A 56,445-nucleotide genomic window follows, 5' to 3' on the forward strand; every position below is an offset into this window, starting at 1 on the left:
ATAAATTTTTCAAACGGGTGAAGGAAATCGAAGGCTACAGGCATCAGGATATGCCTGCTTTTACAATAGAAAATGCGGTTTGCGGTGATTAAAAAAAGCGATTGTTCATGGGAGGTTATATAGATGAATGCAGTATTGTTTGTAGGCCACGGCAGTAAGGATGCAGAGGGCAACGAGGAGGTCCGCGAGTTTGTCCGTACGATTGCGGCCGAGCTGGAGCAGCCGTTGGTGGAAACCTGTTTTCTCGAATTCGAATCGCCTACGATTGCGCAGGGCATCGAAAGCTGTGTGAGGAAGGGATCGACAGAGGTTGCTGTTGTTCCTATTACGTTATTTTCCGCAGGACACGCCAAAATTCATATTCCGGCCGCCATTGACGAGGCCAAGGAGAAATATCCTTCGGTTCGGTTCAAATACGGCAGACCGATCGGAGTTCACGAGCAGGTGCTGGATATTCTGGCATCAAGGCTGGAGACAGCCGGTACTGCCAACGGGTTGGAGCTGACGTCGAACATGGGAGCGGAGCCGGAGCTTGAGCATACCGCCATCCTTGTCGTCGGACGGGGCAGCAGCGATGCCGACGCGAACAGCGATTTGTTCAAGATTTCGCGTCTATTCTGGGAAAAGATGAAGGTGAAGTGGGTCGAAACGGCCTTTATCGGCGTTACCGCCCCGCTTGTGGATGAGGGAATCGAGCGGTGCTTGAAGCTGGGCGCGCGCAGAGTCGTAATATTGCCCTATTTCCTGTTTACGGGCGTACTGATCAAACGGATGGAGCAAATGCTCGAGCAATTCAAGGAAAAATATCCTGAGCAGCAATTTGTGCTAGCCGATTATTTCGGGTTTCATCCGAATTTGCGCCACATCCTGCGCGAACGAGCGCTGGAGGCCGTGCAGGGCGAAACGAAAATGAACTGCGACATGTGCCAATACCGGTTGGCTGCGATGGAGCATATCGACCATCACCACCACCATGACCACGACCACCATCATGGACATGATGATCACGACCATGACCACAATCACCATCATGATCATGATCACCACCACCATGACCATGATCATCATCACGGACATGATCATGACCACGGGCACCACGATCATGGCCATGACGATCATAAGCATGAGCGCGTGGCGGTGCCTACGGACGATAAAGCAGCGACGTCATCTTAATCGGGGGAGGAACGACTATGATTCTCGTAATGGCTGGAACGAGCGACGCGCGCGAGCTGGCGCTGCACATACGTCAGGCGGGGTATCCTCTCCTGACGACGGTAGTAACGGACAGCGCCGCCAAATCGATGGACGAGGCGGGGCTGCCCGTATTGACCGGGCGTCTGACCGCAGACGCGCTGGTTGAGTTGGTTCGCGAGCGAGGCATTCGAACGATTGTGGACGCCACGCATCCATTTGCGGAGGAAGCGTCTAAGAATGCGATTGCGGCCGCTCAGGAGGCGGAAGTGCCGTATATCCGCTTCGAGCGGGACCGGATCGCCATCGAGACGCATCCGCTCGTTACCTTCGCGGATGACTACGAGCAGGCGGCGGATATTGCCGCCGAGCGCAAAGGAGTGATCATGCTGACTACGGGCAGCAAGACGCTTCATATTTTTGCCCGCAAGCTGTTGGGGCTCACGGATACGACCTTGGTGGCGCGGATGCTGCCCCGCAAGGACAACATGGAGAAGTGCGAGGAGCTAGGTCTGGAGCAGAAGCATATCGTGGCGATGCAGGGGCCTTTTTCCAAAGAGCTGAACAAGGCTTTATATCAGCATTACCATGTCACGCTGATGATCACGAAGGAAAGCGGCAAGGTCGGAGCGGTAGACGAGAAGCTGGAGTCGGCGCTGGAGATGGGAATCGAGACGATAGTCATCGGCAGGCCGAGCATTGAATATGGAACGTATTTCGGTGATTTTGCAGGCGTAATCGGCAAATTAAACGAACTTTTGCAGGAGGCGTAAACGATGGATTTCAAAACGGATTTCAAACCGCTGACGGTTCAGCCGCAAGAGATTGAGGAACAAAGCTTTCGTATGATCACCGAGGAGCTAGGAGAGCATCCTTTTACCGACGAGCAGTATTCGGTCGTGCAGAGGGTTATTCACGCATCGGCGGATTTTGAATTAGGACGCAGCATGCTGTTCCATAAGGACGCGATCAGAGCGGGAATCGAAGCGATTCGCGCCGGCAAAACGATCGTAGCCGACGTGCAAATGGTGCAGGTCGGGATCAGCAAACCGCGGATCGCCAAGTTCGGCGGCGACGTGAGAGTGTACATCTCCGACCCTGACGTAATGGAAGAGGCGAAGCGCTTGAATACGACGCGCGCGATCATCTCGATCCGCAAGGCGATTCGCGAAGCGGACGGCGGTATTTTCGCGATCGGCAACGCACCGACGGCACTGTTGGAGCTGATCCGCCTTGTGAAGGAGGGCGAAGCGAAGCCGGGTCTGGTGATCGGTGTTCCGGTAGGCTTCGTGTCGGCGGCAGAGTCGAAGGAGGAGCTGGCGAAGCTTGATATCCCGTTCATTACGAACATCGGGCGCAAAGGCGGCAGTCCTGTGGCGGTAGCTTCGGTGAACGCGTTATCGCTTATGGCGGAGCGTCTCGGGTAAGGAGACCGGACCATGGCGATGGACAAGAGCAGCGGTAAGGAAGACAAGCCGCTAAGGCACGGTTACACGACGGGATCCTGTGCAACCGCAACGGCCAAGGCGGCGCTCACGGCGCTGATTATGCAGGAAGCGCAGATGGAGGCAACGATCAAGCTGCCGATCGGCGAAGTCGTCACGTTCGCGATCGTACGGTGTGATTTTACGGAGGAGCGGGCGGAGGCGGAGACGATCAAGGACGGAGGCGACGATCCGGACGCGACCCACGGGGCGAGAATTATCGCCGAGGTGTCGTGGCGGACGGAGCCCGGGATCGAGCTCGACGGCGGCGTCGGCGTCGGCAGGGTGACCAAGCCCGGCCTCCCGGTTCCGGTGGGCGAAGCGGCGATCAACCCCGTTCCGCGCAAAATGATCCGGGAAGCGGTAGCTTCCGTGTTGAATCAGTACGAGATTCAGCGCGGGGTCAAAGTCGTTATTTCCGTGCCGGACGGAGAGGGAATAGCGAAGAAGACGCTGAACGGACGCCTCGGCATTGTCGGCGGCATATCTATTTTGGGCACTAGGGGCACGGTGGTGCCCTTTTCCACTGCCGCCTATAAGGCGAGCGTCGCGCAAGCGATCCGGGTTGCCGTCCAATGCGGTTGCAAGCATATTGTGTTGTCGACCGGCGGCCGGACGGAGAAATACGGAATAGACATGTACCCGGAGCTGCCGGAGGAAGCTTTCGTTGAGATGGGAGATTTCATCGGCTTTGCATTGACGCAGTGCAAGAAGCAAGGGGTCACAAGAGTAACCTTAATAGGGATGATGGGAAAGTTTTCCAAAGTGGCTCAAGGCGTCATGATGGTGCATTCCAAAAGCGCTCCGGTGGATTTCGGCTTTCTGTCGCGAGTGGCGGAGGAGGCCGGTGCGACACAGGAGCAGGCTGCAGCCATACTGGATGCCAATACGGCGGCGCTAGTCGGCGATTGGATGGCGGAATGGGGCTACGGCGGATTTTTCGAGCGTCTGAGCGCCTACTGCTGCGATGCCGGATGGAAGGAAGTCCAGGGCGGCATGGATATCGAGACCGTCATCATTTCGATGAAGGGAAATTTGCTGGGCAGCGCGCGAATCGGTCGGGAGTAGGGCGAATTTAGTTCCGGTAGCAGCACAATTTGTATGCTGAACGGTAGCGGGGGGAGAACAAAGTGAATCAGCAGCTGACACAAACGCAAAGGCGGACGGACAGGCCGAAGGTCATAGGAATCGGCGATAACGGCCGGCAGAGCTTGCTTCCGCAATATGCGCAATGGATAACGGAGAGCGACGTGCTGGTCGGGGGTGAAAGACAGCTCCAATGGTTTCCGGATTACCCCGGAGAGACGATAGCGATCAAAGGCGGATTATCCGAGCTCGCGGCCCGGTTGCAGACGGTGGCGGAGCTGGGGCGCAAGGTCGTAGTTCTCGCTTCCGGGGATCCGCTGTTTTATGGGATCGGAGGCTATTTGTCCTCCAGGCTGGACGTAGAAATTTACCCGAATATGAGCTCGGTGCAGCTGGCTTTTGCCCGGATGGGCCAGAGCTGGCAGGACGCCTATATTACAAGCGTTCACGGGCGCAGCATGAAAGGATTGGCGCAGCGGATCGACGGGAAAGCGAAGGTGGCGCTGCTGACCGATGAGACGAATAGTCCGCGGGCGATTGCCGATTATTTGCTGTCGTTCGGCATGATCGAATACCGCGCCTTCGTTGCGGAGCATTTGGACGGGCCTCAGGAGCGATGCGGCTGGTACGAGCTGCAGGAGCTGGCCGCGAACGATTTTGCCCCATTAAACGTAGTTATTCTTACGGCGTCCAAGGAAGCGGTAAAGGAGAAGCAGCGGTCGCTCGGGATCGAGGACGACCAGTTCATCCAACGCAAGCCGGACAAAGGTCTGATTACGAAAAAAGAAATCCGCGTCCTAAGCCTGGCGCAGCTCGGCCTGCAGCAGGACAGCATCGTATGGGACATCGGCACGTGCACGGGGTCCGTCGCTATCGAAGCGGCGCGAATCGCGCGATATGGCGAAGTATACGCGATCGAGAAGAACGAGGCGGATTTGCAAAATTGCCTGGACAATATGCGCCGTTTCCGCACCGATCTGACGGCCGTTCAAGGACGCGCTCCGCAAGGGCTGGAGTCATTCCCGGACCCGGATGCCGTGTTCATCGGAGGAAGCGGCGGCGAGATGAGAGAGCTGCTGCACGTTTGCTGCACGAGACTTCGTCCGGGCGGACGCATCGTGCTGAACGCGGCGACGATCGAGAACTTGTACGAGGCTAACAAGGCTTTTGCCGATGAAGGCATGGCGACGAGCATTACGCTGGCGCAAATTGCGCGCAGCAAGCCGATTCTGGACTTAACGAGATTCGAGGGACTGAATCCGATTTATATCATTACGGCCAAGCATAAAGAGCCCGGCGGGGCGGAGGCGAAGGAGGCGAACGCGAATGAATAAGCTAGGTACCTTATATGGATTGGGAGTCGGTCCGGGAGACCCCGAGCTGATAACGGTCAAGGCGTTCCGGATTTTGAAGGAGTCGCCGGTCATAGCCTATCCGCGCAAGAAGATGGGCGCCAAAAGCTATGCCCTTACGATAACCGAGCTGTACGTGAATACGGAAGAAAAAACGATGATCGGCCTGACGTTCCCGATGACAAGAGACCGCGAAGCGCTGGAAATGCAGTGGAGCAAGACGGTAAGCACCGTATACGAGCATCTGGAGCAGGGGAAGGATGTCGCCTTCGTAACCGAAGGAGATCCGATGATCTATAGCACCTTCATTCACCTGATGAGGCTGATGATGGAGCGCCATCCGGAGGTGGAAATCCGCTCGATTCCGGGCATCTCCTCCATTAACGCATCGGCGTCCCGTCTTGGGATTCCGCTTGCGGACGGCGATGAGCAGATCGCCATCGTGCCGGCGACGGACGACTATGATACGATGCGCACGGCTATTGAAAATCATGACTGCATCGTATTTATCAAAGTTGCCAAGGTCATCGATCTGATGATTATGGTGCTGCGCGACCTGGGGCTTGTCGACAAAGCGGCTGTACTGACCAAAGTGACGTCCTCGGAGGAAATGATTTGGCGCGACATTACTGAGCTGCAAGGAAAAGGACTCGAATATTTAACGTTAATGGTGGTGAGAAAATAATGAAAATATATATTGTTGGCGCCGGTCCGGGCGATCCGGATTTGATCACGGTAAAAGGGCTCCGCATCCTTCAGGAGGCGGATGTCGTGCTGTATACCGACTCCTTGGTTAACGAGGAGCTGATTGCCAAGGCCAAACCGGATGCCGAAGTGCTGAAAAGCGCGGGCATGGACCTGGACGAAATGGTGGCCGTTATGGCGGACCGGGTGAAGCAGGGGAAAATGGTCGCGCGCGTCCATACGGGCGACCCTGCCGTATTTGGAGCCATTATGGAGCAAATAGCGCTGCTGAAAAAAGAAGGCATCGGCTACGAAATCATTCCCGGCGTGAGCTCGGTGTTTGCTTCGGCCGCGGCTCTTGGGGCGGAGCTGACCATTCCGGAGCTGACCCAGACGCTCATCCTGACCCGGGCGGAGGGCAGAACGCCGGTTCCTGAGCTGGAGAAGCTGAAGGATCTGGCGGCGCATCACTGCACCATTGCGCTCTTCTTAAGCGCGACGCTGACGAGGAAGGTCGTCGAGGAGCTGAGAAGCGCAGGCTGGAGCGAAGATACGCCGGTGGCGGTCGTACAGCGCGCGACGTGGCCGGATCAGCTTATTGTCCGCACTACGCTTGCGAACCTCGAGCAGGATATGCGCAGCAACGGCATCCGTTCCCATGCGATGATTTTGGCGGGCTGGGCGCTGGACCCGACGATTCACGACAAGGACGAGTACCGCTCGAAGCTGTACGATAAAGAATTCACCCACCGGTTCCGCAGAGGGGTGAAGCCATGATCACCTTGCGCGAGGGCGAAATTCCCGCCATTCGGCAGCACGGCGATTATGCAATTGTGGCCATTACGAAGCATGGCGTAGAGATGGCGCGCAAGCTGCACGGCTCGTTCAGCAATTCGGATCTGTACTATATGTCCAAATTCGAGCGCGGCGACGAGGAAGCCCGCGGCATCCAAATGTTCGAAGGCAGCGTCAGACTGCTATTTCCGGCTTTATTTCCCGCATATAAGGGACTTATCATCATTATTTCGCTGGGAGCGGTCATTCGGATGATCGCGCCGCTGCTGGAGGATAAAAAGAAAGACCCCGGCGTCGTCGTGATCGACGACCGCGGGGAGCATGTAATCAGCGTGCTGTCCGGCCATCTGGGCGGCGCGAACGAGCTGACGCGTGAAGTGGCCGCGGCAATGGGCGCGCGGCCCGTTATTACTACGGCGTCGGACGTGCAGGGCACGATCGCCGTCGATTTGTTCGGCCGCCGCTTCGGCTGGGAGTGGGAGTCCGACGAGCTGCTGACGCCTGTCAGCGCGTCCGTCGTGAACGAGGAGCAGGTGGCGGTCGTGCAGGAGTCCGGCGAGCCGGGCTGGTGGCTGTACGATACGCCGCTGCCGGCGAACATCCGTACTTACGGCTCGGTGGCCGATGCGCTGGCTGCGAAGCCGCAGGCGGCGCTTGTTGTTACACACCGCATCCTCCGTCCGGAGGAGGATGCGATTCTCGCCAACGGCGTGCTGTACCGCCCGAAGGCGATTGCCCTTGGGATCGGCTGCAACCGCGGCACGGCAGCCGAGGAGATCGAGGCGGTGATCGCGGAGACGCTCGCCGAGCTGCAATTCTCGGTGCGCAGCGTCAAGGCGGTGTGCACCATCGATTTGAAGAAGGACGAGGAGGGACTCCTCGCCGTCGTGCAGAAGCATGGCTGGGCGTTCGTCGCCTATACGCCCGCTGAGCTGAACACGGTGGCCATCGAGGACCCGTCGGACACCGTGTTCAAGTTCACCGGCGCTTACGGGGTCAGCGAGCCGGCGGCCAAGCTCTACTCCGGCGCGCAGCAGCTCGCGCTCGTGAAGAAAAAATCCGGGAACGTGACGATATCCGTAGCCGTCATCCCTTTCCCGCAGGAAGGAAGCGGTGCTGCCGATGCCGCACGCTGAGCGCAAAATCGTCATCGCCGGAACCGGCAGCGGCGTAGGCAAAACGACGATGACCATCGGGCTGATGGCCGCCCTGCAGCGGCTTGGCCGCACGGTGCAGGGGTTCAAGTGCGGCCCCGATTACATTGACCCCACGTACCATACGGCGGTTACGGGCCGTATATCCCGCAATCTCGACAGCTATATGCTGTCTCAAGATACGGTCAAAGACATTTACGCGCGTGCGACCCGCAGCGCGGATATAGCCGTTATCGAAGGCGTTATGGGCTTCTATGACGGCAAAAACCCGAAAACCAACGAAGGCAGCACAGCCGAAATCAGCATGCTGCTGGAGGCGCCTGTGCTTCTCGTGGTGAACTGCCAGAGCATGGCGCGCAGCGCCGCTGCGATCGTCAAGGGGTTCCAGCTGCTGGAGCCCCGAGTCAACATCGTAGGCGTCATCGCCAACAAGGTCGGCAGCGAGGGCCATTACAAGCTCGTCCGCGAGGCGATCGAGCAGGAATGCGCTATCCCCGTTGTCGGCTATATGAAACGGGAGGATCATATCGAGATGCCGGAGCGTCATCTCGGTCTTGTACCGTCCATCGAGCGGGGCGAGCTGCAGCCGTTCTTCGACAAGCTGGCCGAGCTGGTGGCGGCTACGGTCGATGTGGAGCGGATCTGGGAGCTGGCCCAGTCTCCGGCCGTGCCAGTCACGGAAGAGACTGCAGCGCGCTCGATCTTCCGCAAGCAGGCTCTGGAAGGCGACGCCTGCGTACGTATCGCCGTGGCGAAGGATGCGGCGTTCAACTTCTACTATCAGGAGAACTTCGAGCTGTTGGAGGCGTACGGAGCGGAATGTGTCTTCTTCTCGCCATTGGCCGGAGAGAAGCTGCCTGAGGGAGTGCACGGCCTTTATTTGGGCGGCGGCTTCCCTGAGGAGTTCGCCAAGCTTCTTGCGGCGGACGAAGCTGTGAAACAATCGATACGCCGCGCTGTAGAGCACGGCATGCCGACGCTGGCGGAATGCGGAGGCTTCATGTATTTGACCGAAGCGATCGAGGACACGGCCGGCGGCCGGTATCCGATGCTCGGCTTGATTCCGGGCGGCGTCAAAATGCAGAAAAAGCTGGCCGCCTTAGGTTATCGCGACATTACCGGCGCGGAAGGGAACTTCCTGCTCGGACCCGGCGACAAAGCCAAGGGGCACGAGTTTCATTATTCGACGTTCCAGCCTGCGGAGAACGCGCTTATTCGCAGCGCATACGAAACCAAAGGCATGCGGGGAATGAAACAGGAAGGTTACTTAAATGAAGATGGAACGCTTGTGGCTGGATATACCCATATTCATTTCGCCTCCGAGCCGGAGATCGCACAAAGATGGGTGGAGCTGTGCGTGGACTATAAACGGAGAGGAGACATGTGAGGATGTCTATCATCAAACTGTTGGAGCAGCGGAGAGCTGTACGCAATGTAAAGCCTGTAGAGGTCGAAGACGAAAAAATCCACGCCTTATTGTCGGCGGCTACTTTGGCGCCGAACGATAGGCTGCGTGAGCCATGGCAGTTTTATGTCATTCGAGGGGAAGCGAAGCAGCGCTACGAAGCGCTTGCTCTGGCTTACCTGGAGGAAAGGTTCCCGACCAAGCCGAATCTGGTTCAGGAATCACTGAAGGTGCTGACAGCGACGCCGCTCGTCATCGTCGTCACGGCGGATATCATACCGGGAGATGAAGCCTCATCCAAAGATAATGAGTACGCAGCAGCCTGCGCTATTCATTCGATGTGGCTGACCGCAGCCGAGCTTGGGCTTGGCCTGGTGTGGCGCACACGGGGGATCGGTCTCGTTCACGATGAGCGGATGCACCGATTCATCGGGGCGCCGGAGAACAAAAAAGTGATCGGAACGGTGTTCGTCGGCTATCCGGTTGACGAATCGGTACCGGCGACGGCAAGAACGCCGCATACCGACAAAACAACCTGGCTTTAAAAGCGGCATAGCCGTTTCGATAGAAGGGGTTACTCAATTACAGACGTTTCATCAGCGGCATCCGGCTGCTTGGTGGAACGTCTTTTTGCCTTTTATTACCCGATTTTTGGAATTGATATGGAACTGGAATAGGATTTCGCACCACGGAAACCAAATGCTGCTATTTATATCACATAATCATGTTATATATTTCGAAAAAGTGTGTTTGTTTGGTGAATTTTGCAGAGAGGCACAATGAATTTTTATCAAATAAGAGAATAAACATGCCGCCAAAACCCTGTATATAAGCCGAATATAGATAATCTAACATCGATGATATAAATACTAACTATTTTATGTTAGGTTTATTGACAAATGAGCGGGTTATCCATTAAAATACGTTCATAACCTAAAAACAGACAGAAAAGAAGGGAGGTCTTTTGATATGCGGCTGCTGCTTCTGAAGCATTTTGACTTTGATGATCCGTTTTGTATTGCTTCATGGGCGGCGGAGAAGGGATATGACATCACCGTGATGTCTCCTCCTGACGGGTTTCGGGCGCCTTCTCTTGATACCTTCGAGCTGCTCGTCATTTTGGGCGGACCGATGAGCGCTTATCACGATGCGGAGCACCCATGGCTGACGGAAGAGAAGTCCTTCATCCGGCAGGCCGTTGAGGAAGGGAAGAAGGTTCTCGGCATTTGTCTCGGAGCCCAGATGCTGTCGGAAGCATTGGGAGGAAGAGTGTACCGCAGCGAACATAAGGAAATCGGCTGGCATCCGGTGAAGCGGCTTAGAATCGAGCACCCTTTGTTCTCAGGGGTTCCGGAGCAATTTTACTCCTTTCACTGGCACGGCGATTGCTTCGATATACCGGAAGGTGCGGTATCCCTTGCTTACTCGGACGCATGTCGGGTCCAGGCATTTGCTTACGGGGAGCAGGTGCTGGGGCTGCAGTTCCATCTGGAGACGACCGCGTCGTGCATGACCACCATGTTAGATCGGTGGCACGATGAACTGGCGGATACTCCTTTTATCCAAAAGGCAGAGCAAATGGTAGGCCAAGCGTATCGAACAGAGCACTCATTCACGATCTTGAAGCAAATACTTAGCAACTATTAAATCCAAATAGACAAGCGGGGTTGGCGAAATGGAAATAGGCGTAAACGGAATATGGACAATGCTGGCGGCAATTTTGGTACTTTTCATGCAATGCGGATTTATTATGCTGGAGGCAGGTTCCACCCGGATGAAAAATGCCGGACACGTGGCCGGTAAAACGATTTTTACCGTAGGGATCGTTTCTCTTGTTTTTTGGGCGGTAGGATATGCGCTCATTTTCGGTTCTCAAGGCGGATCCCTGATAGGCTGGGGAGATTACTTCGGCTTCAATATGATGGAAGTTAAAGAAGGAAGCAGCGTGGCTCCGACAGTAATGTTTATTTTCCAGCTCTCTTTTGCAGCCATCTCGATGTCTGTAGCATGGGGCGGCTTTGCAGAAAGAGCCAAGCTGTCGGCGTACTTGATCTTCGCGGTATTTTTCTCCGCTATCGTGTATCCGGTTATCGCTCACTGGATTTGGGGCGGCGGCTGGCTGGCCGAGCACGGCAAGCAGGACTTTGCAGGCTCTACGGTCGTTCACCTTACAGGGGCAATGGCTGCTCTTGCAGCAACGCTGTTGTTGAAGCCGCGGATCGGCAAGTACAACAAGAACGGTACGCCTAACGATATTCCGGGTCATAACCAAGTGTTCACGACTTTGGGAGTTATGATTTTGTGGATCGGATGGTTCGGCTTCAATGCAGGCAGCACGATTACGGCAGGTGACGGAAGTTTCTTCGGCTTCATCGCAGTTAATACGCAATTGGGTGCTGCCGCTGCAGCGGTTGCCGCTCTGATCGTTTCCTGGATGGTTACAGGGAAAGGCGATGTAGTAACGATGCTGAACGGCGCATTGGCAGGCTTGGTTGCCATCACCGCATCGTGCGCATTCGTAGAGCCTTGGGCGGCTATTGTAATCGGTCTTGTTGCCGGAGTCATCGTATTCGCGAGCATGAGATTTTTCGAAAAGCTGCGCATCGACGATCCGATTTACGCTCTTTCCGCTCATGGTGTAGCGGGCGTATGGGGCACATTGTCCAACGGATTTTTCGCAACGCCGGAGCTGGTTGAAAAAGTAGGCGTAGGTAAGCCGGGCTTGCTGTACGGCGGCGGCTTCGAGCAATTGGGTGTGCAAGCGCTGGGGATCGTTGTTTGCGGAGCATTCGCCTTCATCGTTTCTTACATCATTCTCTATGTAATGAAAGCGACCATCGGTATTCGCGTAACGGAAGAAGAGGAAATGATCGGTTTGGACGTTAGCGAGCACGGTTCCTACGGGTATCCTGAGCAGCTGAAAAGTCCTGCCGCTCCTCAACCGGGCGTGCTGGTCAAAAATTAAATCGGGCAAAACGGCGGCTTCCTGTCGATAGACAGTGAAGCCGTCTTTTTTTGCTGTATTTATATAGTTGAAGCTTCCTGCAAAAGTATCTCTTCGACACTAAAGCTCCACTTTGTGGTGATTGTTTTTCACCTATATTAATCTTCTGCCGATGCACGTGAGGCTGTCTGCGATCATGTCCGCCTCGATGTATCGGGTACAATAAAAAGAGCCCTCGCTGCCGGATTGCCGGAGTCGGGGCTCTTAATGTTTGGATATGGCTTGAGATGCCTCTGCCTGATAAGGCGTTGCACCAGTTCACGGTCCTCCTTCTTATAGAAGCTGCGGACGCTCAAATGACCGTACCGGTAATGAACGGGGACATAGACATAATCCTCACCGATGAGACGGACAAATACATATTGGTGATGGCCGGACTTCATAAACCAGTGCGGTTTGGTCACAATACATTGAAGATGGCTACCGTATTTTGCAAAATCGCCCTCGTGTCCGGATTCTTTAATGTGCTTTTGCAGGTCATCCGCCTCGTAAATCTTTAATGAATTGGACGGAATGCGGAGTGTTCTTGCGATTCCCTTTTGAATAGTACCGACGAATTTACCTTTACCTGCTGTTCTCATTCTTTTCAGCCTCCCGATGATTGTTGTAAAGGTCAGTAGAAGCAGAAACGCCTGTTTTTTAACACAAACCGCGTAGAGCTTCCGCTGGAACCATTCCCTGTGATAAGGAACGCCGGTCCAGTCGCTTGTTATGGATTTGAAGCCGGTACATGGGCACAAAAAAAGCCGATGAACGCAAAGCGTTCGATCGGCTCAGACTGTTGATAAACCTGATTTTCCGGAAATTGCTATATTGGGGTAGGCGGGAAACTCTGGAAAAGCGTAAAGCGACGCCTCTGTATTGCAAAAACGCGATAGATTAAAGATTGTCTTAAAACGACAGCGGCTGGAGTGAGGTACCTCACCGCTATATCCAGGAGGAGCGATAATGTCCCTTTGTTTTTTGAAATCTACGCTGGAATGGAGGGGGACAGCTTCTGCAGATAGTTTTTTTGCCGGCAGTGCTCCCCAACGGACAAGTGAGTAAAGCAGCCGGCCCAATCACAATGTTCTGGAAAAAAGTCTATCGTCGGGATACCGCTGTACTTTAATGAACGAATCCAATTCGTTAGTATGACCGTCCGCTGGAAAGCGTTGCCCATGTTGGTACGGACCGTAGATCCGTTATTTGACCCAAAATGGCTCGTTTTGCATGGCGATCGGACTACAGATCCCTTATTTCACGAAAGTACTCCTTTTTTTCGGGAAAAATTAGCCAATAACGGACTCACGGTCCGATCGCTCTCCGAAATCAGCGTTATTTCAGGAAATAACGGATCTCCTGTCCGATCTTCGCAAGCCGGGACGGAAGGGTATACGCCACTGGGACTATACAATCAAAAGTCCATTTCCTTTGGTCCTCAACAAGCTCAGCAGACGAACGCAAGGCGTTCGAACGAGTATTCCAATTTCGCGGGCCGTGTAGTGTTGAGACACGAGCATTCAGCGCTAATCTGCCTTTCCCTTTTTTAAGTGTCTTGAGGGTTATGTCTTGCCTCTTTCCAGAACAGACCCTATATATATTCGTTCTTTAAAAATTGCCTGTAACTAATAAAAGCATGAGGGTCATTCCAATGACCTTCATTTTATATGGGGGGCTGAGAGGCAATGGGCAACCTTCCTACTGGAAAGTGAAAGGGCTGGGAAGGTTACCCTCTCGTTTCATGGAGTTTTATTAACTTGTGTGAACCGCTGTATGCGGGCCTCCGTATGTCGAATGCTCCGCAGGCAGGCGGCATTTCATCGGAAAATTGTATATTCAGGAATCATCTTGGGAGGCTTATTTTGTCTAGGAAACACGCGTATTGTAGTTTTTACTTATTTTTGTTTTCGTTTTTGTTTATTTTTGAATTTGTAGTATTCAAAGAAAAACAAATATGTTAAGATGAAAACAAAGCAAAATAAACATTTACCCCGGAGGTATTCTAACTATGGTACAAAGTTTGTGGGAAGCATCCAAGGCAGCAGAACAGACAACAGGTCTCGACCAACTGGTTTACCGCTCTAATCTTATCGGTACGGATCGCCGCGTATGTAACTACGGCGGAGGAAACACCTCCAGCAAAACCGTAGTCCAGGATTTCCGCGGACGCGACATCGAAGTAATGTTCGTAAAAGGCAGCGGTTCCGACTTGGCAACGATGAAGGCATCCAATTTTACCGGCTTGCGCATGGACGACATTCGTCCTTTGTACGAGAGAGACGATATGTCCGATGAAGACATGGTCGCTTACTTGGCGAACTGCATGATCGACGCCAAGCACCCTCGCGCTTCTATCGAAACGCTGCTTCACGCATTCCTTCCTTTCAAACATGTGGATCATACTCACCCGGATTCCATCATCAGCCTTTGCTGCGCGGATAACGGCAAAGAGATCGCTCGTGAAATTTTTGGCGACCGTTTCGTTTGGGTTCCTTATATCCGTCCAGGCTTCAAGCTGTCCAAGATGATCGCCGAAGGCGTAAGAAACAACCCTAACGCAGAGCTTGTCCTGATGGAAAAGCACGGTCTCGTAACTTGGGGAGAAACTTCCGAGGAGGCCTATGCTCAAACGATCAAAATCATTACCGAAGCGGAAAGCTTTATCGAATCCCGCGTTAACGAAAGTAAAGTATTCGGTGGTGTGAAGCACGGCGCATTGACTGCGGAAGAGCGCAGAAGCATCGCTGCGCAAGTTATGCCTGCGATCCGCGGAGCTGTCAGCGATTCGAAGAAAATGATTCTTTCTTTCGACGATGCTGAAGATGTGCTTCAATTCGTAGGGGGACAAGATTCCGCCAAGCTTTCGCAAGTCGGAGCGGCTTGCCCGGATCACCTGGTTCACACGAAGGTGGTTCCATTGTTCATTGACTGGACTCCGAACACCAATGATGTAGACGGACTGAAAGCGAAGCTTAAAGAAGGCATCGCTGCATATAAAGAAGAGTACAAGGCTTACTTCGAACGCAACAAAAATGAAGGAGACGTTATGTTCGAAGCGGCGCCGCGCGTTATTCTCATTCCAGGCGTAGGGATGATCAATACGGGCAAAAGCTGGTTCATGTCCCAAGTCAGCGGAGCACTGTACCACCGTGCGATTGCTGTTATGAGAGGCGCAACGGCTCTTGGACAATTCGTATCTCTTAGCGAAAACGAATCTTACAACGTTGAGTACTGGCCGCTTGAGCTTTACAAGCTGTCCCTGGCTCCGGCTGAAGCGGAATTCTCCCGCAAAATTGCTTTCATCACCGGCGGAGCGGGCGGTATCGGCAGCGAAACGGCACGTCGCCTGGTTTCCGAAGGCGCGCACGTCGTCCTGGCGGATCTTAACCTCGAAGGCGCTCAGAAGGTAGCCTCCGAAATCAATGAGAAATATGGCGATAACCGCGCTCTTGCAGTTAAGATGGACGTAACAAATGAAGAGATGATTAAAGCCGCTTATTTGGAAACGGCCCTTACTTACGGCGGCGTTGACATTATCGTCAACAACGCGGGTCTGGCTACTTCGAGCCCATTCGACCAAACGTCGTTGAAGGAATGGAACCTGAACATGAACGTGCTTGGAACAGGATATTTCCTGGTTGCCCGCGAAGCGTTCATTATCATGAAGGAACAGGCTATCGGCGGCAACATGGTATTCGTCGGTTCCAAGAACTCGGTTTATGCCGGTAAGAACGCTACGGCTTATAGCGCGGTAAAAGCTCTGGAAGCTCATCTTGCGCGTTGTATCGCTGCAGAAGGCGGAGAATTCGGTATCCGCGTCAACACGATCCTGCCTGATGCCATCCTGCAAGGCTCGGCGATCTGGAACGGCAGCTGGCGCAACGAGCGTGCCGCGGCATACGGTATCGAACCGGATCAGCTGGAAGAGTACTACCGCAAGCGTACTACCTTGCTTGTCAATATTTATCCGCGCGACATTGCGGAAGGCATCGCCTTCTTCGCATCTTCCAAATCGGATAAAACCACAGGCTGCATGCTGACCATTGACGGCGGCGTACCTGCTGCATTCACCCGCTAATCGGCTGACATCAACTGAATTCCAAAATCAGTGTTCTATAAAAGGAGGATTTATCTCATGCCAACGGCTACAGGGGAAAAGGTGTGGATTATTCCTGACGGTTATATTCCGGAGCTCAGCTCCGGAAATTTAACCAGCCATGAATCGATTTGCGTATTGAACACGGCATCGGAGGATGCCCATTTGAACATCACGATTTTCTTTGAAGACCGCGAACCGTTGGAAGATATTGCCGAGGTCGTTCAAGGACGCCGCACGAAGCATATCCGCACCAGCTCTTTGGCCAAAGACGGGAAGGCTATTCCTGTCGGTGTACCGTACGCTATCGAAGTTAGGAGCGATATCCCGATTATCGTGCAGTACAGCCGTTTGGACGCGACCCAGGCTGAGAATGCTCTTATGTCCGTCATCGCTTATCCTATCAAATAATAAAGGTTAAGGAGTTGTATCAATGGATAAAAACGTTCAAGCCAATTATGAATTGGCTAAAGAGCTGTATGCAGCCCATGGCATCGATGTAGATAAAGTGCTCGAGCAGCTGGAGCAAGTGAAAGTCTCCATGCATTGCTGGCAAGGCGACGACGTTAAAGGATTTTTGAACCGCGATCAGGACTTGACCGGCGGCATTTCCGTAACCGGGAATTATCCGGGTGCGGCACGCACACCTGACGAGCTTCGTGCGGATTTGGAGAAAGCGTTCTCGCTGATTCCAGGCAAGCACAAAGTGAATTTGCACGCCATCTATGCCGATACGGACGAGAGAGTGGAGTTGGACCAGCTGCAGCCGAAGCATTTTGAGAAATGGGTGAAATGGGCTCAAGAGCAAGGCTTGGGACTCGATTTCAATCCGACCTGCTTCTCCCATGAGAAGTCTAGCGACGGCTTCACACTCAGCCATGCGAACCCTGAAATCCGCCAATTTTGGATCGATCATTGCAAAGCCTCCAGAAAAATCGGCGCTTACTTCGGCGAGCAGCTCGGTCAAACGTGCGTGACGAACGTGTGGGTTCCAGACGGCTTCAAGGACGTTCCTGCCGATCGCATGGCCCCAAGACAGCGTTTGAAATCCGCATTGGACGAAGTGTTCGCGGAAGAGCTTAACCCGGCCCATAACCTGGATGCGGTGGAAAGCAAGCTGTTCGGACTCGGTTCCGAGGCTTATGTTGTCGGATCCCACGAGTTTTACATGGGCTACGGCATTCAAAACAACAAGCTGATCTGTCTGGATGCAGGGCATTTCCATCCGACAGAGGTGATTTCGAATAAATTGTCCTCCCTTGCCCTGTTCACGGATGGCATCCTGCTGCACGTCAGCCGTCCTATGAGATGGGACAGCGATCACGTCGTCACTTTGGATGACGAATTGATCGATATCGGCCGGGAATTGGTTCGCGGCGGATTGCTTGACAAAACACATATCGGGCTGGACTTCTTCGATGCCAGCATTAACCGGGTAGCCGCTTGGGTAATCGGTACCCGCAATACGATCAAAGCGCTGCTGCGCGCGATGCTTGATCCGGTGGAAGCCCTGCGTAAAGCCGAGCTTGCAGGGGATTACACTACGCGTCTCGCTTTGACGGAGGAGTTCAAATCGTATCCTTTCGGCGCAGTGTGGGACTACTACTGTGCGTCCAAAGGCGTTCCGGTTCGCGAAGAGTGGCTTGCCGAAGTGAAAGCTTATGAGCAGGAAGTACTGCTTAAGCGTGAAGGTTAATTAACGAAGTAAGGGTGATAACCTTGGGAAACATTATTGCTTTTGATCTCGGGGCGAGCAGCGGGAGAGCGATGCTGGGCCGCCTGGTAGACGGCAAGATCGAAATCACGGAGCTTCACCGGTTTTCCAATGATCCTGTGCAGGTGGGCAACCGCCTGCATTGGGATATTTTACGTCTGTATCATGAGATCAAGCAGGGGCTGCTCATCACCAAAAACAAGGGAATCGAAGTGGCCAGCATCGGGATCGATTCCTGGGCGGTTGATTTCGGCTTTATTGGACCGAATGGCGAGCTGATCGGCAATCCGTATCATTACCGGGACCGCCACACGGAAGATATGATGGAGAAGCTGTTCGCGGAGCTCCCTGCAGGGGAGATTTTCGCAAGAACAGGCATTCAGTTTCTTCAGTTCAATACGATTTTCCAGCTTTACGCGCTCAAACAGGCGAATTCGCCTTGGCTTCAGGAAGGGAACCGGCTGCTGATGATTCCCGATCTGCTGCGGTATTTCCTGACCGGGCAGATGCATAACGAGTTTTCCAATGCTACGACGACTCAGCTGTTCAACCCGGTCGAAGGAAATTGGGATCGTGAGCTGCTACATAAGCTTGGTTTCCCTGAATCTTGGTTTGGCGAGGTGCTGCAGCCGGGGAGTCCGGCAGGAGTGCTGCAAGAATCGGTATGCGAGGAGCTGGGAATCCCGTCGATTCCCGTCTATGCCGTTGCTGAGCACGATACAGGCTCGGCGGTAGCCGCGGTACCGGCCCTCGACCGCTCCTTCGCTTACTTAAGCTGCGGAACCTGGTCGCTGATGGGAACCGAGGTTCAGGAGCCGGTCATCAACGACATGGCCCAGAAGCTCAATTTCACCAATGAAGGCGGCGTCGAGGGGACGTATCGTCTGCTCAAAAACATTATGGGCTTGTGGATTCTGCAGGAGAGCCGCCGCGTGTGGGAGAAAGCCGGGAAATCGTACTCCTTCCCGGAATTGGTGAAGCTGGCTGAAGCGGCCAAGCCGTTCGGCGCATTCATCGATCCGGATCACCCTATGTTCCTGGCGCCGGGAGACATGCCTGCACGGATTGCTCAGTACTGCCAGGAAACAGGGCAGCAGGCGCCGGAGTCGGACGGGGAAATCGTCCGCTGCATTTTGGAGAGTCTGGCGTTGAAATACCGGTTTGTGCTGGAAATGACCGAGCGGTTATCGAATCAGCAATTTAACGGCCTGCATATGGTCGGCGGAGGCATTAACAACACGCTTCTGTGCCAATGGTCGGCTAATGCAATCGGTAAGCCTGTATGGGCCGGACCGTCGGAAGGCAGCGCGATCGGAAATATGGCCGTGCAGTGGATTGCCCAAGGGGTATTCAGCGATATTTGGGAAGCGCGGCGCGTTATCCGGGATTCCTTCCCTGTGATCGAATATAGGCCTGAGGCACAAGAGCAGTGGAGTCAGGCGTATGACCGTTTCGTGAAGCTGACGGGGATTTCAGAATAATACGGGCAGTAAAGAGAGGTTGTCTATGCTGGTTGCGGTGCGTTACGAGAAGATTGTAAGTTTGGTGAATCAAAGAGGTTCTGTACGGGTTTCCGAGCTTAGCGAGATTTTTCAGGTTACGGAGGAGACCATCCGCCGCGATCTGGATCGCTTGGAGCAAGCAGGCCGCTTGACCCGTTCGCATGGCGGAGCAGTAAGCATCAAGGACGAACAGCAGACGGAGACTCCCTATTCCGAACGGGAAATCGCCAACGCCGAGGAAAAGAAGAGAATAGCTCAGGCAGCGATCCAACGGATCAGCCCGAACGATCAAATTCTTCTTGACGCCAGCTCGACGGCTTGGTATATGGCTGCAGAAGTGCCCGATCTTCCTCTAACTGTTCTTACCAATTCGATCAAGGTCGCAACGGAACTCAGCAGCAAGGAGAGGATCGAGGTGATCTCGACGGGCGGCAGGCTGTCACAGCGTTCGTTGTCGTTTGTCGGGCCCTTGGCCGAGCGCTCCCTGGACACCTATCACGTGGATAAAGTGTTTCTGTCCTGCAAGGGCGTCCGACTGGACCGCGGCATCAGCGAATCGAACGAGCTGCAGGCGCGCATCAAAGAGCGGATGATCGGTATCGCCGATGAAGTGATTTTGCTGGTCGATTCCAGCAAATTCGGGGTCCAATCGTTCACGCATGTGGCAGGCTTGTCGGAAGTGGATACCATCATCACGGACCGCCGTATCGATAAGGGGACCGTGCAACAGCTTCAAGAGCGCGGCATTACCGTAATCGCGGTGTGACCCTGTTCCGGAATTAGCAGCCTTCGGCTGAAAATGACGGCTGACGCCGAGTCAGCTGTATTATAAGAAACGAGCCCAAGCGGCTGGTCAGAGATAATGTCCTGATCAGCCGTTTTTCTAATGCTTAAATCCATTCCAAGCACAGCTGGAAATTCTGTTACCTTTTTGAAATGGAGTGTACTATACTAGTCTATATAGCTTTAGTAGTTCAAAAGGAGGGCACCATGGAATGAGTCACGCATCGATAACTTCGGTAACTTTCGACGGGGTTCCGGCTATGGAATTGCGTGCGGGCGGGTACCGGGCCGTCATAGCGCACGGAGTCGGCAGCAATGTAGTGGAGCTGAGCCGGCCTGCGGAAGGGCTGAATTTCTTACGAACGCCTGAAAACGGGGAGATATTAAGGCAAAAAAGCCAACGGTACGGCATACCGCCGTTATTTCCGCCGAACCGGATCCTGGACGGAAAGTTTTCCACTCCGTACCGCCAGTACGATCTTCCGCTGAACAGCTCCGACGGGCTGCATTTCATGCATGGCATTTTGCACAAGCGTCCATGGAAGGTAAAATCCGAGAGAATCTTGGATAACGGGTCCGCCGAGCTGGTGCTGCTGATGGAAATGGGGCGGGAAGGCGAAATGTACCCGTACTTTCCGCATGAATTTACATACGAGCTGACCTATACCTTATCCGAGCGGGGGCTGGAGCAGCAGGTCCGGATTACGAACCTCAGCAGCGAGCCGATGCCTCTTGGCGTAGGGTTCCATACAGCCCTGCGCGTCCCGTTCGCCGACGGAGGCAGGGAAGAGGACTACCGTCTCGCCATATCCGTAGGCAAGGAGTGGGATTTGACGCTTCTGTTCGTCTCGACGGGCAAGCAGCTGCCGCTGGACGAAGCGGACAAGCCATTGCGCGGTGAAGGGATTGCTCCTACGGGAGCGCCGTATGCGAAGCATTTTACGAGCAGTCCGATGGAGCGCAGCGGGAAGCCGTTCTACGGTTCGGTGCTGACGGATACGAAACGGAACATCAGCCTCGTCTATGAGACGGATCCGAAATACGGGCATTGGACGGTATGGAACGATGACGGCAAGAGCGGGTTTATTTGTCCTGAGCCGCAGACATGGACGAACAATGCGCCGAATGTGCCTCTCCCGGATGAAATGACCGGGTTCCAGCTGCTGGAGCCGGGCCGCTCCTGGTCGGCATGGACTCGAATGTACGCCGAGATCGGTTAACTGGTTTTCAAGAAGCTTGAGCTTGGGGAAGCATTGCATTGGGAGCTTAGAAGAAACAGTTGTAGTTACTTCTATTATTTGGAGGGGATTAGGTTGTCACTGCAGATCGGATTCGTCGGTACCGGAGGATTTACCAAGTTTCACTGCAATTTGTTGGCCAAAATGGTAGGCGTGAAGGTCAAGGCTTTTTGCGGTACGAGTCTGGAAAAAGCGGAGAGCCTCGCAGCCGGCTGGGATGGCGCCAAAGGCTACGACAATATTCACCGCATGCTGGATGAGAACGCTCTGGATGCGGTCTACATTTGTGTCCCGCCAATGGCTCACGGGGAAGTGGAAAATGCGCTCATCGAACGCGGCATTCCGTTTTTCGTAGAAAAGCCGGTAGGACTCGATCTGGAGCAGCCTTCGTCCATTCTGGAGCGAATCCAGGCGAAGAAGCTTATTACGTCGGTCGGCTATCATTTCCGCTACATGGATTCGACGGAGCGGGCTCTTGCCGCTCTAAGCGACCGTACCATCGGCATGGGTCTCGGCTATTGGATGGGCGGCATGCCGCGCGTAGCCTGGTGGCGCAAGCAGGACGGCTCCGGAGGCCAATTCATCGAGCAGACGACGCATATCGTCGATCTGATGCGTTATTTGATGGGCGAGGCGGTCGAAGTCTACGCCGCTTACGGCAGCCGCGTCATGCACTTGGTGGAGGAAGGCGTAACGACGCCGGATGTAGGGACGGTCACGATCAAGCTGGCGAGCGGTGCGGTGGCTACCCTCTCGAACACCTGCATTTTGCCGGGCGGAGGAAAAATCGGACTGCATTTGTATACAGACAAAGGCATTATGGAACTGAATAACGAAGGATTGAAAGATTCCGGTAAAGGGACGGTTTTTGAATACAAAAACCAGAGCAATCCTTACGTTAAAGCACATGAAGCATTCCTGCATGCCGTAAGGTCGGGGGATACGTCGGGCATCCTGTCGTCGTACGAGGATGCGGTCAAGACGCAGGCGATTGCCGTTGCAGCGCTGCGTTCCGCTACGGACGGAGTGCCTGTCCGTCTGGTTTAATAGGAAGAAACGGAGTCTTCTCTGCTATATGGCAGGGAGGCTCCGTTTTTGTTTGTGCGACTGCTCTATTCATAAAACGCGGAAGCATACTGTACCACACCATGAATGCCTTTCAGACTGTTGTCTTCCAGCTCCAAGGCCATAAATAGTTCATCAGGTACTTCGAAAGGCGCTGTAATGCCCCATCGGGATGCAGGCTGAAAGCCGAATTTCGGATAATAGTGCTCATGCCCCATGACAATAACGGCCGGATAGCCTAAATTCTTCGCGCGCTGTAGAGACTCGCGGACGAGCTGTGCCCCTATTCCTTGCTTTTGGTAAGAGGGCAGTACGGACACGGGAGCGAGCGCAAGAGCCTCGAACGACTGCTGATCATTGACGATCATGATTTTGGATAGCAAAATATGTCCCGCGATGCGGCCATCCTCTTCGAAAACGAGCGAAAGCTCGGGAATAAATGCCTCCGAATGTCTCAATTTTCGAACAAGCTCATGCTCCTTCTGATCGCTGAACGCCAATCCGGCAAAGGCTTCCTGAATCACTTGCTCCGTGACGCGGTAATCATTCACTTCTTCCATGCGGATCGTCATGCTATTCCTCGCTTTTTTATGTACGTTTTGATACCAGAATAGCATACATAACGGTCGCCAAACCAATGGCGGATAGAAGTAAGCGCACTCATTTTGAAACTTTTGTAAACGTTGATTTTATGCGTGCAATGGGCGTGGAACTGTGCTACGATACTTGAGTTTACCTAGGATTTCAAGGCACGGTACTAGATGAAGAAGGTGACATCATGGCGGCAGTTCACACGACCGACGGACCGGTAGAACGGTCCAAACAGTTCAATTTATTTTTTCTGACATGGCCTATTTTTCTCGAAGTATTTCTCTTTATGCTGATGGGGATTGCGGATACGTTCATGCTGAGCGCCATATCCGATAATGCCGTATCCGGCGTGGGCGCGGCGAACCAATATCTGGTTATTGCGATTCTGATTCTCGAGGTTATCGGCAACGGGGCGTCTATCGTAGTCGCTCAGTATATCGGGTCGCGCAAATTAATAGAAGCGGCCAAAATTTCCGCCCATGCGGTCACGCTGAACCTGCTGGTCGGTTTGGTCATCAGCGTTACGTTTGTTTTCTTCGGCGATCGCATGCTGGAGCGGCTGAATCTGACCGGCGACATTCTCGTTTTTGCCCAAAGCTATTTAATGATCGTGGGCGGCGGTATTTTTCTGCAGGCGATCATCAATTCGCTCGCGGCCATCGTCCGCGTTCACGGCTTTACGAAAGCGGCGATGCTTGTATCGCTAGGCATGAACGTGATCCATATCGCGGGGAACTACGCTCTGATCTTCGGCCATTTCGGGCTGCCGGAGATGGGGGTGCAGGGGGCGGCCATCTCTTCCGTCGGAAGCCGGGCGATTGCGGTGCTTATCTTCTTATGGCTGCTGTACCGGGTGACGGAGGTTCGCATCGAGCTGAAATATTACCTTACGCTGTCGAAAGAGTATGTCGCCAAAATATTGAAGATCGGCATCCCTTCAGCGATGGAGCAGGTGATGTACCATACTTGCCAGACGATCTTTTTGTTTTATGCGACTTATCTCGGCGCGGAGGCGCTGGCGGCGAGACAGTATGCTGCGAACATTTCGATGTTCATATATTTGTTCGCCATTGCGATCGGGATGGGGACGTCCATTATTGTCGGCAGACTCGTCGGGGGCAACCGGCAGGACGAAGCGTACCAGCGCGTATGGAAAAGCTTGCGCTGGGCGATCGGAGCTACGCTCGTCATGGTTGCTGTCATCATCCTGCTGCGCAAGCAGCTGATGGGCCTGTTCACGGTGGACCCGGAAATTATCCGGCTCGGCGCCAACGTGCTGCTGCTAAGCATCGTATTGGAGACGGGAAGGACGTTCAACATCGTGCTGATCAACTCGCTGCGCGCGGCCGGCGATGCGAAGTATCCGCTCTGGATCGGCATGTTCTCGATGGTTGCAATGAGCCTGCCGCTGGGCTATTGGTTCGTATTCAAGCTCGATTTGGGCTTGGCGGGCATTTGGCTGGCCATCGCCGCGGATGAGTGGCTGCGGGCCGTCATTATGTATTTCCGCTGGAAGAGCCGAGCGTGGGAGAAGCACAGCCTGGTGAAGCAGGATTACAAGGAGCAGTCGATTGGCGCTTAAGGGCGACGTGACGGCGGCGGGCAGAAAATTGGGCTTGTAGCCGTGCCTATTAGGTGGAATTGAGCGGAAAAGGCTGGATGTACGATCCGTATGAGGAGCTCGTCCCGCACACCTCCGTTCCGGATGAGTGTGTTGGTAGTGCGAGGCGATAGGGCGAATACGACCCGATGCAAAAAAAAGGCTTCCCTTATTTATGGGAGCCTTTTTGCATGACGCCGCATAGCGGCGCCATCTAAAACTTTTTATGATTCGCCCTTTGCTGGGGCTTGCATGCTGGTCAGGCTGCTTGGCTCCGGTTTATCGGAACGGTACAGCAGCGAGCAGACGATGGCAATCGCAGCAACAACCGTCATTCCCCAGAAAATATGCGCGTACGCTTGGGAGAGCGGGATATTTTTTTGCATCACAAGCGAAGTGCCTGTAACGGCCACGCTAAATGCGCCGCTGAAAAACTGCATCAGCTGGAACAGCCCCATTCCGGCGCCGATCTGCTCTTTGGGCACGATCCGCGAGATTTCGTTCGAGACGCTTGTAGTCAGCGCCGAGAAGCTGACGCTAAGCAGCAGGTAGCTTGCCACAATCGCGTAGATCGAGTGCACGGCCAACAACGCGAACATCAGAGTAGCGCAAATGAGCAGCCACGGGGCGTAGCGAAACAGGATCCGGTTGCCGTGACGGTCGATGAACCGGCCGATCCGGTTGGCGGCGAGCATGGAGGCCACTGCTCCTGGAAAAAGCACGAGACCCGATTGGCCAGGCGATAGATCGAACAGGTGGACCAGCACCTGCGGAAGCAGGAACAGGGAGACGAAGCTGCTCATATAAGCCATAATGCCAAGAGCGTTCAAATTCATGTACTGCTTGTTGCGAAACAGCGCCGGCTGCACGAAAGGCTGATCGGCGCGATGGATGCGCAGCCAGAACAAGAGGAGTGCGGCAATCCCGGCGATCAGCATAATCCAGGAGCGGCTCGTCAAAAATAACAGCATTCCTGTCGTACCTATACCGATCATGACGGCGCCGAACAGGTCGAATGTACCTTTCCGCGCTTGCTCACTAGGCAGGTACCGATAAAATACAGGGACCAGAAGCAGTGTAATGCCCGTAACGAGGAACAGATCGTTCCAGCCGAGATATTGAGTAATCGTGCCTCCGATAACAGGACCGAGGCCAAGACCTAACGAGCTGGCGGACATGACGGTCGCCATCGCTTTTCCGCGTCTGGACAAAGGAACGTAGCGTGTCAGAAGCACAATCCCCAATGCCGGAACCGATGCGGCTCCGGAAGCTTGAATGAGCCGGGCGATCAAGAGCGGAACGAAATGATGACTGAAAAAACCGAGCAAGGAAGCCAGCCCAAGAGAAAGCAAGCCGATCGTAAACAGCTTGCGTATCGGCACAAAGTCCGATAACCTTGAATACGTAATGGATGAGATGGCAAATACGATGGAGTAGCCGGTGACGATCCAGGAAGAAGCTACCGCGGTCAAGCCGAAATCCAGTGTAATCTGGGGCAACGCCAAATTGAACATCATTGTGTTCATGACGACAAGGACGACCGTGAGGCTAAGCAGCGGAATGATCAGACGTTCTTTGAAGCTGCTGCCGGAAGAGGTATCCGCCGAGGCGGATCCGTCGGTGATTGTAGTTTCGTTATTCATATTCATAAGGCCTCCTATAATGGAAATGTCCGTATCTTTCTTTGGGCTTCATAGTTCAAAGTTCGATTGTTATCGAACAATAGAAATATAGCACGGAATGTGATATGATTCAACTATCAAATAAAAATTTTACAAAAACGGGAGGATCAACGTTGAAAATATTACATCATCCCGATGTGCAAGACATCCATCTAAGCTCCGTTTTGTATGCGTTAAGCGACCCGATCCGTCTAAGCGTCGTATCCCAGATCGCCAAGCAAGGGGCGCAGCCGTGCAGCTACTTCGGGCTTCCCATTGCCAAATCGACGGCATCTCATCATTTGCGCACACTGCGTGAAGCTGGAGTTGTCCGTGTTCGAGTTCAAGGAACGCAGCATATCGTCGATCTTCGGTCGGAGGATATGGAAGCGCGTTTTCCGGGCTTGCTGGCTTCCATCCTGCATGCCGCGGCGTTATCTGATCCCCTATCCGATAGCAGCAAGTAAGCGGTTACCAAATTAAGGGAATCGCGACAATCACTTGTTTGTCATGGCTGATGACGAGCTTCGTACTATAACTTAAGATCCTGCAAATACAAAACCTCCGTTTCCGCTAGTCCAGCGAAATCGGAGGTTTTTCTGTCCAGTACGGTCTTGTTTCCTAAGTACGGTTACAGTGGAGAGACTTTCAAACTGCCCGTTTAACATTTATTCGAACATTTCTATAAACCGGCTCAGAGCGGAAGTAATAAGCGTATCTTTACGCCGAATGAATACGGTTTGAACCATGCCGTTAGGATAAGGCAGCGGATGCGTCTTCAAAGCTCCCGCTGCGATGTGCCTGCGCACTACCGAAACGGGCAGCAGACTGATGCCGAGGCCGGCGGTGATGCAGCCGAGAATCGCTTCGAGGGAGCCGAACTCCATCATTTTATCGGGGAAGACGCCTTCCTGATGCAGCCAGCTTTGGAGTCTGGCACGGTAGGAGCAGCCCTGCCGGAAGACGAGAAGTGTGCGGTTTTGCAGATCCTTCACGGAGGATATAGACGGATGGGAAGGATCCGTGACTAGAGCCAATTCCTCCTCCAAGGCTGTTTGCTGCACCAGCTCGGGATGCTCTACGGGACCCGCTACGAAGGCGCCGTCCAGCTCGTAATGAAGGACGGCCTGAATATGCTGTTCGGTGGGGCCCGTTGTCAGAGTCAAGTCTACACCAGGGTAGGCTTGATGATAGCGGACCAAATATTCCGGCAGCCGAACCGCTGCGGTAGTTTCCATAGAACCGATGCGTAAAGGGCCGCCGGGAGAATCATCGTCTTTCATCGCTTTCGACGACTCGTCAATGAGCTGAAAAATCCGTTCGGCATAGTCCAGCAGCGTGTGCCCTTTGGAAGTAAGAGTAATGCCGCGGTTGTGGCGGTAAAATAAGACGGTATCGAAATGGCTTTCCAGCTGCTGTATTTTGGTCGTAACATTGGATTGCGCGTAGTTGAGCTCTTGCGCGGCGCGGGTAATGCTTCCGGTTTGCGAGACGGTCTGGAACACTTTTAATGCGTGCAGATCCATTAGGGATTCCTCCTTACAAGGCTTCGGCAGTCATTAGCCATCTGAAATTGAGATGGAGTTTATCTTTATTATGTATTATATCAGATGGATGGAAGTGAGATATGATAATGATGCTCCAATAACGGAGCGGAATCGGTCTGCACGGTTCATTCCGTTTATACGCGGGTCTTGGGTAAAGGGGGGATACGCGATGTCAAGGCATCCGTTAGTTCAAGTTACCGGAGGGATATGCGCATTGCTGCTTGCCATGGGGATCGGACGTTTTGCCTATACGCCAATATTGCCTCTGATGCAGCAGGATCAGCTTATTTCCGATGCGGCCTCGGGTTATCTCGCTTCCAGTAACTATGCAGGATATTTGTTAGGCGCCTTGTTGGCCGGGTGGATCCCGTGGAAAACGCATAAAACAAGCTGCTACCGTGCCAGCCTGGCCGCAAGCGTTTTGTCTACCGTGCTTATGGGCTTGACGGCTTCTTACGCCGCTTGGTTCGTTCTGCGCTTTGTTTCCGGCGCTGCCAGCGCTTTTGTATTCGTCCTTGCCTCCAGCATGGTTCTGGATGGATTGGCGGCCAAGGGCAAAACGGCATGGTCCGGTATTCTGTACGGAGGCGTCGGATTCGGGATTCTGGCAAGCGGGCTGCTCGTTCCTCTGTTCGACGGGCTTTGGGGCTGGAGAGGGGCGTGGCTGGGGCTTGGAGCGTTCAGCGGGTTGATTGCGGTGTTTGCCTGGAGATGGGTTGATGAGGAAGCCCGAAGGGAGCCGGCCGCTGCAGCTTCTCCCGCAAGGCTCACCGCTCCGCCTGCCCGCTGGATTCCGTGGCTGATAGCCGCGTATGGCATGGAAGGGCTTGGTTATATTGTTACAGGCACATTCATCGTTGCCATTGCCGACAAGCTTCCGGGGATGGCCGGGCACTCGGCTTGGGTATGGACACTGGTAGGATTGGCGGCAGCGCCTTCCTGTATCGTGTGGTCGTTTTTTGCAGCGAAAAAAGGTTTTGTCCGTATTCTGGGCGCGGCCATGCTAGTCCAAGCTATTGGCATCGTGCTTCCTGCGATATGGCCCACCACGGCAGGCATATCGATCAGCGCCGTGCTGTTCGGGGCTACATTCATGGGGATTACTGCACTCGCGACGACACTGGCAAGGCAGATCAATCCGACCCAGAGCAGCCGTATTATCGGGATTTTGACGGCTGTTTACGGCGCAGGACAAATGCTAGGACCGAGCGGGGCCGGACTGCTGTTCCATATGACCCATCAATACAATAGTGCGTTGATCGGAGCCGGGGTCATCGTGCTGGCAGGCGCTTGCCTGTTAAGCACAGGATTTTCATACGACAAGAAAAGAGGGAACTACGATGCCGTACGTTAACATTAAAATTACGAAGGAAGATGTAACTCCCGAGAAAAAAGCCGAGCTGATCCGGGGAGTTACGCAGCTGCTGGTCGATGTAATGGGAAAAAATCCGAATACGACCGTCGTGGTCATCGATGAGGTCGACACGGACAACTGGGGTATCGGAGGAGAGACGGTTACGGTTCGCAGGCAAAAAGGGCAGTAACGAGAAAGGTGTACTTGACGAAAGAGGATTAGAACTGTATAGTTCTAATTATGAATATGAAAAGCAAAGGTTCCCAGCCCATAAACCGCAAACAGGTTATTGAAGTAGCGGCACAGCTGTTTTTGATCCGCGGCTACGCCTTTACGAGTATGGATGACGTGATGCGGGAAAGCCAAGTATCGAAATCGAACATTTATTATCATTTCAAAAGTAAGGAGGAGCTGCTGCTCGCAGCGGTCGAGTACTGGATTGAGCGGTATGAAGCGGCCTTCTTTGCTCTGCTGGGCCAGGCTGAGCGGTCCGTCGAGGAGCGGGTATACGCTTTTCTGCACGAATTGACCGCAGGAATCGAGGAAAGGGAGTGCCAGGGAGGCTGTCCCTTCATCTCATTCTATATTCAAGCTCCCGACCAGGCTGTACAGGTAAAACAAAAAATTACCGGCTTTTTCACGGAGCTGCAGCCGATGCTGGCCAAGCTGTTTCAGCAGGGGCTGAAACGAAACGAATTCCGCCGCGGAATCGGGGCGGAGCAGGCGGCCGCTTTGTTCATAGCGGCAATGGAAGGGGCGCTAGTGCTCGCTGAGACGACGGGCCGGTCGGCGATTGTGGAAGAGACCGCGCAGCATTTTTTTAGCATGCTTCGATAAGAAGCATCTTTTTTTGAACATGATTAGTACCGTATAGTACTAATTTATTCGATGGATGGGGGAAGCATATGAGCACCGTTTTGATAATCGGCGGAACCGGCTTTATCGGGAAAGAAATGGTGAAGCAGTTGGCCGGAGGGCAAGAAACACTGCTGCTGCTTGTCCGTTCTCCGGAAAAGGCCCGATCCGCGCTGCACGAGCTGCTTCCGGCTGAAGAAGCCGATCGCGTACGCCTGCTGAAGGGCGATCTTACTGAACCGGCGCTTGGCATGGAAGCCTCGGACTATGAGCAGGCACTGGCTTCCGACGTTATTGTCCATGCGGGAGGAACGATGAGCGTGACGATGGACAGGGAGACGGCCAAGCGAATGTTCGTAGACGGGGCGCGGCATGTCGGCGAGCTTGCAGAGCGCATTCACCGGGAGAAAGGACTTCGCCATCTGATTCATCTGGTGGGCTATATGAGTCCGTTTCACGACAACAACGTGGATATGGAAGCGGATGTGTATCGGATGGATGAATTTATGAAGGGGGAGCCCGAGTATGAGAGAATGAAATTTTTGGCCGATCTTTATGTACGGCAGCAGGCAGCGCTGTGCGGATATCCTTTAACGGTAGTGAATCCGAGCACGGTTATCGGCGCGAAGCCTGCGGGAGTGACGGAGCAGACCGGCGGGCTCGGCATTCTGGTGGATGCGGTACGGCGCGGATGGATGCCGGTCGTACCCGGAGGGGTGGATCATTGGATCCCGTTCGTAGCCAACGACGATATGGCCCGTGCCATCGTCTATTTGATTCGTCAGGCGAACCCTGATAGCCGTACGGTCAATATGCTGGAGGATAAGTCGGCGGGACCCGACATGAAGGAGCTGCTAACGGTAATTGCACAAGCGTTGAAGGTGAAGCCGCCGGCCGTGCCGATGCCCGTATCCTGGCTTCGTGCGCTGATGAAAGCAGGCGGCGGCAAGCTGACGGGCATTCCGCCCGAGTCGCTGTCGTTCATTACGGATCGCACGTTTCGGACGGATGAAACGAAGAGGCTTCTGAAGGAGATGGAGGCGCCGAGCCTCGGAATACGGGATGTATTGCCGATGGTGATCGCCGATCTGGATCATCGGCTGACCCATTCGGGCTGCCCGGAGCCGGCCGGCTTTCGGCGGGAACGAAAGGGCGATCTGGCCGCGCTCGTCCTCGAAGGCAGCGGCGCGCCGTGGATCCTCGTGCACGGGCTGCTCGCGAGCGCGGACGATTTCGCACCGCTGGCCGGGCTGCTGCACGAGCGGTCCGGCCGGCCGGTATGGCTGCTCGACCTGCCCGGCTTCGGCAGGTCGCCGGCGCTTCCGCGGCACGGCACGCTCGACGGCTATGCCGCAGCCGTCGGGGCAGCGCTTGCCGCAGCGCCGCCGGGCGCCACGCTCGTTGGTCACTCGCTTGGGGCCAACGTCGCCGCTGTGGCGGCGCTGGCAATGCCACAGCACGGGCTGGAGCGGCTGATCCTGCTCCAGCCCGTGCTGCACCCGCCGCGCAGGCGCCGCTTGCTCCGCCTGCTCAGCGCGTCCCCGCTCGCAGCCAAGCGGCTGCTGCGCGGGCTAACGGCAGGGGCCCTCGAGCGGGCCCAGCTGCAGGACGGCGCGTTCGCCGACGCGGGAGAGCTGCCTTCAGGCTATGCGGAGCGTATCGTCCGCAGCCTGAAGTCTCCTCGCATCGCGGCGGCTAACGCGGAGCTGCTCCACCTGCTGCATCACCGGCTGCCCGAGTGGACGCAGCAGGTGCCGCAGCCTGGAGATGCCCCTGCATGTATCATTTGGGGCGGCAAGGACCAAGCCTACAGCATTCCGCAGAGGATTGCGGAAACGCACAACGTGCGGGTCGTTCCCTACGGGCATCAGTTTCCCGTATCCCATCCGGCGGCAACCGCAGAACTGCTGTCCGGCTTGAGTCAGAGGGACTCGCATCTGGAAGCGGCGGGCTCTTGACGTTTCTATACTACTGTGATCTTAGACGATCATGAACTACCTTTGCCTATTAAAAAGGCGGGTGTTTGGCGAGGATTCCACTTGCTTTCGCCAACATCCGCCTGCCTTGTTATTTTACATATCAGAAAGAGAATTATCGATCCAGCTCACCTAGAAATTCCTTTACTGCCTTATAAAAACCATCCAACTCTTCCGTATGGATGCTGTGACCGATCCCTTCAAAAACAACAAGCCTTGTATTGGGCCTTCGAGATACCATGAGCTCGGCTTGGCTTAAGGTCAGAGCGAAGCTTTTGGTGCCGTGAAGCAGCAGCACAGGGCAGGTCGACGACAGCCAATCGTCCCACCAGTCGCCGTTTATTTGCTGTTGGGATAGGCTCATCCCCTTGATGTCAAAGCGAAATCCCCACCCGTTCTCATCCTCAAAAGCACTCTCAGTAAAATAGTCGATCGCTCTAACTCCTGCGCGCTTCAGCGACTCCCTCAGCTCTTGCAGTGTAGAGGACCGGTCGGGGAGCTGCTCGATGAAAGACAGATCGCCGCCGAGTTCAACGCCGATATCTTCTACGATAACGGCATGGACCAGCTCGGGGTAGCGGGCGGCAAACTGATAGGCGTTGACCCCGCCCAAAGAATGACCCAATAGCGTGACAGGCTGTCCGCCCAGCTCTTCACGAATGAAAGCAGCGATATCCTGAAGGTAGGCTTCTCTTGAGTAATCCTTATCCGGAGGATGCTCGCTCCAGCCGTGCCCCCGTTGGTCCAATCCGATTATTCGCCAACCCGTCATTTTGGCTGCAACGGAGCAAAGGTTCCTGCATCTCCCATATGTCCATGAAGCATAAGGAGAATACGCGGGCTATTTCCGCCAAAGTCGAGGTAGGAGAGGGTAAGCTCGCCTGACTTGAAATATTTTCTTGCCGCTCCGAGAGGAGCTTGATCCTGGGAATGAAGCATGCCGTTTCCTCCTTGTTGTTTCCGGTACTTTTTCAATAAGACTTCCTACGTCTACTATACCTGATAATAGTGACATAACCTGTCATAATTGAAAGAATCGTTATCGGAGAACAGCCTGCTGCAGAATTCACTCATTCGCACAGATGCAGCCGAATCGTCTGAACCTCTTCAGCCCATTGAAATAATCCGGCCGGATTCATAACCAGACATCCGACACCCTCCAAATATACCAAAAGTAAAGTAGTATGGGTCAGACTAAGCAAATGGTTCCTGATGAGCAAAGTGCTTCCCCTCCGTTCCCGTTTCGTTACTACCAACATATGCACGAAGGGAACTATCTGTCCGGGGTCTATGCTTGGACTAGAAGCTCATATGAACGGAGCCGTTTGGCGTAATCCTGAATTGCTGTAACTACGATAAACTCATCTATGCCATAATTGTCCGCCATCTGCTTAAGCTGTGTGCGGACGTTATGCGGAGCCCCTACGAGCCATTTGCTTTGTTGGGCTGCAGGAGCGTCTCCCGAGCCTGCATTGGCATCTCCTGCTGTCCATGCAGGATGGGCTGCCGCAAGGCTGCGGGCTTCGTCATCGGTCTCAGCGCATACGACTCCGATAGCTGCAATGATGCGGGGAGCAGGGTATAGGGCGGATGGGGTGAAGGCATCTCGGTAAGCGGCTATGACCTCCCCGCCGTCCGCATCGCTCATGAATTGGCCAAATACATAGCCCGTCCCGTGCTCCGCCGCATAGGACGCGCTTTTGCGGTTCGTACCGAGCATCCACAGCTCCGGCGGCGCGGGAGGGACAGGGCGGGCGGTGACGGGCTGGCCGTCCAGCTCGTAGCTTCCCTGCAGCAGCTCGATTAATTCCCGCAGCGTCTCCGGCAGCTGCCGGACTTTCTCGAGGAAGTTGCCGCTCAGCGCCATCGTGACGTGTGCGGAGCCCCCTGGTGCCCGGCCGATGCCGAGGTCGACGCGGCCCGGATACAAGTTGGCAAGAAGGTGGAACGACTCGGCCACCTTGAGCGGACTGTAGTGCGGCAGCAGCAGCGCTCCGGACCCGATGCGGATTCGCTCCGTTTTCGCTCCGATATGGGCGAGCAGCACCTCCGGAGAAGTGCAGGCGAGTCCGGGCATGTCATGGTGCTCGGCGACCCAGTAGCGGGTGTAGCCTAACGACTCGGCGGTTTGGGCGAGCCGGACCGCCTGCTCCAGAGCGAATGCCGCGTCATAACCGCCGATGACCGGAACCAGATCCAATACGCTTAGTTTCATGAAGCAGCCTCCTTTTCGGTCCAAATTCGGATTAGGTCCATGTTAACACAAACGGCTTAGGCGAAGCAGCCTTCTGCGCCAACATGCGCCCTGCGCACAAAAAACCTCTATCAAGGCGTAAAAAAACCGGCATTCTCCACTCGGAGAGCCGGGTTTATGCGCTTTTGCTATCGATTGCAGCTTTATTGCCGAGTTTAGAGCGACCTTACCACGATATGCCCGCCGGCATCCAGGCTTGATCTATGAGAGGCGGATATCCACTCCAGCCCTTGCTCCGCCGTGCGAATCAAATAGTCCGCAGCTGCAGGGTCTGTTTCGTGCAGCGCTTTTAACGAAGCGGCCAGCCGGTCAATCCGAATGCCGACGGCATCCTGAGGTTCATACTCCAGCTCCAAGCCGTTATCGCTTTCGATGGTGAAAAATTCGTTTTGCAGCTTATTGATGACTTCCAGCTGAATCGTTTGCGTCCTTCCGGACTCTAAATTCCGCAAATAATCCGGGGATACGCCAAGCTCCCTGGCGAATTCTGCGACGTCCGCTCCCCGCTGCTGACGAATGCTCCGTATATACAATCCGATCTCGCTCATCCAATCACCGCTCCCGTTATGAGGTATATGTTCCAGTATGGACCGGTTTGCACGGTTGTAACCGCTTGGGGCGGATGGCTTTTTCAAAACGGTATTGACCTTCACGTTACGGTAACTTTTATGATGGTTAATGCAAGCTCTTAAGCAAGCTCATATGCCAAAAAAGGAGATCATACCACATGCCAAATCATGATGACATTTACCAAAATGATGCAGAGCAGTATCACAAGCTTATTTCCAAGCAGGAGGATCTGATTCGCCATATCGAGGGCATCCGCAGCCCGGACGGTTTGGATATCGTCGATCTTGGAGCGGGATCGGGACGTTTGACGACGATATTGGCCCCAAGGGCGAAGTCCATCGTAGCGGTCGACGCTTCGGACGCTATGCTTCGCATCAATGGAGAGCGCTTGAAGGCGGGGGGACACGATCGTTGGCGTACGGTTGTTGCGGATCACCGATCGCTTCCATTGGAGGACCGGAGTGCGGATCTGGTCGTAGCGGGATGGACGATCAGCTATTTGGGAAGCTCGAATGTGCCGAATTATCGGGACAATATAAAGCAAATCATCGGCGAAATCCGCCGGATCTTACGTCCCAACGGCACGGTCATCCTGTTCGAGACGATGGGGACAGGGGAAGAGACGCCGAATCCTCCCGATTTCCTGCGAAGCTATTACACGGCGCTGGAGGAGGAATATGGCTTCTCCCACCGATGGATCAGGACGGATTATGCGTTCGATTCGATCGAGCAGGCTGAGGAGCTGTGCCGGTTTTTCTTCGGCGATGAGATGGCGGAGCGCGTGGTCAGCAACCGTTGGCAGACGGTGCCGGAGTGCGCGGGCATCTGGTGGCGCTGACCCGGGCTGTGTAATGAAGCGTTCTGCCGCGGCATCCGTCGGCCTAGTTCCTATACATGGCGCCATGGAAAAGCATCTCTATTGCTGGACCGCATACTACATGTTGTGTCTCCATAGACGGTAGCCATATTATTACGGAATAAGCCGAAATCCTTGCAGCTATTCCCAAGAAAAGAAATGACTTCCCGTTAATCCGATGGATAGAAATTCCGACTAACCAGCAGCACGCCAGTCTAATTTGAAGCGAGCTGCAGTAAGTAACCGTAATCTGGCACAAGCGCGCCTACGCCGATGCATTATCGAGACTCCATGCACAGATAATCCCCTATGGAATGAACTGCTATCATTCCAAAGGGGATTTCGCTGTTTTGTGAGGACTCTACCGGCGCCTTTACTGCTGAATATACCCTTTCTTGAAAATATCATACCACTGCTCCAATTGCTCCCCCTGCATTACGCCGAGACGCTCCAGAATATGGCGGGAGAACTCGACGGCTGCAGAGCCGTTGGCCGTAATGACATTGCCGTCGGATACGGATTGCGCGTGAACGTAGAGCCGGTCGCCGCGGTAATTCGGCGCGCCTTCCTTCATCGTTTCCAGCATATTTCCGGTATGCTTGTTATTTTCGAGAAAGCCGTGGTTGGCGAGAAACGTCGTCGCGTCGCAAATAGCTGCGATCGGTACATCGTGCTCTACGCATTGCGCGACGATCCGGCTGGCCTGCTGATTGTGCTCTTCCCTCCAGCCGGTACCGCCCGGGATGATGAGCATCGCTATTTCCGCCAGGGACGGGTGGTCCGCCAAATCGTAGTCGGGGAGGACGCGCAGGCCTCCCATCGAAACCTTGGGCTGCTTATCTATGGCAATGGTTTTTACACGGTAGCCGGTTTCCGGACTATTTAATTCGGTTGTTATGTAGCTTGCTTCCCAGTCTGCGAATCCATCGGTAATGAATACTAATACTTGCTTCTCCATACGATCCCTCCGGCGAGTGTTTTTGTAGTTGCTCTTGTCTTTCCTTATGCATCATATTACCTCATCTTCACTGACAATTACGGTCAGTCAATTCTATACGCTCCCTATAAAAATATTGCAGGAGGCAGACGAGCGGCGTATTATAGTAACGATGATTTTACTATAAAAACAGAAATCCCGTACTGCAGCAGGGAGCGGAGCCATGTCCTCCGGAGAGCATAAGGAAGGGAAACAGGATGAGCGGAGAAACCGAGACGAGAGAGAAGCATGCTGGCAATGAAAATGAGAGAGAGAATGAGAAAGAGAACCCGAACCCGTCATCAAAGCGTGTAAGCGATGCGGTGTTGATTGACCCGAAAGACGGCAAGGCGATCCGGAGCATGATTTACCGGCTGGCCGGACCGTCGCTTGTAGAAATGCTGCTGATCAATTTTGCGCAAATGATGAACATGATCATGGTAGGCCGCATTGGTGCGGAAGCGGTGGCCACGGTAGGCTTGACCAGCCAGCCTTACCTGCTTCTGCTTGTATTGTTCGTGGCGCTCAATACGGGAACGACGGTAATCGTCGCCCGTGCGGTAGGCTCCGGCAATGTGGAGGAGGCGAACCAGGCGGCCGGGCAAGCTTTTTTGCTTAACATTTTGCTGTCCGTGGCCGTCGTTGCGTTAAGCGTCTTGAATGCCCGCTGGCTGCTGTCGGCCATGGGGGCGAATGAAGAGGTCATCGGCCATGGATTGACCTATGCCCGAATTACGTTTCTATCCATCGGCTTCACGACGATATCTTCCGTATTATCGGCGATCTTGAGAGGAGCCGGCGACACCAGAACGCCGATGAAGATCAATGTCGTATCCAATGCGGTTGCGGTGGCGCTCGGCTTGCCGCTTATTTACGGCTTTGCCGGATTCCAGGGAATGGGCGTCACGGGAGCCGCGGCGGCTTCCATCACCGCTCAGCTTATCGCTACGGCATGGCTGGTTTCCGTCATGGTCAGCGGCCATTATATGGTGCGGCTGCGCTGGAAGGACGTCACCCGATTCAACTCGGCTATCATCATGCGCGTGCTGAAGATCGGGCTGCCGACCAGCGCCGAGCAGCTGATCATGCGGCTTGGCATCGCCACGTTCGTGAAAATATCCGCCGGACTGGGTACGGTCGCACTGGCGGCGAATCAGCTCGTAACGAGCGTCATCGGGCTGTCGTTTATGCCGGGAATGGCCTTCGCCGTGGCTGCCTCGACACTGGTGGGACAAGCGCTTGGTGCCCAGAAGCCGGAGCTGGCCGAAACGTACGTATGGCAGGTCCGCAAATTCGGGATGGTCGTAGCGGGAATCATGGGCCTAGTGTTCATGCTGTTCGCACCTTACATTCTGATGCTGTACACAGGTGACCGCCATATCATCGATGCGGGCACGCTGGCGCTGCGGATCGTCGGCTTCATCCAGGTGTCCCAGGCGTCGCAGTTTATTCTCGGCGGCGCGCTGCGGGGAGCCGGGGATACGCGGTATCCGCTCTATTCGACCCTCATCGGCGTCTGGGGTGTGCGTGTCGTGCTGAGCCTTCTGTTCGTCCAAGGCCTCGGATGGGGCATGGCCGGACTTTGGAGCGCTGTGGCGCTGGACCAATTCCTTCGCTCCAATCTCATTTATTGGAGATTCAAGCGGGGCAATTGGAAGCGAATCCGCATTTAACTCGAAGGGAGTCAACACGGACAACAAGATAATGATAACCAACGGAAAGCCCTGCTGCGTACGGACGCGGCGGGGCTTTTTGCCGTTATGCTATGCATATTTTAAGAGGATCTTAAGAAATTCTTTACTATTTTCGGACTGGTTTGCTTACCTTTTTCGGATAAGATAGCTGCATAAAGCGACACTAAAGGAGTTGAAGTGAAAAATGGCCTTTCCATCGTCTATTAAATCAACGATTTCCGATAAGCTGCTGTTTCTCCGCAAATTTATTCAAAACCCGGCGGATGTCGGCAGCGTTATACCGAGTTCAAGCTCTCTTACCTTAAAAATGATGGAGTGCGTTCCATGGAACCAAGTGAGGAATGTGGTGGAGCTCGGAGCGGGTACCGGCGTATTCACGCAGGCGATGTATGAGCTGGCGCGTCCGGATTGCCGCGTAGCAGTATTTGAGAAAGATGCGGAAATGCGCAGGCAGCTGATCAAACAATATTCCGACTTTCATATATTGGAAGATGCCATGGATTTGCGCCTTAGCTTGACCGGCATTGGCATGGAAAAGGCGGATTGCATCATTTCCGGCCTGCCGTTCGCTAACTTTTATCCGCTGGACCGCGAGCAAATCATCAGGCAAGTCAAAGAAAGCTTGTCTGACGACGGCATGTTCATTACGTTTCAATATTCATTGCAGATGAAGCGGATGCTTGAGCAGCATTTTCGCACGGTCCGTATCGCCTTTGTGCCATGGAATGTGCCGCCGGCTTTCGTATACATTTGTCAGTAGGGGGAATTGACAGCATGAATCTGGATACGATCCTTAATTCGATACAGCATTTCGGTTATCTGGCCTTGTTCTTCGCCTTGTGGCTGGGCATTGTAGGCATGCCGATTCCGGACGAAGTCATCGTAATGACAGGAGGTATGGTAGGGTCACTCCATTTGCTGCAGACGGCTCCGGCCTTTGTAATGACGTATTTGGGCGTCGTGTCCGGGTTATCGATCGGCTATGTGTTAGGGCGGGTGATGGGGCCATTGGTTATAGACCGTCTGCGTAAAAAGAAAAATATCGACCGGTACATTCAAAAGTCCGAACGGCTGCTCGAGCGGTACGGCGCGTCCGCGCTGGTAATCAGTTATTTTTTACCGGTCGTACGGCACGTGCTCCCTTATTTGGTCGGCATCAACAAAATGACGTTTCCCCAATATGCCTTGATTTCATATTCGACAGGGCTGATCTGGACTTCGATTTATTTTGCCGTCGGCTATTTCTTTGGAGACAACGTCGAGCTGATCGGCACTCATGTTCATCAATACGGCTATTATGCACTGGCCGTACTCATTGTAGTTTTGGGCGGCATGCTTGTCTGGAAAACCATCCGTAAAAAGAAGGTGATGTAATGAACAGTGACAACTCTGCTACGATTCTGATCATCGACGATGAACCGGAAATAAGGGAGATTGTGCACATTTTTCTGAAAAATGAAGGCTATCGTGTGTTGGAGGCGGAGGATGGAGAGCGGGGGCTTGCGCTTTTGCAAACCGAAACAGTCGATCTGGTTATCCTGGACGTCATGATGCCGCGGCTCGGCGGCATACAGGCCTGCCTGAGGATTAGAGAGAACGGGAACCTCCCTATTATTATGCTTTCCGCCAAAAATGAAGATATGGACAAAATCCTTGGGCTGACGAGCGGCGCCGACGATTATGTAGCCAAACCGTTCAATCCTCTCGAGCTTGTCGCCAGAGTCAAGTCGCAGCTGCGCAGAATGAAAATGACCGAGGCGCCGCCCCCGCAGGAAAAGCCGCAGGACGAAATGGCGATAGGTGAGCTGACCATCAATATCCTTCGCCACCAGGTGATGCTTCAAGGAAAGGAAGTTGCGCTGACGCCTCTGGAATTCGACATTTTGGAGCTGCTCGCGACCCATAGAGGCCAAGTGTTCAGCGTGGATAAAATTTACGAGACGGTATGGAAGGACCCGGCCATGCAGTCCGATAAGACGGTAATGGTTCATATACGCAACCTGCGCGATAAGCTGAAGGACAACCCGCGCGAGCCCAAATATATTAAAACGGTATGGGGAGTAGGTTACAAAATTGATTAATCGCCCGAATTGGAGCGGCAGCCTCCGCCTAAAGCTGGTGTTGACCTTTGCCGCGACATTGCTGCTCTCTATAGCATCGAATTTAACCTTTGACTTTGTGACCCGGGAGTGGAGGAAGGAGCCTTTCACCGGCTATCAAACCAGCAAGCAAATCGTTAGCGAGAAGCTAAGCTTGCTGGAGCAGGAGCTGCCGCAGCTTCAGGATCCAAGTAAAGTGAATCCGCTGCTGACCCGGGAAAGCGAGTCGGGCCGGCTTCGCATCGTGCTGTCGGACCTGCAGGGGAATGCCGTCTACCGCTCGGACTCTGTTCAGGATACACGGATTGATTTATACGAGATTATTTACGAGCAAAAGGATGTCGTGAACAACCCGGCGCCGGGCAAAGAGTACACGGAAATGACACCCGTTCTGTATCGGGATCAGAAGCTGGTGCTCATGGTGTCCGGCAAGCTGGAGGCCGAGCAGGGTTATATTTACAAGAATCCCCCTCTGTACAGCGTACTTATTTTTTTCGTGTTCTTTCTGGTAGTGTTCTACTTACTGACTTACAGCAAAATGAGGGAAATCCAGGAGATGAGCAAGGGGGTCTCGTTGATTGCCCAAGGAAATCTATCGATACGTCTTCCGGTGCGGAGCAAGGATGAACTCGGCGTATTGACGAGCAGCATTAACGAAATGGCGGGCCAGCTGGAGGAGCAAATGGCCAAAGAACGCTTGGCCGAAAAAACGAAGAGCGAGCTGATCACCAATATTTCTCACGACCTGAGAACGCCGCTCACGAGCATTATCGGCTATTTGACCGTTCTGATGGAGCATAAAGAAGCGAGCGGCGCTTTGAAGCCCTATATGCAAAGCGCGTTAAATAAATCGAATCAGCTCAAGAAATTGATTGATGATTTATTTGAATATACCCGACTTGCAAGCAATCAGGCCGCTATGGAAAAACAGGTGATCGATTTGGCCGGCATGCTGAATCAGATGATCATGGAGTTTATTCCTCTGGCTGAGCGCAGCGATATCGTGGTGCAGAGCACCGTGCCTGATCATAGGGTGGAAGCATCCATCGATGCGGGCAAAATCGCCCGGGCGGTCGATAACCTGCTAACGAACGCTCTGAAGTTCAGCGTGAAGCCGGGCATAATCGATATATCGCTGCATGCCGATCCGGAGTGGGCCACTCTGTCCGTTGCCAACACCGGATTGGATATTACGAAAGAGCAGGAGGAGCAGCTGTTCGACCGCTTTTACAAAGCCGAGGAGTCGAGACGCGACCATACCATGCCTCACGGTTCGGGGTTGGGACTGTCCATAGCCCGGAGCATCGTGCAGCTTCACGGGGGGGAGATATGGCTCGAGCGCAACGAACGGCATTACGAATTTAGGATTCGCCTGCCCCGGAAATCCGAAATGTCGTGATGACCGGCCTATGCCACGCGGCAGCGCATGCGTCAGAAATTCGGAAAATCGCCTCTCCTCCCACAAAGAAGAGCCTGTCTGCTATAATGGAATGCAGAGATAACGTTAAACCAGGATGGGGTGGGCTCAAGATGATCAAATTGGTGGCATTCGATGTCGACGGTACGCTGCGCGACAGGGACTATTTGCCGGAATCGACCCGCGCGTCGCTCCGTAAGCTTAAGGAGCAGGGCATTGCGCTCGCTTTGTGCACGGGACGCAGCGAGTACGAGATGGAATCGCTGCGCGAGGAGCTCGGCATCGACTGGGCGATTACCTGCAACGGCAGCCATATCGGCTATCGGGGGAAGACGGTATTCGGCAATGCGTTTCCGAAGGATACCGTGCGCCTGTGGCTTCAGGAAGCGGAGAAGCAGAAGCATACGTTTTTGCTGTACGGGTCGGAGAAGATGTTCATGACTCGGGCGGAGGATCCGCATTTCCGCCAAGGGCAGCAGGAAATCGGCTTTATGGAGCCGGTTGCTCTGCAATCTATCGACGAGGTGCCGGACATTTACCAGTGCATCGTTTTTTGCGAGGAGCACGAAGAAGGAATTTATACCGGCGAAGAGAAGGGCCGAAGGGCCGCTATTATATTCACCGCTGGCGTCCATGGGCGGTCGATATTAATCCGACCGGCATGAACAAAGCGGTAGGCTTGCGCAAGCTGATGGACCACCTCGGCATCCGTCCGGAGGAAGCCGCCGCATTCGGCGACGGTCATAACGATTTCGAAATGATCGAGCTGGTGGGCAGCGGGATCGCGATGGGCAACGCGGTGGACGATTTGAAGGCGAAGGCCCGCTATGTGACTCGCTCCTTGAAAGAGGACGGCATCGCGTACGCGGTAGACAAATGGATTATAACCAGCGCAAGCTGACTGTAATGGCAAAACTGGCGCTATATTGGCAGGCTCTTTGATGGGTCTGTCTTTTTTTCGAAATTTCATGCGCTTTCTGTAAATAAATGGCTTCCTATGAGAACGTATGTTTGTTATAATGGTTTTCGGAAACTTTCCCGACCAAAAGGACATGAGGCTTGTCCGTGGTTTCGAAGGAGGCTGTTCAATGATTGCGACGGTTAGCAAAGAAGCTGAAGAAAAGGAGTTGGATAAATATTCTGAGATAGACGAGGTCATTGCCTATATTTACAAGAATATTTATGAGCCGCTGCCACTTTCCAAGCTGGCCCGGTATGCCGCATATAGCCCGTACCATTTCTCCCGAGTGTTCAAGGAACGAATGGGGCTGCCCCCTCTATACTTTGTTTCCTCTCTCCGCCTGCAGAAAGCGAAGGAATTGCTCCTCAGCACCAATCTGAGCATCCGCGATATCGGACTCGAGATCGGGCAGCAAAGCTTGGGGACTTTTACAACAAGATTTACGGAGCGCGTAGGCGTAACTCCGGCGCATTTCCGCAATTCCATGCTCCAGGCAGAGCAATATTTGCAAATGCTGCATCAGCTAGACGATTGGGAAGAGCCTGCGTCGGCGCCGAATCATGGAGCGACAATCGAAGGGACGGTACGAACGGAAATCCCTTTTGACGGCGTCGTTCTCATCGGCCTGTTCGCCAAACCGATTCCCGAGGGGCTACCGCTGCACGGTACGTTGATCCCTTCATCCGGCAAGTTTTGTTTCACGGGCGTCCAGCCGGGTATTTATTATTTGATGGCGACATCCGTCCCTTGGGGGATGCAAGCCATAGACTTTCTGCTTCCTCAGACCACCACGCTGCGCACTCGCTCCAAGGAACCGATTGTCGTTACACCATTTACCCGCGTCCTTCATAGACAGGCTACACTTCATGTTCCGAGAACCGATGATCCTCCCATTCTAATATCCCTTCCCTTGCTTATGAACAATTTTCTTAACAGGGTTTGGCAACCTGAGATATAAAATCTGGGATCAAGGGGTCTAATGCTTTCCTATGCCCCTTGATCGTATGCCGAGCCGATTAATGCTCCTGCAGGCTGCTCAGTTGCACGGTTTGCTCTTGCTCGGGCTGTCCCAGAGGATAAATGGTGGCCGTCTCGTTATGTTCATCCACATGCTGAATATAGATAGGAACACCGTCGCAAGTTACATTAACCATGACGGGCGCAGCCGCAATTTCTTGTGCTCTTAGCTTATTCATTGTCCTTACCTCCGCTGCTGTTATTGGCTGTACGGCTACTTATCCGCACAACGATTGCTATTATGCACAATCGCGGATTGGATTATTTAGGTGATGTACCTTGGAGCAGGAAAAAATAACAATAGCCATTTTCTCCCCTTTGAACAAGAAGTGGGTATGTTACAATAGTTGACGGCATTCGGAAAAAAGAGCCGGTGCCGCGCTTTCGCCAAGGAAAGGTCGTCTTGAAGTAGGGAGAATGGGAGATAATAGACGATAAAGGCAACCTTTTGATCGAACATAACGTTAATAACAACGTGCTGTTTTCAGATGAACTGTTTAGAGCGGCTGCAGCAGTGAAATGGCGAACAATGGATATACGAAAGGAATGATACAACAGATGTCAGCTTCACAAGGAATAGGATCGCTGCTGCGCAACCGGTTTGTGCAGGCGATATTGTTATCGGGTTTATTTCTGCAAATAGGAATTTGGGTGAGAAACTTCGCCGTCCTGCTGTTTGTTATGGATCAGACGAACGGGGATGCCAAGGCGGTATCGCTGATTTCGGTGGCGGAATTTGCGCCGATTTTTATCTTTTCATTCATCGGAGGGACGTTTGCGGACCGTTGGATGCCGAAGCGGACGATGATCTGGTGTGACGTGCTGAGCGCCGTCTCCGTATTCGCCGTCCTTCTTACGCTAGTGTACGGCTCTTGGAAGGCCGTGTTTTTTGCCACTCTCGTTTCCGCGATTTTATCGCAGTTTTCCCAGCCGTCCGGCATGCGTTTGTTTAAAATCCATGTCCCTGCCGAGCTGATCCAGATGGGCATGTCCATTTATCAGACGATGTTTGCACTGTTCATGGTATTGGGGCCGATTCTCGGTACCTTCGTATACCAAAACTACGGGATTCAGACGGCGATTTTCATTATGGGCATCGCATTCCTGCTGTCCGCCGCCGTTCTGCTGATGCTGCCTTCCGACAAGGCAGCGGCTGAAGAGGAGAAGGCGAAGACGAATTTGGGCGAGGAAATGGCCGCAGGCTTCCGTTACGTATTGTCCAAACAAACATTGACCACTTTGGGCGGCTGTTTCTTGAGCGCGGGACTGGCCATCGGTCTGATCCAGCCGCTTGGTATTTTTCTGGTGACAGAGCGGCTCGGTCTGCCGAAGGAGAACTTGCAATGGCTTATGACCGCCAACGGCGTTGCCATGATTATTGGCGGAGGCTTCGCGCTTGGGTTGTCCAAAAAGTATTCGCCGCAAACGATGCTAGGCATCGGGATGGTCGTCAGCGCGATCGGGATGATCGTCATCGGGTTCTCGACCTCTCTGTGGCTCACGCTGGCGGCTCAATTCATTTCGGGGCTGGTGCTTCCGGCCATCCAGATCGGTATCAACACGATGATTTTGAGCAATACGGATGAAGCGTATGTAGGCCGGGTCAACGGTATCTTGAACCCTCTGTTCATGGGAGGGATGGTCGTCACGATGAGCTTGGCCGGTTGGCTGAAAAGCGTGTTCAACATTGTCATTATGTATGAAGCCGCAGCGATCTTGTTTATCATCGGCGTGCTGGTAATGATTCCATTGTATCGCAACCGGCAGAGCTCAGCCGGATCGGCGGAATCTCCCGGAGAAGCGTAATTCATTGAAAAGCTTTGCCCCAAAAGGACCGTCCGGTTACAAACCGGGTGGTCCTTTTGGCGCGCTCGGCTCACCATATTGGATGCTGCAATTCCGAGGTTGTCAGGGCGACGTCAATTATTGATTGTCTTTGCGGAAATAAGGTTGAGCGCTTCCTACCCATTCGTCTCTTTCGCTGCAAGTGACCGAATGCTGGTAGACAGGGTAACAATGGTGACGGTTGACGATTTCAATAGGGTGAATCACTTGCACAAGCTGCGGATGATAAAAGTTTCTAACAACCCTCCGCGGGTTAGTCATAATGGGGTCCGTTGGAGGACAACAATTGTGATTACGATATGCCATTTACCTATCAGCTCCTCTCACGATCTGAGATAGTATACGGTACTATTGCGGAAGTCGCTTGTGTTCCTGCCTAATTTATCCATAAAACAAAATCACTGCAGGTACAGGCACCTGCAGTGAAAGAAGTGACAACCGCTCGTTACACGAACGCGTTCTGATTCATTTTGCTTCGGGCGAGCTTCAAGTAGCCCTGCACATTGAGCAGCTCGCTGTCCTCCACGAACCGCAGCTTCATCGGGCCCGCGGCGTCGATAATATAAGGACGGAGCGCGGCAGCTCCGCCGCCGACAACATAGAAGCATTGGATGTCGGGGTGCTTCTTCCAGCGCTTCTTGATCAGATCGACGATCTTGTGCGCCGCCCGGCTGAAGTACATATCGACTACCGGCTTCATGCTCGACTGGCCTTCACCGATACGGCGTATCGCGAAGTCGTTTCGCTTGATCCGCTGCACCAGCTTGGCGCGGCTGGGGAACCGGTAGCCGTACTGGTCCTCCACATCGCGGATAATGTTGTCCAGATACGTAGCCAGTCCGATCTGTTCTCCAGTGCTGAACTGATTATCGATGCTCATTTTGTTGATGACCGGAAAATCCGTCGTTAGCGCACCCATCTCGCAAATTCCGATACAGCCGTGGTACAGCTCTTCGTCCTTCACCTGCAAATTGTCGTGCGTTGCCAGTTGAAACAATGCGGCCGCTCCTTCGATGGATACGACGGCTTTGCGGATCGATACTTTGATCTTGCGGTTTTTGAGGTGAGGCGTAGACAGAAACGTGACCTCATGCTCCCCGACCAGACGGTCCTCGAACTGTTTGTGATAATACGAATAAGTGCGTACCGGAAGCCCGGTCCCTATTACATACTCCACTTCCTCGGTATTGCCGAAGCCGGTGCTCGCTACCGATTGGCTTGCTATGCCTGCGTAAGCCAGTGCGGTGATTGCGACGATCAGCGACTGATCCGACACCGCTTTGTTATCCGTCTCCTCGAGCTCTACGCTATCCTCGTTCTCCATGGCTAGAAGGCCGACGAAGTACCTTTGATTGTTTCTTGACAAACGTGGGCTGTGCACTACGACATCAAGTGCCTTCAGAGGAGAATCCTCCTCCTGCAAAATATGTCTTTCATACCCGGGTGCAACAATGTTGGGGATCATTAACGGATCGCGAACCCCGTCCAGGACTACCTTGATGCTATCGTTGCCGATATCGATTCCGGCCAAGATCATGTATGAATTTCCCTCCAGTCAGCTCCAATAAATTACTTTGGTACTATGATTCGATTTAATTCAACAAAATCCCTTCGTACTTTAGAACTATTTTCCACTATTTATGAAAACATCGGCAGGTTTTTTCCCGGGATGCGACGAATAAGATCGTATTCTATCGAATAATGTTAATTTGTGCCAAGCTTAAAGGAGCTAACATGAAGGTCAAACGGATCAATAAACGGTTTACATTCGTCATTATTCCCGATGCCAACAGCGCGGTCCGGCGATTTGAAGTACCAAAGGCGCTCCTTTATTGTGCCGGAGCAGGACTAATTGCCTTGTTGTCGGTTACGCTGGTCCTGTATGTGAACCATGCGAGGACATCATGGGTCACGGCGGACTTGCAGAGCCGCATCGTCAGTCAAGAGGCTGTGTACAGCACCACGGTCCAGGAGAAGAACGATACGATCGAACAGCTGCAAAACGAGCTGATCCAATTATCCCAGCAAACGGTGGAGATGAAGGGGAGAATCGATGATATCCGCAAGCTGGAGGACGAAGTTCGCACGATCACGGGCGCGGCCAAATCAACCGCATCTGCCGCATCCTCCTCCGTAGATTCGAACGCGATGGGCGGCTCCAACCGTCCTGTCACCGACGAAGAGATCAAGACGCTGCTCGAGCAGACGAAACAGCACCTGAGCTCCATGAACCAAGAAGTGGCAGAGCTTCAAGGCAGCATTACCGATACGAAGGCAAAGGCCGTTCAGGCGCAGGAGCTGCTCCGCATTACGCCGAACATTTGGCCCGTGGACAGCAGGAATATTACATCCGGCTTCGGGATTCGCAAGGATCCGTTTACGTACAGACCAAGCTTCCATAGCGGTTATGACATTGCTGCACCGATGAATACTCCCGTACGGGTTACGGCAGACGGGATTGTCAGTTCTACAGGCAGCGATTCCTCGCATGGAAACAACATTGTGGTTACTCATTCAAAAGGACTGCAAACGTGGTACATGCATCTAAATAAAATCAACGTCAAGCAGGGCGAACGAGTGCAAAAAGGCGACGTGATCGGTCTGGTAGGCTCAACCGGAAGAAGCACCGGGGCCCACCTGCATTATGAGGTGCTGAAGAACGGCCAGAGCACGGATCCTAAACCTTATTTGAACTAGAATGACCATACTAATCAGAAATGAGGCGAAATGATGTTTAAAAGCAAAAAAATCGGGCGGGATATTCAAGCGACCGATACTTTGATCGGAGAGGGTACCTTGTTTGAAGGACGCATCAAATCCGAAGCCAGTATCCGAATCGAAGGGCATATTACCGGAGACGTAGATTGCGCGGGAGATGTGACGATCGGCGAGCATGGCGTGGTCAAATCGAACGTTATCGCGAGAAACGTGATTTTGGCGGGAACCGTCAACGGAAATGTGCTGTGCAAGGGCAAGCTGACGATCCGGTCAACGGGCAAGCTGTATGGCAATACGACGGCGCAATCGCTTATCATCGACGAAGGCGGCGTATTCCAGGGCACGAGCAAAATGGACAACGGCGCAGGAGCGCCGCAGGAGAAGCAGGATAAGGAGCCGATGCCGTCGAACCCGTTCCAAACGAATTACGGCGGCGGCAATATGGCTACGATGTAGTTAGGGCTGAGCGGGAATTTTCTTGCGATAACCTTTTTGGGCAGGGAATCGATAATTGATAATAATTATCATTATTATTGGCAATACTGTTTAACGAGCAAAGAAAAAGACAACCTATGGATCGATAGGCTGTCTTCTGCGAGGGAAAAGAAAAATTTAAATTTTCGATTCGAACGTTTTGCAGTCCGTTTCTTCGGAATTGTTTGCTTTGTTGCCGCGTTGGCTGACAACATAAATCGAAGAAGCGTTGCATTGGTTTCCTGCAGCCCAGTACTTACAGGAGTTCACTTCACACAATACGTCTCTTGCCATAGGTCTCACCCCCCTCCTGTCTAGGATGGGCAAATCGCATAGCTTTTTATACCCGGGTCCGGCCGTACAGGTCGGGCTTTTTTTGCATAGGAAAGTTTAGGCCCGGCAAAGCGTACAGGTTATTCTCGGGTGGTTTTCAAATGGACCGGAAACCCGAAGGTTGACAATGGAAGAATAAATCGTTATTGTTTAATTGTAATAATTACTATTAAAAGGAATGAAGTTGTACAAAAAATGAATAATCGTGTATGATCAGTGTTGTTTGATGACAACTAAATGATGGGAACAGGTGCTTCAGCTGTTAGCTGAAGCTTAATAGGGAAGTTCGGTGTAAAGCCGACGCGGTCCCGCCACTGTAACGGAGTAGTCACGGCACTCTATGCCACTGATCTTTGAACGGTTCAAAGATCGGGAAGGCCGCCAATGACGAAGATCCCGGAGCCAGGAGACCTGCCTGTTCTGACAGCACTGATTCGAACCTACGGAAGATAGGGAGGTGTTAAGGACGACCATCGTCTATTTATTTTATGGATTATATGGGGCGCCTTTACCTTATTTTGTGCTGGGTAAAGACGCCTTTTTTGCGTTACATCCCGGCTGGAGCAAAGGCTTGAAGCCAAGAAGAAAGGGAGTGGCAAGATTGGCGACATGGGATTTATCGAAGACAAGCCATCATGTACTGATTTGTAACGGAGGCAGCTGTACCCGAAAGGAGGCCGATGAGGTGACTCTGGCCATTCGTGATGAAATTGCTGCCTGGGGAGCCGACGATTCGATTCATACTACGCGAACCCGGTGCAATGGCCGATGCGAGGACGCTTGCGTCGTCACGGTGTATCCGCAAGGGATCTGGTATAAATCGATAACTCCCGATTTGGGCAGACGAATAGTCCGTGAGCATTTGCTTCAAGGACATGTACTGGAGGAGCATCTGGTATATACGTACGATAAGGTCTTTGTTGCAACCGGTCTCGGTGCTGCTGGAACGACCCGGGAGGAAGCGGCCAGGAAGAAACAAGACAATGCAGTTTAACCGGTTCATTCATTTTTATTTATACATAGAGAGAAGGGTCATACATGAACATGAACAGAAGAATACACAAAATGCCTTATGTGGCTGCAATAATCATATTTTTATTAGCTTTGATCGGATGCAGTACGGCGAATCCTGCTTCCAGGCCGGCGAATCAGACAGGCACGGCCATCGCCAATCCGGAGGAAGTCGTCCTTGCCGCTCCGCGGGATTTGGCGCCGGGACCTCAAGACGCTTATTACACAAGCACGATTCTATACGTATGGGAACCGCTGGTCACCTCGGCGGAAGACGGTCAGCCGGCTCCGAAGCTGGCCAAATCGTGGACGATGTCCCCGGACGGCAAGGAGTGGACGTTCAAGCTGCAGGATAACGTGAAATTCCATGACGGCCAGCCGTTGAACGCAGATGCCGTAATTGCTAATTTCTACCGGTACAAGCAGGTTAGCCCGAAAAGCTCCCCGTTCTATACGCTGGATATCAAAAGCGCTTATCCAGGGTTAAAGGAAGCGGCGAAGGTTGACGAGATGACCTTCAAGCTCGTCTTCGATAACCCGCAGCCTGCTTTGCTGTACTCGATGGTCAACTTCGCAAGCCCGATATACAGCCCGTTGAACTTCAATGAAAAAGGCGATTTCAACGGTCTGCCGCAAGGAACCGGACCGTTCAAGCTGATCGAGCATCAGAAGGATCAGTATGCGCTGCTGGAAGCTTTTGAAGGCTACTATGGCGAGAAAGCCAAAACAAAAAAGATCCGCGTTCGCGTCATCCCCGATCCGGACACGAGACTGGCCGCTTTGAAGTCCGGCGAAATTATGGGCGTCATGGATTTGGGGGCGCTCCCTCCGGCATTGGCCAAGGAGCTGGTGAAGGATAACCGCTTTGAAGTGTCGGTGACCAAATCGACGATCTCCCATTACATTCACCCGAACGGCAAGCATGCGCCGTTTGACGATCCTGCCATGCGTCAGGCGGTCAGCATGATTATCGATCGTCAGCAGCTGGTGAAGGAGCTTTATTTGGGCTACCCGACGGAAACGGTCAACATCTTGAACGCGACGTCTCCTTTTTATAAGGAGATCAAAACGGTCACGAATGCGGCCGAGGCCAAGCGGCTGGCAGCGGAAGCGACCGGAGGCAAGACGCAGAAGATCGATCTCATCGTGCCGACCTACGGGTTGGACCGGTACCCTTACAAAGCGCAGGCCGAGCTGCTGCAGTCGGTGCTCAAAGAGCTGAACCTGGATGTGCAAATCAAAATATTGGATGGCGCAGCATTCAAGGAGGCGCAGGCCAAAGGGGAGTATGATCTGGCGCTGGCAACGCAAGGGCTGCCGAACGCCGATCCGTTCACGCTGTTTACGAATTATTTGTCGAGCGGCGGGCCAAGCAATAAAAGCTACAGCCTCGGCTACAAAAGCGAGCGCATCGATCAGCTGCTGAATCAGGCGAAAACAACGCTAAGCATGGACGACCGGAAAGTGATCTATAACGAAATTCAGACGATTGCGGCTCAAGACCTGCCGACGATTCCTCTGTTCAATGATGCGAATCTGATTGCGTATAACAAGAAAATCAAGGGCTATCAAGCGACGATCTACGGAACGACGCTGTCTAAGCTGGAATGGACTGAGTAGCCATGAAATATCTCCTTCGCAGATGGGTGGCCGCCATTCCCGTTCTGATCGGCGTCTCGCTCATAGCGTTTGCTCTCAGCGTCTTGTCGCCGGGCGATCCGGCTGTTGAGGCGTTGAGCCAGAGCGGTGTCAGGGAGCCTACGGAGCAGGAAGCAGCCGCTATGCGGGAGCAGCTGGGGCTGAATGCACCGTACGCCGTTCAGTACGGACGATGGTTAGCGAATGCGGTTCAGGGCGATCTCGGCACTTCTTACATGACGAAGGAGCCGGTTAGCGCCGAGCTGCTCCGCCGGCTGCCTGTAACGCTGAGCGTATCCTTAATGGCGGTGCTGTTTGCGGCCGGGATCGGGATTCCGCTCGGCATCCTGATGGCGCTTCGCAAAAACAGCGTAATCGACCACGCAGGCCGGGCGATCGGCCTTCTGTTTCTGTCGATTCCCGGATTTTGGCTGGCGATTCTGCTGATTACGCTGCTCTCGGAGAAGCTGCAGCTGCTGCCGACCAGCGGTTACGGGACATGGAGGCATATCGTGATGCCGGCTATCGTGCTTGCCGCCGGGACCGGCGCCGTGCTGATGCGGCTCACCAGGGCTGCGCTGCTCGAAGTGTGGGGGCAGCATTACATCGTGACGGCCAAAGCCAAAGGACTGCACGACGTGCGGATTATGCTTCGTCACGGGCTGCGCAATGCGCTGATTCCTATCGTGACGGTGCTAGGCACGTATTTCGGTGCTATCCTGGGCGGCTCCGTTATCGTGGAAGTTATCTTCGCGCTTCCGGGGATCGGAAGATTCGCCGTGGAAGGAATCTACCGCAGAGATTACCCCGTCATCCAAGGGTATGTCGTGTTCACGGGGCTGGTCTACATATTGTTCAACCTGCTGGTGGACTTGTCTTATATCGTCATCCATCCGCAGATGAGATTGGGGGCGAGAATGCGATGAAACGAAACGAGCTTCCGCAGACAGGGGCGGAGACGGCGGCATCTTCCGGCATATCCGCTTCGGCTCTTCCAGCAGCGATTGGCCGTAAGGGTCAAGGAAAGCGGATGAAGCGGGCATTCTTCACCTATTCCAATACGATAGCGTTAACCGTATTGTCCTTGATCGTGCTTTGCAGCCTCGCTTCCCCGTGGCTATCTCCTTACGATCCGATTCATATCGAAATGTCGAATCGGCTGGCCCCCATCTCAAGCGAGCATTGGTTAGGGACGGACACGCTCGGGAGGGACGTATTCAGCCGCCTGCTGCACGGCGGGCGTATTACGATCGTGCTGGCACTCGCCGTAACGGCGGCCACGCTGCTGATAGGTCTTATCATCGGGACGATCTCCGGCTATTTCGGCGGCTGGGTGGATGACGCGATCCAAGGAATCATTCAAATCTTTCAAGGCTTGCCCGGACTCAGCCTGATGATTGCGATAGCGGGCACGCTGGGGCCAGGCGTGAAGAGCATTTTTATCGCGCTGGTGCTGACCTCGTGGGCCGATTTCTCCCGTGTCGTCCGCGGCGAAGCGATGAAGCTGAGGGAGGAAGCGTACATCGAAGGGATTCGCGTACTCGGGGCGGGACACGGGTATATCGTAGCGCGCCATATCGTCCCGAACATGCTCGGACCGCTCATCGTTCTGTTCACCGTCCGCGTAGGACGGGTGATGTTATCCGTTGCCTCGCTCAGCTTCCTCGGTCTTGGGCTGCAGCCCCCGGCCCCGGATTGGGGAGTAATGATCAACGATGCGAGGCCTTACTTCCGCAGCTATTTCCATCTTATCGCCGCTCCCGGCCTTTGTATTGCCGCCGTTTCGTTATGCGTCAATTGGCTGGGGGACGGTTTGAGGGATTGGCTCGATACGAAAGAGTCCAAACCGGAATCGCTGCTGCGGTTATAGAGAATAAGGAGGGATTGTTATCGAATCGGATGTGCTGCTGGAGATGCGCGATGTCCGTGCAGGCTTCCCTGCTGCGGACGGGATCGCGGAAGCGGTCAAAGGAGTCACGATGCGGCTACATCGTGGCGAAATCCTGGGCCTGATCGGGGAGACGGGAAGCGGCAAATCCGTGCTCGGCCTGTCCATTCCCGGGCTGCTCCCGCCTGAAGCCGAGGTGAACGGATCCATCCTGTACAAGGGCCAGGACTTGCTTCGCCTGAGCCCCCGACGGCTGCGGGCGATTCGCGGAAGGGACATTGCGCTCATTCCGCAAAACCCGGCCGCCTCGCTCAATCCGGTATTGACGGTCGGCTACCAGATCATGGAGTCGCTTCGTCTCCATCGCCGCCTGCGGCGCTCCGCAGCCCGAGAGCAGGCCGTCCGGCTGCTCCGGGAGCTGAACATGCCCGAGCCGGAACGGAAGCTGAAGCAATATCCGTTCCAGCTGAGCGGGGGCATGAAGCAGCGGGTGCTTGCCGCCATCGGCGTTGCGGGCGCGCCAACGCTAATCATCGCGGACGAGCCGACGAAGGGGCTGGACGCCATGGTGCGCAAGCAGGTCGTTGACCTGCTTCGCACCGCAGCCCGCAGCTCCGGCGCGTCGATGCTGGTCATTACCCACGATTTGCACGTGGCCAAATCGTTATGCGACCGGATCGGCGTCATGTACGCCGGCCGCATCGTGGAGGAGGCGCCGGTCCGGGAGCTGTTCGCATCGCCCCGGCATCCGTACACGCGGGGGCTGCTCGCCTCCATCCCGGGCAAAGGGATGAAGCCAATCCCGGGCGCGAGTCCCGGACTCGCGGAAGCCGTGAGCGGCTGCGCCTTCCACCCGCGGTGCCAGGAGCGGCTTCCCGAGTGCAGCTCCGTGCTTCCCGGTATGACGGCGCTGGCTGAGGAGGCGGCCCGGCCCGGCCCGAATGGATCGGGCACCGCAGCGAACGGATGCCAAATCAAAGTGAGGTGCTTGCTGTATGATTCGAGTCGACCGGCTGTACAAGCGGTTTCGCAGCGGGAGATGGAGCCGGCGTACATCGGTCGCGGTCGATGACGTAACGCTTCACATCGCGAAGGGCGAGACGCTGGGACTCGTCGGAGAGAGCGGCTGCGGCAAGTCGACGCTGTCGCGGATGATCATGAAGCTGCTCCCGCCGGAGGGGGGCAGCATTTATTTCAACGGTGAAGACATCACCGGTTATGATATGAAGCAGATGCGTCCGCTGCGGCGGCAGATGCAGATGATCTTCCAGCACCCGGATTCCGCCTTGAATCCGAGGCGAACGATGCTCGACAGCCTGCTGGAGCCTATGGTGCTGCACCGTACTCACAGCAGGGAGGAGGGGGAGGCCAGGGTACTCGACCTGCTGGAGCTGGTAGGCTTGGGCAGCGACGTGCTGTACCGCTATCCCCACCAGCTTAGCGGCGGGCAAATCCAGAGAATCGTCATCGCGCGGGCGCTGACTCTCGATCCGAGCTTTCTGGTGCTGGACGAGCCGACTTCCATGCTCGATGTGTCCGTACAGGCGCAAGTCATTGAGCTCCTGCAGCATATCCAGCAGCAGAGGCAGATGACGTACTTATACATTTCCCACGATCTCGATCTGGTTCGATGCATCGGTCAGCGGATCGCTGTAATGCGGCACGGACGGATCGTCGAGTCGGGACATGTCGATCAGCTGATGGAGGAGCCGAAGCATCCTTATACGCAGCAGCTGATCGAGACGTTCAGAGCGTTTCAGCACTGACGACAGGTCTATCGAGCTATTAACGAAGACAGGGTCCTGGACTTATTTTCCAACTATAGTAATGAAGCTCCGGCACCGTACTCGTTGTATCGGCCTTGGTCGAGAAAGCGGGGATGCCGGAGCTTTTTTTGCCCAAAGCAGCAAGCAGACCGTAAACGGGAACGGGAAATAAATAATAATGGTTCCATTGGTCATAATAGGAATATTATCAGACTGAGGTACTTGCTGATGGATACTCTACCGACCCAAACCACAACGACCGGAATCCATGCCGATTTGCTGACAAACAAGGCGGCTATTCGCGATACTTTGGGCAATAGTCAGGACCTTATCGTCAAAGACATGCACTGGGGCAGCGTCCGCGCCTCGCTGTTTTACATCGAAGGCTTGGTAGATAACGCGCTGCTCCACGATGCGGTTATCGCTCCTTTCATGAGGAGGAAGCCGAAGGACGGGGAAGCGGACCGCATTGATTACGGCAAGGTTCTTCCCTATTTGCAAGAGGAAGTGCTGACGGCCGGACACACATCCGTCGTACAGGATATGAGCGAGCTTTATAACCATCTGCTGTCCGGCGACGCGATCCTGCTTCTGAACGGGTTGGACAAGGGGCTGCGCGTAGGAATTTACGGGCCGGAAGACCGAACCGTCACTGAACCGTCGCAGCAAACCGTCGTTCGCGGTCCTATGGAGGCTTTTACCGAAAATATCCGTACGAATACCGCGTTGATCCGCAGAAAGATCAAGGATCCCGGCTTATGGCTGGAGACGAGGCAAATCGGTCGCGTTACCAAGACAAGCGTCAGTAT

Annotated in this window: 57 protein-coding genes and 1 riboswitch (2 of these 58 cut by a window edge); of the genes, 45 read left to right on the top strand and 12 right to left on the bottom strand. The window is 53.9% G+C overall.

Annotation, left to right across the window (positions count from 1 at the left end; translation table 11 throughout):
• The 13 genes from cobJ to DVH26_RS05845 all read left to right on the top strand — a co-directional run.
• A protein-coding gene (gene cobJ, locus DVH26_RS05785; protein WP_239632113.1) for a precorrin-3B C(17)-methyltransferase crosses the window boundary here: on the top strand, positions 1-92 show its final stretch. Its footprint begins 1,858 nt before the window's first position; the window shows 92 of its 1,950 coding nt (coding positions 1,859-1,950); its start codon lies off the left edge, out of view; it ends in the stop codon at positions 90-92.
• Positions 93-123: 31 nt separating this feature from the next.
• Entirely contained in the window at positions 124-1,173 is a 1,050-nt protein-coding gene (locus tag DVH26_RS05790) for a sirohydrochlorin chelatase (RefSeq protein WP_239632117.1), read from the top strand.
• Between the two features lie 17 nt (positions 1,174-1,190).
• Positions 1,191-1,964, top strand: coding sequence for a precorrin-6A reductase (gene cobK, locus DVH26_RS05795; protein ID WP_239632119.1), 774 nt, complete (start codon positions 1,191-1,193; stop codon positions 1,962-1,964).
• Positions 1,965-1,967: 3 nt separating this feature from the next.
• The gene (locus tag DVH26_RS05800) at positions 1,968-2,618 is read left to right on the top strand and encodes a precorrin-8X methylmutase (RefSeq protein ID WP_239632121.1); all 651 of its coding nucleotides are present in this window, start codon (positions 1,968-1,970) and stop codon (positions 2,616-2,618) included.
• A gap of 18 nt (positions 2,619-2,636) precedes the next feature.
• A complete protein-coding gene (locus DVH26_RS05805; protein WP_239635286.1) occupies positions 2,637-3,743 on the top strand; it encodes a cobalt-precorrin-5B (C(1))-methyltransferase in 1,107 nt (368 codons plus the stop codon).
• 62 nt (positions 3,744-3,805) lie between these two features.
• On the top strand, positions 3,806-5,095 hold the full coding sequence (gene cbiE, locus DVH26_RS05810; protein WP_239632124.1) for a precorrin-6y C5,15-methyltransferase (decarboxylating) subunit CbiE: 1,290 nt from the start codon (positions 3,806-3,808) through the stop codon (positions 5,093-5,095).
• Complete coding sequence (gene cobI, locus DVH26_RS05815) at positions 5,088-5,798, top strand: precorrin-2 C(20)-methyltransferase (protein WP_239632126.1); 711 nt, start codon at positions 5,088-5,090, stop codon at positions 5,796-5,798. The genes cbiE and cobI overlap by 8 nt, the downstream gene beginning before the upstream one ends.
• Positions 5,798-6,574, top strand: coding sequence for a precorrin-4 C(11)-methyltransferase (gene cobM / locus DVH26_RS05820; RefSeq protein WP_239632129.1), 777 nt, complete (start codon positions 5,798-5,800; stop codon positions 6,572-6,574). Before cobI ends, cobM begins: the two co-directional genes overlap by 1 nt.
• Complete coding sequence (locus tag DVH26_RS05825) at positions 6,571-7,728, top strand: cobalt-precorrin 5A hydrolase (RefSeq protein WP_239632131.1); 1,158 nt, start codon at positions 6,571-6,573, stop codon at positions 7,726-7,728. The genes cobM and DVH26_RS05825 overlap by 4 nt, the downstream gene beginning before the upstream one ends.
• Positions 7,715-9,133, top strand: a complete 1,419-nt coding sequence (locus tag DVH26_RS05830) for a cobyrinic acid a,c-diamide synthase CobB (protein ID WP_239635287.1) — start codon at positions 7,715-7,717, stop codon at positions 9,131-9,133. The genes DVH26_RS05825 and DVH26_RS05830 overlap by 14 nt, the downstream gene beginning before the upstream one ends.
• Before the next feature lie 2 nt (positions 9,134-9,135).
• On the top strand, positions 9,136-9,696 hold the full coding sequence (locus DVH26_RS05835; RefSeq protein WP_239632133.1) for a nitroreductase family protein: 561 nt from the start codon (positions 9,136-9,138) through the stop codon (positions 9,694-9,696).
• 424 nt (positions 9,697-10,120) lie between these two features.
• A complete protein-coding gene (locus tag DVH26_RS05840; protein ID WP_239632135.1) occupies positions 10,121-10,798 on the top strand; it encodes a type 1 glutamine amidotransferase in 678 nt (225 codons plus the stop codon).
• A gap of 28 nt (positions 10,799-10,826) precedes the next feature.
• Positions 10,827-12,116 carry an ammonium transporter gene (locus DVH26_RS05845; protein ID WP_239632137.1) on the top strand — a complete coding sequence of 430 codons (1,290 nt, stop codon included), beginning with the start codon at positions 10,827-10,829 and terminating at the stop codon, positions 12,114-12,116.
• Between the two features lie 173 nt (positions 12,117-12,289).
• On the opposite strand, the gene DVH26_RS05850 is transcribed toward DVH26_RS05845, so the two are convergent.
• Positions 12,290-12,736 (bottom strand): PBECR3 domain-containing polyvalent protein, encoded by a 447-nt coding sequence (locus tag DVH26_RS05850; RefSeq protein WP_239632139.1) that lies wholly within the window; start codon positions 12,734-12,736, stop codon positions 12,290-12,292.
• Between the two features lie 1,409 nt (positions 12,737-14,145).
• Here DVH26_RS05850 and DVH26_RS05855 point away from each other — a divergent pair.
• The 7 genes from DVH26_RS05855 (at position 14,146) to DVH26_RS05885 (ending at position 22,517) form a co-directional block, all read left to right on the top strand.
• Positions 14,146-16,215, top strand: a complete 2,070-nt coding sequence (locus tag DVH26_RS05855; RefSeq protein WP_239632142.1) for a bifunctional aldolase/short-chain dehydrogenase — start codon at positions 14,146-14,148, stop codon at positions 16,213-16,215.
• Positions 16,216-16,272: 57 nt separating this feature from the next.
• Positions 16,273-16,644: a sensory rhodopsin transducer gene (locus tag DVH26_RS05860; RefSeq protein WP_239632144.1), complete on the top strand. Its 372-nt coding sequence runs from the start codon at positions 16,273-16,275 to the stop codon at positions 16,642-16,644.
• 22 nt (positions 16,645-16,666) lie between these two features.
• Entirely contained in the window at positions 16,667-17,929 is a 1,263-nt protein-coding gene (gene rhaA / locus DVH26_RS05865) for an L-rhamnose isomerase (protein ID WP_239632146.1), read from the top strand.
• A 71-nt stretch (positions 17,930-18,000) separates the two neighbouring features.
• Positions 18,001-19,428: a rhamnulokinase gene (locus DVH26_RS05870; RefSeq protein WP_239635288.1), complete on the top strand. Its 1,428-nt coding sequence runs from the start codon at positions 18,001-18,003 to the stop codon at positions 19,426-19,428.
• 25 nt (positions 19,429-19,453) lie between these two features.
• Positions 19,454-20,215 (top strand): DeoR/GlpR family DNA-binding transcription regulator, encoded by a 762-nt coding sequence (locus DVH26_RS05875; protein WP_239632148.1) that lies wholly within the window; start codon positions 19,454-19,456, stop codon positions 20,213-20,215.
• A 229-nt stretch (positions 20,216-20,444) separates the two neighbouring features.
• Entirely contained in the window at positions 20,445-21,452 is a 1,008-nt protein-coding gene (locus DVH26_RS05880; RefSeq protein WP_239632150.1) for an aldose 1-epimerase, read from the top strand.
• A 93-nt stretch (positions 21,453-21,545) separates the two neighbouring features.
• Complete coding sequence (locus DVH26_RS05885; RefSeq protein WP_239632152.1) at positions 21,546-22,517, top strand: Gfo/Idh/MocA family protein; 972 nt, start codon at positions 21,546-21,548, stop codon at positions 22,515-22,517.
• 65 nt (positions 22,518-22,582) lie between these two features.
• Here the strand turns inward: DVH26_RS05885 and DVH26_RS05890 are convergent, their stop codons facing one another.
• Positions 22,583-23,107 (bottom strand): GNAT family N-acetyltransferase, encoded by a 525-nt coding sequence (locus tag DVH26_RS05890; protein WP_239632154.1) that lies wholly within the window; start codon positions 23,105-23,107, stop codon positions 22,583-22,585.
• A gap of 206 nt (positions 23,108-23,313) precedes the next feature.
• On the opposite strand from DVH26_RS05890, the gene DVH26_RS05895 reads away from it, so the two are divergent.
• A complete protein-coding gene (locus DVH26_RS05895) occupies positions 23,314-24,708 on the top strand; it encodes an MATE family efflux transporter (protein WP_239632156.1) in 1,395 nt (464 codons plus the stop codon).
• A 242-nt stretch (positions 24,709-24,950) separates the two neighbouring features.
• Here the strand turns inward: DVH26_RS05895 and DVH26_RS05900 are convergent, their stop codons facing one another.
• Positions 24,951-26,369, bottom strand: coding sequence for an MFS transporter (locus DVH26_RS05900; RefSeq protein WP_239632158.1), 1,419 nt, complete (start codon positions 26,367-26,369; stop codon positions 24,951-24,953).
• Positions 26,370-26,521: 152 nt separating this feature from the next.
• On the opposite strand from DVH26_RS05900, the gene DVH26_RS05905 reads away from it, so the two are divergent.
• A complete protein-coding gene (locus DVH26_RS05905) occupies positions 26,522-26,854 on the top strand; it encodes an ArsR/SmtB family transcription factor (RefSeq protein WP_239632161.1) in 333 nt (110 codons plus the stop codon).
• Positions 26,855-27,055: 201 nt separating this feature from the next.
• On the opposite strand, the gene DVH26_RS05910 is transcribed toward DVH26_RS05905, so the two are convergent.
• Positions 27,056-27,913, bottom strand: coding sequence for a LysR family transcriptional regulator (locus DVH26_RS05910; RefSeq protein ID WP_239632163.1), 858 nt, complete (start codon positions 27,911-27,913; stop codon positions 27,056-27,058).
• A gap of 190 nt (positions 27,914-28,103) precedes the next feature.
• Between DVH26_RS05910 and DVH26_RS05915 the strand changes: the two genes are divergently transcribed.
• The 4 genes from DVH26_RS05915 to DVH26_RS05930 all read left to right on the top strand — a co-directional run bounded on the left by DVH26_RS05915 (position 28,104) and on the right by DVH26_RS05930 (position 32,101).
• The gene (locus DVH26_RS05915) at positions 28,104-29,288 is read left to right on the top strand and encodes a YbfB/YjiJ family MFS transporter (RefSeq protein WP_239632166.1); all 1,185 of its coding nucleotides are present in this window, start codon (positions 28,104-28,106) and stop codon (positions 29,286-29,288) included.
• A complete protein-coding gene (locus tag DVH26_RS05920; protein ID WP_239632168.1) occupies positions 29,275-29,478 on the top strand; it encodes a 2-hydroxymuconate tautomerase family protein in 204 nt (67 codons plus the stop codon). Before DVH26_RS05915 ends, DVH26_RS05920 begins: the two co-directional genes overlap by 14 nt.
• A gap of 80 nt (positions 29,479-29,558) precedes the next feature.
• On the top strand, positions 29,559-30,125 hold the full coding sequence (locus tag DVH26_RS05925) for a TetR/AcrR family transcriptional regulator (protein ID WP_239635289.1): 567 nt from the start codon (positions 29,559-29,561) through the stop codon (positions 30,123-30,125).
• Between the two features lie 68 nt (positions 30,126-30,193).
• On the top strand, positions 30,194-32,101 hold the full coding sequence (locus DVH26_RS05930; RefSeq protein WP_239632171.1) for an alpha/beta fold hydrolase: 1,908 nt from the start codon (positions 30,194-30,196) through the stop codon (positions 32,099-32,101).
• Positions 32,102-32,234: 133 nt separating this feature from the next.
• Here DVH26_RS05930 and DVH26_RS05935 read toward each other — a convergent pair whose 3' ends face one another.
• The 4 genes from DVH26_RS05935 to DVH26_RS05950 all read right to left on the bottom strand — a co-directional run bounded on the left by DVH26_RS05935 (position 32,235) and on the right by DVH26_RS05950 (position 34,921).
• Positions 32,235-32,867, bottom strand: a complete 633-nt coding sequence (locus tag DVH26_RS05935; RefSeq protein WP_345774040.1) for an alpha/beta fold hydrolase — start codon at positions 32,865-32,867, stop codon at positions 32,235-32,237.
• A gap of 322 nt (positions 32,868-33,189) precedes the next feature.
• A complete protein-coding gene (locus DVH26_RS05940) occupies positions 33,190-33,339 on the bottom strand; it encodes a hypothetical protein (protein ID WP_239632174.1) in 150 nt (49 codons plus the stop codon).
• 68 nt (positions 33,340-33,407) lie between these two features.
• Entirely contained in the window at positions 33,408-34,334 is a 927-nt protein-coding gene (locus DVH26_RS05945) for an LLM class flavin-dependent oxidoreductase (protein ID WP_239632176.1), read from the bottom strand.
• Between the two features lie 194 nt (positions 34,335-34,528).
• A complete protein-coding gene (locus DVH26_RS05950; RefSeq protein ID WP_239632178.1) occupies positions 34,529-34,921 on the bottom strand; it encodes a helix-turn-helix domain-containing protein in 393 nt (130 codons plus the stop codon).
• Positions 34,922-35,100: 179 nt separating this feature from the next.
• On the opposite strand from DVH26_RS05950, the gene DVH26_RS05955 reads away from it, so the two are divergent.
• A complete protein-coding gene (locus DVH26_RS05955) occupies positions 35,101-35,781 on the top strand; it encodes a class I SAM-dependent methyltransferase (protein ID WP_239632180.1) in 681 nt (226 codons plus the stop codon).
• A gap of 391 nt (positions 35,782-36,172) precedes the next feature.
• Here the strand turns inward: DVH26_RS05955 and DVH26_RS05960 are convergent, their stop codons facing one another.
• Entirely contained in the window at positions 36,173-36,757 is a 585-nt protein-coding gene (locus tag DVH26_RS05960; protein ID WP_239632182.1) for a type 1 glutamine amidotransferase family protein, read from the bottom strand.
• Between the two features lie 236 nt (positions 36,758-36,993).
• Between DVH26_RS05960 and DVH26_RS05965 the strand changes: the two genes are divergently transcribed.
• The 8 genes from DVH26_RS05965 to DVH26_RS05995 all read left to right on the top strand — a co-directional run bounded on the left by DVH26_RS05965 (position 36,994) and on the right by DVH26_RS05995 (position 43,904).
• The gene (locus DVH26_RS05965) at positions 36,994-38,448 is read left to right on the top strand and encodes an MATE family efflux transporter (protein WP_239632184.1); all 1,455 of its coding nucleotides are present in this window, start codon (positions 36,994-36,996) and stop codon (positions 38,446-38,448) included.
• Positions 38,449-38,653: 205 nt separating this feature from the next.
• Complete coding sequence (locus DVH26_RS05970; protein ID WP_239632186.1) at positions 38,654-39,229, top strand: class I SAM-dependent methyltransferase; 576 nt, start codon at positions 38,654-38,656, stop codon at positions 39,227-39,229.
• A 14-nt stretch (positions 39,230-39,243) separates the two neighbouring features.
• Positions 39,244-39,843: a DedA family protein gene (locus tag DVH26_RS05975; RefSeq protein ID WP_239632189.1), complete on the top strand. Its 600-nt coding sequence runs from the start codon at positions 39,244-39,246 to the stop codon at positions 39,841-39,843.
• Positions 39,843-40,550: a response regulator transcription factor gene (locus DVH26_RS05980; RefSeq protein WP_239632193.1), complete on the top strand. Its 708-nt coding sequence runs from the start codon at positions 39,843-39,845 to the stop codon at positions 40,548-40,550. The genes DVH26_RS05975 and DVH26_RS05980 overlap by 1 nt, the downstream gene beginning before the upstream one ends.
• Positions 40,543-41,967, top strand: a complete 1,425-nt coding sequence (locus DVH26_RS05985) for a HAMP domain-containing sensor histidine kinase (protein WP_239632195.1) — start codon at positions 40,543-40,545, stop codon at positions 41,965-41,967. The genes DVH26_RS05980 and DVH26_RS05985 overlap by 8 nt, the downstream gene beginning before the upstream one ends.
• A 131-nt stretch (positions 41,968-42,098) precedes the next feature.
• Complete coding sequence (locus DVH26_RS05990) at positions 42,099-42,650, top strand: HAD-IIB family hydrolase (RefSeq protein ID WP_275590453.1); 552 nt, start codon at positions 42,099-42,101, stop codon at positions 42,648-42,650.
• Positions 42,647-42,886 carry an HAD family hydrolase gene (locus DVH26_RS37055; protein ID WP_275590454.1) on the top strand — a complete coding sequence of 80 codons (240 nt, stop codon included), beginning with the start codon at positions 42,647-42,649 and terminating at the stop codon, positions 42,884-42,886. The genes DVH26_RS05990 and DVH26_RS37055 overlap by 4 nt, the downstream gene beginning before the upstream one ends.
• A gap of 187 nt (positions 42,887-43,073) precedes the next feature.
• On the top strand, positions 43,074-43,904 hold the full coding sequence (locus tag DVH26_RS05995; protein WP_239632197.1) for a helix-turn-helix transcriptional regulator: 831 nt from the start codon (positions 43,074-43,076) through the stop codon (positions 43,902-43,904).
• A 58-nt stretch (positions 43,905-43,962) separates the two neighbouring features.
• Here the strand turns inward: DVH26_RS05995 and DVH26_RS06000 are convergent, their stop codons facing one another.
• Positions 43,963-44,142, bottom strand: coding sequence for a small acid-soluble spore protein H (locus DVH26_RS06000; protein ID WP_239632199.1), 180 nt, complete (start codon positions 44,140-44,142; stop codon positions 43,963-43,965).
• Positions 44,143-44,509: 367 nt separating this feature from the next.
• On the opposite strand from DVH26_RS06000, the gene DVH26_RS06005 reads away from it, so the two are divergent.
• Positions 44,510-45,769, top strand: a complete 1,260-nt coding sequence (locus DVH26_RS06005) for an MFS transporter (RefSeq protein ID WP_239632201.1) — start codon at positions 44,510-44,512, stop codon at positions 45,767-45,769.
• Positions 45,770-46,253: 484 nt separating this feature from the next.
• On the opposite strand, the gene DVH26_RS06010 is transcribed toward DVH26_RS06005, so the two are convergent.
• Positions 46,254-47,345: a ParM/StbA family protein gene (locus tag DVH26_RS06010; RefSeq protein WP_239632204.1), complete on the bottom strand. Its 1,092-nt coding sequence runs from the start codon at positions 47,343-47,345 to the stop codon at positions 46,254-46,256.
• A gap of 197 nt (positions 47,346-47,542) precedes the next feature.
• Here DVH26_RS06010 and DVH26_RS06015 point away from each other — a divergent pair, with 197 nt between their 5' ends.
• Entirely contained in the window at positions 47,543-48,505 is a 963-nt protein-coding gene (locus DVH26_RS06015) for a M23 family metallopeptidase (protein ID WP_239632207.1), read from the top strand.
• Between the two features lie 30 nt (positions 48,506-48,535).
• On the top strand, positions 48,536-48,982 hold the full coding sequence (locus tag DVH26_RS06020; protein ID WP_239632209.1) for a bactofilin family protein: 447 nt from the start codon (positions 48,536-48,538) through the stop codon (positions 48,980-48,982).
• Positions 48,983-49,138: 156 nt separating this feature from the next.
• On the opposite strand, the gene DVH26_RS06025 is transcribed toward DVH26_RS06020, so the two are convergent.
• On the bottom strand, positions 49,139-49,294 hold the full coding sequence (locus tag DVH26_RS06025; protein WP_239632211.1) for a DUF1540 domain-containing protein: 156 nt from the start codon (positions 49,292-49,294) through the stop codon (positions 49,139-49,141).
• Between the two features lie 270 nt (positions 49,295-49,564).
• A riboswitch (cobalamin riboswitch) is annotated at positions 49,565-49,766 on the top strand.
• Between the two features lie 168 nt (positions 49,767-49,934).
• Between DVH26_RS06025 and DVH26_RS06030 the strand changes: the two genes are divergently transcribed.
• The 7 genes from DVH26_RS06030 to DVH26_RS06060 form a co-directional block, all read left to right on the top strand.
• A complete protein-coding gene (locus DVH26_RS06030; protein ID WP_239635290.1) occupies positions 49,935-50,327 on the top strand; it encodes a (2Fe-2S) ferredoxin domain-containing protein in 393 nt (130 codons plus the stop codon).
• Positions 50,328-50,371: 44 nt separating this feature from the next.
• Entirely contained in the window at positions 50,372-51,964 is a 1,593-nt protein-coding gene (locus DVH26_RS06035) for an ABC transporter substrate-binding protein (protein ID WP_239632213.1), read from the top strand.
• A 2-nt stretch (positions 51,965-51,966) separates the two neighbouring features.
• Positions 51,967-52,908 carry a nickel ABC transporter permease gene (gene nikB, locus DVH26_RS06040; protein ID WP_239632215.1) on the top strand — a complete coding sequence of 314 codons (942 nt, stop codon included), beginning with the start codon at positions 51,967-51,969 and terminating at the stop codon, positions 52,906-52,908.
• The gene (locus DVH26_RS06045) at positions 52,905-53,852 is read left to right on the top strand and encodes an ABC transporter permease (protein WP_239632217.1); all 948 of its coding nucleotides are present in this window, start codon (positions 52,905-52,907) and stop codon (positions 53,850-53,852) included. Before nikB ends, DVH26_RS06045 begins: the two co-directional genes overlap by 4 nt.
• A gap of 43 nt (positions 53,853-53,895) precedes the next feature.
• Positions 53,896-54,942, top strand: coding sequence for an ABC transporter ATP-binding protein (locus DVH26_RS06050; RefSeq protein WP_239632219.1), 1,047 nt, complete (start codon positions 53,896-53,898; stop codon positions 54,940-54,942).
• The gene (locus DVH26_RS06055) at positions 54,866-55,636 is read left to right on the top strand and encodes an ATP-binding cassette domain-containing protein (protein ID WP_239632221.1); all 771 of its coding nucleotides are present in this window, start codon (positions 54,866-54,868) and stop codon (positions 55,634-55,636) included. Before DVH26_RS06050 ends, DVH26_RS06055 begins: the two co-directional genes overlap by 77 nt.
• Positions 55,637-55,864: 228 nt before the next feature.
• Positions 55,865-56,445, top strand: the start of a protein-coding gene (locus tag DVH26_RS06060) for a spore germination protein (protein ID WP_239632223.1). The gene runs 919 nt beyond the window's last position; the window shows 581 of its 1,500 coding nt (coding positions 1-581); its start codon is at positions 55,865-55,867; its stop codon lies beyond the right edge, outside the window.

This window comes from Paenibacillus sp. H1-7 (genome assembly GCF_022354825.1).
Taxonomy (GTDB): Bacteria; Bacillota; Bacilli; order Paenibacillales; family NBRC-103111; genus Paenibacillus_S.

What these genes read in the sequence shown, in the direction of transcription:
- DVH26_RS05790 (WP_239632117.1), top strand. Translation starts at nt 124, where the DNA reads ATGAATGCAGTATTGTTTGTAGGCCACGGCAGTAAGGATGCAGAGGGC.
- cobK (WP_239632119.1), top strand. Translation starts at nt 1,191, where the DNA reads ATGATTCTCGTAATGGCTGGAACGAGCGACGCGCGCGAGCTGGCGCTG.
- DVH26_RS05800 (WP_239632121.1), top strand. Translation starts at nt 1,968, where the DNA reads ATGGATTTCAAAACGGATTTCAAACCGCTGACGGTTCAGCCGCAAGAG.
- DVH26_RS05805 (WP_239635286.1), top strand. Translation starts at nt 2,637, where the DNA reads ATGGACAAGAGCAGCGGTAAGGAAGACAAGCCGCTAAGGCACGGTTAC.
- cobI (WP_239632126.1), top strand. Translation starts at nt 5,088, where the DNA reads ATGAATAAGCTAGGTACCTTATATGGATTGGGAGTCGGTCCGGGAGAC.
- cobM (WP_239632129.1), top strand. Translation starts at nt 5,798, where the DNA reads ATGAAAATATATATTGTTGGCGCCGGTCCGGGCGATCCGGATTTGATC.
- DVH26_RS05825 (WP_239632131.1), top strand. Translation starts at nt 6,571, where the DNA reads ATGATCACCTTGCGCGAGGGCGAAATTCCCGCCATTCGGCAGCACGGC.
- DVH26_RS05830 (WP_239635287.1), top strand. Translation starts at nt 7,715, where the DNA reads ATGCCGCACGCTGAGCGCAAAATCGTCATCGCCGGAACCGGCAGCGGC.
- DVH26_RS05835 (WP_239632133.1), top strand. Translation starts at nt 9,136, where the DNA reads ATGTCTATCATCAAACTGTTGGAGCAGCGGAGAGCTGTACGCAATGTA.
- DVH26_RS05840 (WP_239632135.1), top strand. Translation starts at nt 10,121, where the DNA reads ATGCGGCTGCTGCTTCTGAAGCATTTTGACTTTGATGATCCGTTTTGT.
- DVH26_RS05845 (WP_239632137.1), top strand. Translation starts at nt 10,827, where the DNA reads ATGGAAATAGGCGTAAACGGAATATGGACAATGCTGGCGGCAATTTTG.
- DVH26_RS05850 (WP_239632139.1), bottom strand. Translation starts at nt 12,736, where the DNA reads ATGAGAACAGCAGGTAAAGGTAAATTCGTCGGTACTATTCAAAAGGGA.
- DVH26_RS05855 (WP_239632142.1), top strand. Translation starts at nt 14,146, where the DNA reads ATGGTACAAAGTTTGTGGGAAGCATCCAAGGCAGCAGAACAGACAACA.
- DVH26_RS05860 (WP_239632144.1), top strand. Translation starts at nt 16,273, where the DNA reads ATGCCAACGGCTACAGGGGAAAAGGTGTGGATTATTCCTGACGGTTAT.
- rhaA (WP_239632146.1), top strand. Translation starts at nt 16,667, where the DNA reads ATGGATAAAAACGTTCAAGCCAATTATGAATTGGCTAAAGAGCTGTAT.
- DVH26_RS05870 (WP_239635288.1), top strand. Translation starts at nt 18,001, where the DNA reads ATGCTGGGCCGCCTGGTAGACGGCAAGATCGAAATCACGGAGCTTCAC.
- DVH26_RS05875 (WP_239632148.1), top strand. Translation starts at nt 19,454, where the DNA reads ATGCTGGTTGCGGTGCGTTACGAGAAGATTGTAAGTTTGGTGAATCAA.
- DVH26_RS05880 (WP_239632150.1), top strand. Translation starts at nt 20,445, where the DNA reads ATGAGTCACGCATCGATAACTTCGGTAACTTTCGACGGGGTTCCGGCT.
- DVH26_RS05890 (WP_239632154.1), bottom strand. Translation starts at nt 23,107, where the DNA reads ATGACGATCCGCATGGAAGAAGTGAATGATTACCGCGTCACGGAGCAA.
- DVH26_RS05895 (WP_239632156.1), top strand. Translation starts at nt 23,314, where the DNA reads ATGGCGGCAGTTCACACGACCGACGGACCGGTAGAACGGTCCAAACAG.
- DVH26_RS05900 (WP_239632158.1), bottom strand. Translation starts at nt 26,369, where the DNA reads ATGAATAACGAAACTACAATCACCGACGGATCCGCCTCGGCGGATACC.
- DVH26_RS05910 (WP_239632163.1), bottom strand. Translation starts at nt 27,913, where the DNA reads ATGGATCTGCACGCATTAAAAGTGTTCCAGACCGTCTCGCAAACCGGA.
- DVH26_RS05915 (WP_239632166.1), top strand. Translation starts at nt 28,104, where the DNA reads ATGTCAAGGCATCCGTTAGTTCAAGTTACCGGAGGGATATGCGCATTG.
- DVH26_RS05920 (WP_239632168.1), top strand. Translation starts at nt 29,275, where the DNA reads ATGCCGTACGTTAACATTAAAATTACGAAGGAAGATGTAACTCCCGAG.
- DVH26_RS05930 (WP_239632171.1), top strand. Translation starts at nt 30,194, where the DNA reads ATGAGCACCGTTTTGATAATCGGCGGAACCGGCTTTATCGGGAAAGAA.
- DVH26_RS05945 (WP_239632176.1), bottom strand. Translation starts at nt 34,334, where the DNA reads ATGAAACTAAGCGTATTGGATCTGGTTCCGGTCATCGGCGGTTATGAC.
- DVH26_RS05950 (WP_239632178.1), bottom strand. Translation starts at nt 34,921, where the DNA reads ATGAGCGAGATCGGATTGTATATACGGAGCATTCGTCAGCAGCGGGGA.
- DVH26_RS05955 (WP_239632180.1), top strand. Translation starts at nt 35,101, where the DNA reads ATGCCAAATCATGATGACATTTACCAAAATGATGCAGAGCAGTATCAC.
- DVH26_RS05960 (WP_239632182.1), bottom strand. Translation starts at nt 36,757, where the DNA reads ATGGAGAAGCAAGTATTAGTATTCATTACCGATGGATTCGCAGACTGG.
- DVH26_RS05965 (WP_239632184.1), top strand. Translation starts at nt 36,994, where the DNA reads ATGAGCGGAGAAACCGAGACGAGAGAGAAGCATGCTGGCAATGAAAAT.
- DVH26_RS05970 (WP_239632186.1), top strand. Translation starts at nt 38,654, where the DNA reads ATGGCCTTTCCATCGTCTATTAAATCAACGATTTCCGATAAGCTGCTG.
- DVH26_RS05975 (WP_239632189.1), top strand. Translation starts at nt 39,244, where the DNA reads ATGAATCTGGATACGATCCTTAATTCGATACAGCATTTCGGTTATCTG.
- DVH26_RS05980 (WP_239632193.1), top strand. Translation starts at nt 39,843, where the DNA reads ATGAACAGTGACAACTCTGCTACGATTCTGATCATCGACGATGAACCG.
- DVH26_RS05990 (WP_275590453.1), top strand. Translation starts at nt 42,099, where the DNA reads ATGATCAAATTGGTGGCATTCGATGTCGACGGTACGCTGCGCGACAGG.
- DVH26_RS37055 (WP_275590454.1), top strand. Translation starts at nt 42,647, where the DNA reads ATGAACAAAGCGGTAGGCTTGCGCAAGCTGATGGACCACCTCGGCATC.
- DVH26_RS05995 (WP_239632197.1), top strand. Translation starts at nt 43,074, where the DNA reads ATGATTGCGACGGTTAGCAAAGAAGCTGAAGAAAAGGAGTTGGATAAA.
- DVH26_RS06000 (WP_239632199.1), bottom strand. Translation starts at nt 44,142, where the DNA reads ATGAATAAGCTAAGAGCACAAGAAATTGCGGCTGCGCCCGTCATGGTT.
- DVH26_RS06005 (WP_239632201.1), top strand. Translation starts at nt 44,510, where the DNA reads ATGATACAACAGATGTCAGCTTCACAAGGAATAGGATCGCTGCTGCGC.
- DVH26_RS06010 (WP_239632204.1), bottom strand. Translation starts at nt 47,345, where the DNA reads ATGATCTTGGCCGGAATCGATATCGGCAACGATAGCATCAAGGTAGTC.
- DVH26_RS06015 (WP_239632207.1), top strand. Translation starts at nt 47,543, where the DNA reads ATGAAGGTCAAACGGATCAATAAACGGTTTACATTCGTCATTATTCCC.
- DVH26_RS06020 (WP_239632209.1), top strand. Translation starts at nt 48,536, where the DNA reads ATGATGTTTAAAAGCAAAAAAATCGGGCGGGATATTCAAGCGACCGAT.
- DVH26_RS06025 (WP_239632211.1), bottom strand. Translation starts at nt 49,294, where the DNA reads ATGGCAAGAGACGTATTGTGTGAAGTGAACTCCTGTAAGTACTGGGCT.
- DVH26_RS06035 (WP_239632213.1), top strand. Translation starts at nt 50,372, where the DNA reads ATGAACATGAACAGAAGAATACACAAAATGCCTTATGTGGCTGCAATA.
- nikB (WP_239632215.1), top strand. Translation starts at nt 51,967, where the DNA reads ATGAAATATCTCCTTCGCAGATGGGTGGCCGCCATTCCCGTTCTGATC.
- DVH26_RS06045 (WP_239632217.1), top strand. Translation starts at nt 52,905, where the DNA reads ATGAAACGAAACGAGCTTCCGCAGACAGGGGCGGAGACGGCGGCATCT.
- DVH26_RS06050 (WP_239632219.1), top strand. Translation starts at nt 53,896, where the DNA reads ATGCGCGATGTCCGTGCAGGCTTCCCTGCTGCGGACGGGATCGCGGAA.
- DVH26_RS06055 (WP_239632221.1), top strand. Translation starts at nt 54,866, where the DNA reads ATGATTCGAGTCGACCGGCTGTACAAGCGGTTTCGCAGCGGGAGATGG.